The sequence below is a fragment of the Mucilaginibacter polytrichastri genome, from assembly GCF_001911425.1.
In the GTDB taxonomy this organism is placed as follows: Bacteria; Bacteroidota; Bacteroidia; order Sphingobacteriales; family Sphingobacteriaceae; genus Mucilaginibacter; species Mucilaginibacter polytrichastri.
In genome coordinates this window covers 419,105-476,775 of sequence record NZ_MPPL01000001.1, presented here as the reverse complement: position 1 = coordinate 476,775, position 57,671 = coordinate 419,105, and the positions used below count along the sequence as shown (strand labels likewise).

The window sequence follows — 57,671 nt, the reverse complement described above, 5'->3', positions numbered from 1 at the left end:
TGCGGCGAAACCTGGGAAATATCGGGCGTTAAAAGCGATGTTTCTGTGGTTGATGGCGGTGCGCTGGATGGCCAGTCGTTAGCCGATTTGTTAGAGCAGTACAAAGATGAGCTGGTGGGCAAAAAAGTGTATGATCACTTCGGTAATATTTTTCCTTTGTTGATTAAGTTTATCGATGCCAATGATGACCTGTCTATCCAGGTACACCCTAATGATGAACTGGCTAAGAAACGCCATAATTCATTTGGCAAAACAGAAATGTGGTATGTTATCGAGGCCGATCCAGGTTCGTCACTAATTACCGGTTTTAACCAGGAAGTTAACGAGCAGGTTTATTTGGAGAAATTTAATAGCGGCCACTTAATGGACATCCTGAACCGCGAGCAGGTTGAGGCGGGTGATGTATTCTTTTTACCGGCAGGCCGTGTGCATACCATTGGTAAGGGATTACTGATTGCCGAAATTCAGCAAACTTCTGATATAACCTATCGTATTTACGATTTCGACCGGGTTGATGATAAAGGCAACAAACGCGAATTGCATACCGAAGAAGCTCTGGCTGCCATTGATTATAAGTTTTATGATGAGTATAAAACTAAGTATCGCGCAGAAAAAAACCAGGACGTACATTTGGTAACCTGCCCATACTTTACCACCAACATACTTGATTTTACCGAAAACACCGCAAAAGATTACAGCAACCTGGATTCATTCGTGATCCATGTTTGTGTAGAGGGTGCGTACGAACTTCAATACGCAGACCAAAGCTACCATGTAAAAATGGGTGATTGCATTTTGCTGCCCAAAACCATTGACAAAGTTGAGTTGATTACTTCTACAGGGTTTAAAATTCTGGAAAGTTATATAGCGTAATCTTTTTTTCTCTTTTACACCATCCGTCATGCTGAACTTGTTTCAGCACCCCACAGGACAGATTTACACCTGCATATTTCGCTTAGCAAGTGGGATGCCGAAACAAGTTCGGCATGACGGATTTATATTTTTTTCTCTTTTACACCATACGTCATGCTGAACTTGTTTCAGCAACCCATAGGACAGATTTACACCTGAATAGTTCGCTTAGTAAGTGGGATGCCGAAACAAGTTCGGCATTACGGATTTATACTTCACTGGTACTTCCAGTTCCTGGATTTACCTTCAGCAAGCCACTCCACAGCAGTGTTCATACGCTTCTGCCGGGTGGCCTCTGTTTTGGTATCAACAAACCATTCGAGGTATTCCTTGCGTTTTGAGTAGCTAAAAGCCTCGAAATATTGCTTTTCATTTATATTCGTAGCCAGCAGATCTTCAAAATCATCCGGCACGGCCAGTTCTGCCTTGGTTGCTACTGCTGGTTTAAGCTTAACCGGCTTAATACCTTGTTTATTATTCTCAACCGTTAAAATTGGGACCTTAAATTACTAAAAACCTTATAAATGCAAAAGCCCGCTTACACGGGCTTTGCATTCTGCGATGATGTAGAAGAGGGCTCTTCTATGGGTTTTGATAAGGTTTAGGTGTATTAAACAAATATGATCGAATTGACGAAAAATGAATAAAATGCGCAATCCGTATTATCACTCAATAAATACCGTGAAAACACCCTTTGCAATTATCATTACAAGTTTCCCCTTAATTCCTGTTCGCGTTCTATAGCTTCAAATAATGCTTTAAAGTTGCCTGCACCAAATGAGCGTGCACCCTTACGCTGTATGATCTCAAAGAAAACCGTCGGTCTGTCTTCTACCGGTTTGGTAAAAATCTGCAGCAGGTATCCTTCATCGTCACGGTCAACCAATATACCCAGCTTTTTAAGCGGCTCAAGGTCTTCGTCAATATGGCCCACGCGATCTAAAAGATCATCATAGTAAGTATTGGGTACTGTTAAAAATTCTACCCCTCGGTTTTTCAATGCAGTTACCGTTTCAACAATATCATGCGTGGCCAGGGCCATGTGCTGTACGCCTTCACCTTCGTAAAACTCCAAATACTCTTCTATCTGCGATTTCCGTTTACCCTCGGCAGGTTCATTGATCGGAAATTTAACATAGCCGTTACCATTGCTCATTACCTTACTCATCAGGGCCGAATATTCGGTAGAGATCATTTTATCATCAAACGTAAGGATGTTACGGAAGCCCATAATATCTTCATAAAAGTTAACCCATTCGTTCATTTTATGCCAGCCCACGTTGCCCACGCAATGGTCTACATAAAGCAAGCCGGTAGGCTCGGGGTTATAGTCAGATTTCCATTCTTTATAACCTGGTAAAAATGCACCGTTGTAATTTTTACGTTCAATGAAAAGATGCACCGTTTCGCCATATAATACAATACCGCTGGTACGCACCTCGCCATGCTCATCGGTTAATGTTTGCGGCTGCTGATAGGCAACTGCGCCACGCTTGGTGGTTTGCTCAAAGGCATCGTAAGCATCATCAACCCAAAGGGCCAGCGCTTTTACACCGTCGCCGTGTTTTTTAACGTGCTCGGCAATGGGATGGTCTGAGTGCAGCGGCGTGGTAAGCACCAGCCTGATCTTGTCCTGCTTTAATACGTACGATACCCTGTCGCGCACACCCGTCTCCGGCCCTGCATACGCCAGGCTCTGAAACCCGAAGGCAGTTTTATAAAAGTGAGCCGCCTGCTTGGCATTGCCCACATAAAATTCGATGTAATCCGTACCGTTCAACGGCAGGAAATCTGCAGTTTTTGTTGTTTGTTCTATTGTTAATGTTTCCATATAGCCCCCTCTAAATCTCCCCCGACAGGGGAGACTTTTTTATTTTTATATTTTTGTTAATTCTTGCTTTTTAAGCCTTCCCCTTCAGGGGAGGGTTTGGGTGGGGCTTTTACTCCGCCCAACTCTTATAATAATTCGGGTCTTCGATTTTTATCGCATCTTCAGTCAGCATCAGCGGATGAAATGGATCTATCATTACCGCCAATTCTTCTGTACTTTCCTTCCCGATTGATTTCTCTACCGAACCCGGATGCGGGCCATGCGGGATACCGCCCGGATGCAGCGTAATTTGCCCTTTCACCATATTTTTACGGCTCATAAAATCACCGTCTACATAGTAAAGCAGTTCGTCGCTATCTACATTACTGTGGTTGTAAGGTGCGGGAATAGACTGCGGATGGTAATCGAACTTGCGCGGCACAAAAGAGCAGATCACAAAGTTATTGCCCTCGAAAGTCTGGTGCACCGGTGGCGGCTGGTGCAAGCGGCCGGTTATCGGCTCGAAATCGTGAATGGAAAATGCCCAGGGATAATGCAGGCCATCCCAGCCAATAAAATCAAAAGGATGGGTGCCGTAAACATACGGGTATATCAATCCTTGTTTTTTGATGAGTACTTTAAAATCGCCCCTTTCATCGTGCGTTTCCAGGTTTTGCGGGCGTTTAATGTCCCGCTCGCAATAAGGCGAATGCTCCATCAGCTGGCCAAAAGCATTGCGGTAACGTTTTGGCGTACGGATGGGGCTAAAGCTCTCTACAATAAACAGGCGGTTATCGGTATCGTTAAAATGCAGCTGGTAAATGGTTCCGCGAGGGATAACGAGGTAGTCGCCGTATTCGAATTTGATATTGCCGAAGCCGGTTTTCAATTCGCCTGAACCTTTGTGGATAAAGATTACTTCATCGGCCTGGCTGTTCTTATAAAAATAATCCGTCATGCTTTGGCGGGGTGCCGCCAGGGAAATATGCAGATCGCTGTTTACCAGCACCGGTTTACGGCTTTGCAGATAATCATCTTCGGGCCGGATGTTGAAGCCGATGAGGCTGGTATGTTTCAGGTGTTTTTCGCGGGCTATCTTTGGTTCTACACTGTAAGGCTCGCCCAGTTCTTTAACAATAGTTGGCGGATAACAGTGGTATACCAGCGAATACATGCTCGAAAAACCTTCGGTAGAAACCAGTTCTTCGGCATAAAGCGAACCATCCGGTTTACGGAAAATGGTATGACGCTTATGAGGGATTTCTCCCAGCGTATGGTAAAATGGCATAATAGTTACTAATTGGTTAGTAGTAAAACGTTACAGCAAGTAAATGGTTGTACCTGAGTATACTGCAGCCAATACCTCAATGAGGCTGGGCAAACAGACCGGTTAAAGAGTAACCGAGTATTGAGCGAACACTATTTTGGACAGCATAGCATAACGAAAAGCAACAACGATTTGCATCGAGAGAAGCCTTTGTACGCGGTATGTCTGTTTAAACAGGTTCATGGGTGTTTTTGGTGAAGCTAAGGTAGCTTATAAAAATTAATATGCAAGCATAATATTAACGAAGCAAAATTTGTTTTAGTTTTGGTTAACCACCATTATTATCAACCTTATGAAGTTAGTATCCTACAAAACCGAAGACCGGGAGCATCTGGGTATTTTTGTTAATGGCCACATTTACAACCTGCACTCGTGCGATAAGCTGATACCCGATAATATGAATGCCTTTTTACAAGAAGGCGACGAGCTAATGGAACATGCCCAGCGTGTACACCAGTCCATTAGCAACGGCAAATTAGATGCCCGCGAAGAATTGTTTTTCGAGCTGATGGCGCCAGTACCCCACCCTGCCTCATGCAGGGATGGATACGCCTTCAGGCAGCATGTAGAAACTGCCCGCCGCAATCGTAAAGTGCCCATGATACCAGAGTTTGACCAGTATCCTGTATTTTACTTTACCAACCACAATGCCATACAAGGCCCCGGTGAAATAGCCTGCATGCCCGACCATTTTGATAAGCTCGATTTTGAACTGGAAGTAGCCATTGTGATTAATAAAAAAGGCCGCAACATTAAAGCTGCTGAGGCCGACAGCTATATTGCCGGTTATATGATTATGAACGACATGAGCGCACGCACCCTGCAAATGGACGAAATGCTGCTTAACCTGGGCCCCGCTAAAGGAAAAGATTTCTCGACCGTAATTGGCCCCTGGCTGGTTACGGTCGATGAACTGGAACCTTACAAAGTTGCCGCCCAGCCCGGCCACACCGGCAATGCCTACAACCTGCAAATGAATTGCCGTGTTAATGGCAATCAAGTATCTGCCGGCAACTTTGCCGACATGAATTGGACCTTTGCCGAGATCATAGAACGCTGTTCTTACGGTTGCGATATCCTTCCCGGCGATGTGATAGGCTCGGGCACAGTAGGCACCGGCTGTTTCCTGGAACTAAACGGTACCGGCTTACTAAATGACCCCAACTACCCCGTGCAATGGTTACAATCCGGCGATTTGATTGAGATGGATGTTACAGGTTTGGGGATGCTGGGTAATGTGATTACGAAGGTGGATAGTGATTGGAGTATCCTGGGGAAGAAGAAGTAAGCGCGCTGACGTCATCCCGAACTTGTTTCGGGAACCCACTTGCTAAGCAAACTATGCAAGTTGCACACCTGTCCTGTGGGGTGCTGAAACAAGTTCAGCATGACGGGTTTATACTTTTACAGCTTATCTTGCTAAGCAAACTATGCAAGTTGCATACCCGTTCTGTGGGGTGCTGAAACAAGTTCAGCATGACGGGTTTATACTTTTACAGCTTATACTGCTACCGCCATTAACCCCTGCTAACTCTCCATTATATGCCCAAAACCTGCTTCAATTTCACATAACCAGATTTACTAACCGGAATTTTAGCGCCTGATTTGAGGATGGCAATGTGTGAATCCTTTTCGTAAGGATCTATACGGGTGATCTGATCTATGGCCACAATGTAGGAACGATGCACCCGAACAAACTGTCGAACATCGAGCACTTTCTCGAAGAAACTCATGGTTTTATTTTTAAGGAAAGAACCTTCGGCGGTGTGTACGCTAACGTAATCATCATCAGCTTCCAGATAAATCACATCGTGTACAGGGATGATTTTCACCTTGGTACCCGTCTTCACCACAATACGATCGTGTTGTATTGGCGACTGCGTAGCAACTTCCTCCAATAAATTCTCTGTCTGTTTTTGATACTGGACAACCGTACCGCTTTGTGCCAGGTATTTATCAACCGCCTTATGAAAACGTTCTTTACTGAAAGGTTTCAGCAGATAATCTATCGCATGGGCTTCAAAAGCCTTAATGGCAAATTCGTCAAAGGCGGTGGTAAAAATTACTGCGGGTGGCTGCTCTAATAATTCAAGCATCTCAAAACCATTGATCTTGGGCATCTGCACATCCAGAAATATCAGGTCGGGTTGCGATTGCATAATAGCTTTCATGCCTTCAAAGCCGTCGCCGCACTCCTGTATTACCTGTATCTGGTCTTTATAATCCTGCAAATATTCCAGAACCACCATACGCGCCAGTGGTTCGTCATCAATGATAAGTACTTGTTTCATTAGGGCTGAGGTATTTTTATTATGGTTGTAAAGATATTATCATTTACATAAGTTTCAACCAAGTCATTACGGGTATATATTAAATATAAGCGGCGCTGCATGCCACTTAAGCCAAAACCTGTACCCTGGCGCGGTTTAGCGGTTTGTGGATCGTACGGATTTTGTACGATGATCACCAGGTAACCTTCATCAACCTCTCCCCTTAAACTTACCACCACATCGCCGGTGGTATCATACAAGCCAAATTTAATGGCATTTTCTACCACAGGTTGCAAAAGTAATGGCGGCATTACTGCTGTGCGGCATTGTTCATCACAGCTAATTTCGGTTTGCAAGCGATGCCCGAAACGTACCTTTTCAATATCAAGATATAATTGCAGATGCGCCAGTTCTTCGTTTAGCGTAACCTGTTGTTGGTCATCTTTCTTTAAAGTCCCCCGCAAAAAGTCCGACAATTGGTGGATCATCTTCCGGGCCTCCTCTGGTTTAAAACCTATTAGCGCGTTAATAGAGTTTAAACTATTAAATAAAAAGTGGGGTTGTAATTGCTGGCGTAGGTTGTATAACTCGGCCTCTTTAGCCAGTTTTTCGGCTTCTGCTTTACGCTTCTCATTCTCCTTATTGTCCTGCTGGGCATACCACACCAGGCTGATCATGGCCATCCAGCCGATGGCCAAAAAGTTGGTAAAGTAGCGGATGATCAATGATTTTATTACGAATACAAAATATTCGCCGTCGCCAATAATTTGCGGCAATGCAAAGCGGGAAATAGCTAAACAAATGCCAGCCAGCAAAGCGCACCAGATCAGCAGGTTTAAGTAACTGCTTTTGGATGGTTGATAGAATCTTAGCGTATTATCAATTAGCCAGCAGGCACCTGCCAGGGCTACCGAGCTGATCACGCTATCTGTAAAGGCTACATACCAGGTAAAACCATAGCTGTGTATCAGATACACCTGCAATGCAGTCCAGATAACGCCGCAGGCCACAAAGCCCCAGCGAAGGTTTACAAAGGTTGATACAGGTGCACTCAAAACGGGTCAGTTTTTTTAATTGTTCAGTTCTATCAGGGCAGCTTTATGGTTTGCCCAGGCCATGTACAGGTCGGCATTATCTGCCTTGTGGATGTTGTAGTACAATTCGGCGCCATCGGTTAGTGCAGCAAGCTGTTTAACTTCGGCTACGTTTACAAACTGCCACTTTACAGTTTGCTTGGCATCATTTAAAAACCGGTTTTCATTATCCCGGCCAATCTTCGCTGCTTTTTCAAAAGCTTCGCACTTGCTTTCGGCACTAATCAGGCGCAGTTGCTCATCGAACTGCGCCTGGTGGTTACCTTCATTACTAATGATGCGGAAAATTACTTTTGCAACGTACCAGTTCATGAATGATTGTTTTAGTGTGATTGAGTGATTAGTAACTTTTTACTTCTACACCGGCAAATATCGATGTGCCTTTGAGTACCAATATCTTTTCTGTGCTTAGCGGTATAGCTCCGGGGCGGCGTTTATCATCAATACCGGCAAATACAGCGGCCAGGTCCGATGTTACCTGCCAGTGTGGTGGTACTATAATTTTAATGCCGCCAAACAGCTGGGTAATGTCTATATATACACGGCCGCTAATATCGGCCTGGGTAAAGTTGAGTTCTGTTCCGCCGAAGATGTTGACCACCTCGCCGCCTTTAAAATCTTTAGAAAGGATTGTTTTATGTACACTGCCAAAAACAGAGGTGGTATCAATATGGTCATCACCGGTTGCGTGATTTGATGTACCAAATACCTGCTCGGTTGCTATGGGGTTGCCCTGCTCGTCTACATTTACTTTAGCATCCCACTCTGGCGTTGCATAGGCATTAACATTGTTGTAAGTACCCCATTTGTGTCTGAAGCTCTTGTTGAACTTATCTTTACCCATAATTACCCAAAGGCCAAGAATGATTAAAATAACCGGCCAGATAAAATGTGACAGGTCGAAACCTGGGAAAATATCGTCGGCCAAAAACAGGGCGCCGATAACGATCATGATAATTGAACCCGTGTTTCTGAAATTATGCTTGGCACCACTGTAGATACCAACCACGATGAGGATAACAGGCCACCTGAATAACCACCATGGGGCAACTAAATAGTTTAACTGTTGAAACAGCAAGATGCCGCCAAAAATCAACAGTACAAGTCCGGCGATGGCCTTTCCTTTGCCGGGCTTTTGAGGATATATTGTGTCGTTGTTCATTGTTCTGAATTAAAATCTTATCCAAAACTATAATAACAATGCATATATGCCAATTAATAACTGGCTGTTAGTAATAAAAACTCGGTAAACAGGGTTGATGGCTCGGTGAAAGTTGTTGAGCGGTTATTTGCTATTGAGTTATTAGGTTAATGGATATTAGTTATAAGCAAAAAGAGTTATTAAGTGCTTGACCGCACCTAATAACTCAATAACGAATAACTTAATAACTCTCTTATAAAAACATCCCGCCCGATGCTTCAATACGCTGCGCGGTGATCCAGCGGGCATCGTCTGAACATAAGAAGGCCACTACGCCACCAATATCATCGGGCTGGCCAATACGGCCAAGCGCAGTTTGTGATGACAGAAATTCGATCACACCCGGGTGTTCCCTGGCTGCTGCTGTAAAATCTGTCTCTATAATGCCAGGGGCAATCAGGTTAACAGTTATGCCTCGCGAGCCTAACTCTTTAGCCAGGTATTTGGTTAATACCTCTATAGCACCTTTCATAGATGCATAAGCTGCATAGCCAGGGGTTGCAAAGCGGGTTAAACCTGTTGAAGTGTTAACAATACGGCCACCATCGGCAATTACCGTTAGTAAAGTTTGGGTTAAAAAGAAAACGCCTTTAAAGTGAATGTTAAACAAATTATCGAAATCTGCTTCGGTAGCTTGTGCAAATGGTGCGGCTGCATCTATACCGGCATTGTTTATCAAAAAGTTAAACTGGGTTACGCCCCATACTTTTTGCAGGGTTACTAACAATTCTGCCTTAAAAGCATCGAAGGTTTTAACATCGCCGGCATTGAGTTGCAGGGCGGCGGCTTTGCGGCCTAAGCCTTCAATTTCGGCCACTACCTTATCGGCTTCGTCTTTACGGCTGTTATAGGTAATAATTACGTCGTTGCCTTTTTTAGCCAGTGCAAGGGCTTCGTTTTTGCCTAGTCCGCGGCTGCTGCCGGTTACCAGTGCTATTTTGTTTGTTGCTTCCATAATGTCTTGATTGTTAAATGAACAATACAAATGTCCAAATAGTTACAAGTTATATTATGGTGACTGTTTCAGTTTAAATGGTGACTGTTTCAGTTTTTTGGTTCGATTGACGGTATTTGTTCGGTGTGATCCCCTCAAAGTGTTTGAAAAACTTGGTAAAGTTGGATGGATCATAAGTTAGCTTCCTGGCAATCTCGGCTATCGGCATATTGGTATTCACCAACTGATCGCGCACAATATCCAGGATACGGTGCTCGATGAAATAACAAGGCGCTTTTCCGGTAGTAAGCTTAATGGTATTACTTAAATGAGTAGGGTGAATATGCAGATGCTCTGCAAAGTCCCTGATCTCATACATATCAATAGCAGCACCGCTCAAAATATCATCGAGGTGCTTATCTATCGCCTTCAGGTAATCGGCAGTAATTTCGTGCTGGCGCGCGAAGATCTTTTTGGGAATTTTGGCTGCAAGGGTTTCCATATTACTAAATTACTTAATTGTTGATCGAGTTGACTATGTAAAAAAGTTTATATCTGTTATATTAGAATCATGAATTCCTCAACCACCTTATCGTACACAGAAAAAGAATATACAATTAAACCCGGATGGAAGATATTTGTTAAAGGCTTTGCTCTACTCATGTTTGCCGGGGCAGGTTATTGCCTGTATCTTTTAACGCAGAAAAATGAAAATCCTTACATATTACTTGCTGTTGCCATACCGGTAAGTGTTTTGGCTTACTGCGCCTGGCTTGATACCGACAAAAACAAAATTGTAATAACGAATGACAGCATTACCAGGCGAAGCTTTATTAAGCGGAAAGAATTAGCCATCAGACACATTAAAGGATATAATATAAATAAGGACAATATTTTTATCAAACCAATTTCTTCTGCCTACCCCCAAATATCCATCAGCGGAATAAGCTATTGGCAAAATTCGCAAGAAATACAACATTGGCTGCAAACCAACCTCATTGATCTCGATTCTGCTGCTTACGAAGAAGAACTACAAACAATATTAGAAGATAAAGGCCTTGGCATCACAACTGAAGACAGGCAACAAAAATTGGCATCTGCTAAAAAAATATGTACTTATTTTAACATAGCAGGCATTATTCTATTTTTTGTACTCCTTATGTTTCCGCGTCCTTACCAGTTAATGATATCAATTGCGTTGCTAATGCCCATGATTTGCATTATTGTTTTTTACGTAAATGCGGGTACAATAACTATGGTTGATGATAGTAAAAAGAATGCTTACCCAACCCTTTCAACAGCATTGTTTTTTTTGGTAGGAGCATTGTTACTTAGAATGATGATAGATTATGATTTGCTTGATTATACACAATGTATTACACCCGTTATCATTATTGCTTCATCATTAGCCTTTGTTTTTTTCCTGATTTATAAATTGAGAAAACCATATAAATTTAGTTATACCCTTGCTATAATTATTGCGATATACAGCTATGCCGGATTTGTTGCTGTAAACTGTGTGTTTGATAACGGCACTGCAAAAACATACCAGGCTACGGTTTTAAGCAAGCATATTTCGCACGGTAAAACAACAACCTATTATTTAGAAATTACTAAATGGGGATTAAGAAAAACTTCTGAAGATGAGAGCGTACCGAGTTCTATATACAACAATGTTAAATCCGGACAAAGTATAAATGTTTACGTTAAGCCAGGGAGATTGAACATCCCATGGTATTTTTTATCAAATAATTAATCACTTCACCAACCTCTTCCACATCCCATCCTCCGCATATTTTTTAATAACAGCATTACGATCAATCAATAATTTTTCGAGGTAAGCAGTCAGAATAAATTTATCCACAATAAACCCTAATACGCCAAAAGGTGATTGGAAACTAAATACATCCGTCATCATTGTACCGCCAACTTGAGACTGAAAAGTATGGGTATGAACGATATATTTAAACGGACCTTTCACCATTTCATCGGTAAAAGATTCATTAGATACCAGGCTGGTGATTTTGGAGGTCATCTTAAACCAAACACCAAAGTGCCGGGCGCGCCAGGTTACAAATTCGCCAAGTTTGATGAGGCCGGTGGTTGTGCCTGCTATAGCTTCTTCGTTGGTGTGAACTGTAGAAATTTTATGGAGATCGATGTTGAGTGAAAGATCAAAACAAACCTTTGGCGGTGCTGCAATAAAGGTTTGTAAGCTAATCTGGGGCATCGTTTTATAAAGGTATATCATTTCGAACGTATGTGAGAAATGACAAAATTTCTAAAGCCCTCCCCTAAGGGGAGAGTTGGGAGGGGTTAAACTGCCGGTTCCTGTTGGCTCAGGCAATGGAAACTACCCAATCCCCAGATAATATCTGTAGAATCGATGCCTACAACTTTACGGTCAGGGAAGCAATTTTGAATGATCTCTAATGCCAGGGCATCTTTATTGCAACGGTAAGTGGGTACTATTACGGCACTGTTGGCAATGTAGAAATTGGCATATGATGCCGGTAAACGCTGATCGTCGTAGATCACCGCATCGGGCATTGGTAGTTCAACTATATTCAGTGGGCGGCCATCAGGCAGGCGCATGGTTTTTAACGTCTCGAGGTTCTCCTGCAAAATGTGGTAATTCTCATCTTCGGGGTTATCTTCTACAACCGTAACTACGGTATCCTCGTTAATAAAGCGGGTAATATCATCAATGTGGCCGTCGGTATCGTCACCGATAATGCCATCGCCCAGCCAAAGTACCTGCTTAACGCCGTAATAGTTTTGCAGGTATGCTTCAATCTGTTCTTTGGTTAAATGCGGGTTACGGTTTTCATTCAACAAACAAGCAGTAGTAGTTAACACCGTACCTGCACCGTTAAAATCAACCGAGCCACCTTCCATCACAATACCTGGATGGTATACCGGTAAGCCAAACTGGTAAGCAATGCGGGTAGGGATCACATCATCCAGGTCAAAGGGCGGATATTTGCCACCCCAGGCGTTGTAGCCCCAGTCAACAATTACTTTCTCCTTAGTCTCGGCATTAATCAAAAACGCGGGACCGTGATCGCGGCACCAGGCATCATTGGTAGGAAATTCGTAGAACTCGATCTTACTCAAATCTGCGCCAACTAATTCTAACTGTTGTTTGGCAAAAGCCATCATCAGTTCGTCTTTTACGTTAATGCGTACCAGCTCGCCCTCAGCAACTACTTTGATAAATTCGCAGTATTTGCTGTAGATAAGCCCGATTTTACCCGGCCATGATTCTTCCTTGTGAGGCCAGCTTAGCCATGTAGCGGTATGCGGCGCCCATTCGGCAGGAAAAGTAAAACCGGCTTGGCCGGGCTTCAAGTCCGAAAGTCCGGAAGTCCGGAAGTCCGGAAGATTATCTTGTTGATCGTGATTCATTATTCTATAGTTCAACCGTCATTGCGAGGTACGAAGCAATCCCCGATCCACAGAGCAGCTCTGCATAGTTTGGGATTGCTTCGTTCCTCGCAATGACAATATTTATTTTGATTTGACTAACGGACTAACTTAGTCCCCGTCGATTAAACGTTTAGTTATTGGCTGATAAGAGTCAATTCTTCTGTCGCGTAAAAACGGCCAGTGCGTGCGGTAATGATCTGTTTTATTTAAATCCAGTTCAACAATCGTAACTTCTTCTGCACTGTGCGAAGCCTGGTACATTACTTTACCGAAAGGATTTGATACAAACGACCCGCCCCAGAATTCAACGCCGGCTTCTTCGCCCACCCGGTTTACGCTTACTACGTGTACGCCATTGGCTATTGAATGCGAACGCTGGATGGTTTGCCAGGCATTGTATTGCTCGGTGTTGGTATCGGCATCCTGTGTTGTAGCCCAGCCTATTGCGGTTGGGTAGAATAATATTTCGGCACCCATTAACGCCGTGATACGGGCTGCCTCAGGATACCATTGGTCCCAGCAGATTAGCACACCGATGGTGGCAAATTTGGTTTTGAAAACCTTATAACCCAGATCGCCCGGGGTGAAGTAGAATTTTTCGTAAAAGCCCGGATCATCTGGAATGTGCATCTTACGATACTTACCCAAATACTGCCCGTCGGCGTCTAAAATAGCAGTGGTATTGTGGTAAAGGCCCTGCGCGCGTTTCTCAAACAATGAGGCAATAATTACCACACCTAGCTCGGCAGCCAGCTTAGACAACTCATCTGTAGACGGGCCGGGGATGGTTTCGGCTAGCTTAAAGTTATCGTAATCTTCTACATCACAAAAATAAAGGGAGGTAAAAAGCTCCTGCAAACAAACGATCTGCGCACCCTTTTGGGCAGCCTCACGCACCTTCTCAATAGCCTTTTGCAAGTTTTGCTGCTTATCTGCAGTACAACTCATTTGCACAAGGCCAACATTTACTTTACTCATCTGCTTAAAATTTGCCGCAAAAATACGGATTAGTTGATTAAGTTGATTGGCTGAATAGTGAGTTGTTGTCGCCTATTTGTAAAGGTTTGGGGATAAGTAGATTTTGATTAGGTTGATCGCACTTAATGCAATCAACTGCTCTCAAATCAACCATTCACCCAAACAATTAACTTAATTTAACTTTTACCACATAATCAATTAATTAGCCAAAAAGCAAAAAATACTATCTTTGCGCCCAAATGAGTGAAACGGAAGATTTTGTTGCCCCTAAAACACCCAAAACTCCTAAACAGAAGTTATGGGATGCCGCTAAGCTAATCCTGAAAATAGTTGTTACCGGTGCTTTGCTCTGGTATGTTTTCAGTAAGGTTCCAATTTTGGAGGTAAAAGACAGGCTGGTACATGCCAATTATTGGTGGATGGCCGCAGCCCTGGTTACCTTTATGGTTTCTACTCTTGTTTCTTCATGGCGTTTGCTTAGCTTCATTAAATCAATCGGTTTAAAACTCGACTGGCGCTTTAACCTGCGTTTATACCTGCTAGGCATGTTCTATAATTTCCTGCTTCCGGGCGGTATTGGCGGCGATGGTTACAAAATATGGCTATTAAACAAACGCTACAAATTACCGGCTAAAAAAGTATTCTGGGCCTTATTATTCGACAGGTTGAGCGGCTTGTGGGCCATCGGCTTAATTGTGTGTGCCCTTATTATATTTATACCACAGATAGACCTTCACTTTGCTATCCCCGGCAGTATATTTATTGTGGGCAGCATCATTTACTATGGTGTTGTACACTTCTTTTTTAAAGATTATGGCCGCTATTTTTTCACGGCGCACATCAAGGCGGTAATGGTACAGTCTTTACAGGTATTAACTATTTTATTTGTGCTGCTTGGACAAGATTTTCACGGAAAATTTGCGCCTTACCTACTCTCATTCCTGATATCTGCCTTGGCAGCCGTTTTACCAACATTAGGTGGTGCCGGCGCCCGCGAAGCTATATTTACACGATTGGCCGGTGTATTTGATATGCAGGTTGGCTTAGCCGTATATTTAAGTATTTCGTTTTACCTTATCTCTTTGGTAGTAGCATTATTTGGTATTTACTATGTGCTTAGACCGAGCCGTTTGGAAGAAGGCTTGCCTCCTATGGATCACGAAAATGCTCCGGTAGAAGCAAGCGATCCGGCATAATACTCGATCAAACAGAGGACTTAAATATGTGTAGCTGCTTTTAATAGATCCGAAATCAAACATCCCAATTCCTAAATATTAATATCACTAATTGCATAATTTTGCGTTTAATTGTAAACCAATTATACGCAATGAGCGATTTTAATGATTTTGATAACCCGCAGGTGGCCAAACTGCCGCGGCATTTAAAGCAGTTTATTGTAGACCAGCATTATGACCATTACACCCCGGTAGACCATGCCGTGTGGCGTTATGTTATGCGCCAAAACTATGCCTACCTTAAGGATGTTGCTTACTACCCCTATATCCCCGGTTTGCAAAAAGCCGGGCTGACTATCGAAAAAATCCCCAACCTGCAGGAGATGAACAATGCCCTTGCACAAATTGGCTGGGGGGCTGTTACTGTTGATGGCTTTATCCCGCCTGCTGCTTTTATGGAGTACCAGGCTTACCGGGTGCTGGTTATTGCGGCCGACATTCGCCAGCTGAAACATATTGAATATACCCCCGCTCCGGATATCATCCACGAGTCGGCCGGCCACGCCCCTATTATTGCCGACAAAGATTACCACGAATACCTGAGCTACTTTGGTTCAATAGGCGCTAAAGCCATGTTTTCGGCACAGGATTTTGAGTTGTATGAGGCCATCCGCGCGCTATCTATCTTAAAAGAAATGCCGGATGCCGATACCGAAGAAATAGCCCAGGCCGAGGCACTAGTCACCTATCGCCAGGAAAACATCGGCGCGCCATCTGAGATGGCCTTACTGAGCCGCTTACACTGGTGGACGGTTGAATATGGCTTAATAGGTACGTTAGATAAGCCGAAAATTTATGGTGCCGGTTTACTTTCATCCATTGGCGAAAGTGCCAGTTGTATGCAAGCCCACATAGCCAAGCTGCCTTATACCATTGATGCCATTAATTACAGCTACGACATTACCCAAACGCAGCCACAGTTGTTTGTTACGCCAACCTTCCAAAATCTGATCAATGTGCTCGAAGAATTTGCCAATACCATGTCCTTCCGTCGTGGCGGCGTTTATGGTTTGCAAAAGGCTGTCGACAGTAAAAATACCTGTACGGCAGTTTACAGTTCGGGCTTACAGGTAAGCGGTACATTTACCGGTTTCGCGCAGCAAAATGGAGAGGCTATATTTATTAAAACTACCGGACCAAGCAGCTTATCGGTTGATAATAAGCAATTGAAAGGGCACCACAAAGATTACCATAAAGATGGTTTCAGCTCACCGGTAGGTAAGCTGAAAGGTACCGACAAATCTTTGGAGGATTTTAATCTTGAAGATTTAGACAAAGCCGGCATTGAGATCGGCGAAAATGCCAGCCTCACTTTCGAAAGCGGGATTACCGTACAAGGCAAAATTAAAGGCATGGTGATTAACAACCACAAAATCCAGATGATCTGTTTTACGAATTGCACAGTTAAAGATGCTGACGGTAACATCCTGTTCGACCCAAGCTGGGGAGTTTACGATATGGCAGTGGGCGAAAAGATTACTTCTGTTTTTTGCGGCGCTGCCGATAAGGAAGCTTTCGAAGAGATCGTATATAAATCTGGAACTAACACGGTGCATGCGCAATATGACAGCAACACACTCGAACTGCATAAGCTTTATCAACAGGTGAGAAATTACAGGCAGCATCATAACGACTATGCAGACCTGAACAAAATTTGGCAAGCACTAAGGGATGACCACCCTAACGACTGGCTTTGCGCATTAGAACTGTTAGAGATCATCGATCACGAAGAAATTGAACCGCAGCTTGCTCATGAAATCAGAATTGCATTAGAAACTAAAGCAGTTAACGATCCTGAATTAAAAAAACTGATTACCGACGGCCTGTATTTAATTAAACATCCGGTTGAGCAAAAACTGGTAGTGTAAAAATTTGTTTGTAAATTAGATTTATGGTAACGCTAAGAGTAACGGTTGAGGATGAGCAGGCAGAAGCACTAAAAAAGCTGCTTGGCGAAGTTACTTTTGTTAAAAGTATTGAAGAAGAACATTTAACAAATGACCTGATACAAGAACCAGAAGCCCCATACATGCGCATAAAAAGAATCCTTGATGCTGCAAAAGGTAAAAATCTTTTTAAAGACATAGAAGACCCCGCTGAATGGCAAAGACAGATAAGAAAGGAATGGGATCGTGATTTTTGATACCAATATTCTTATTTATCTTTCAAAATATATCATTAATCCTCAAGACATCATTACTACAAACTCTTCCATATCAATCGTTACTAAAATTGAAGCCTTAGGTTTTGGATTCAAAGACCCGGAAGAGCATAGCTTGTTATCTGCCATATGTAATGAATTAAAAATAATTTCACTTTCTGACCATATAGCAGAAGAAACTATCAGACTTCGAACAAAATATAAAATCAAACTACCTGATGCTATTATTTATGCTACGTCAGTAGTAGAGGGACTTCCCCTATTAACCAACAACATAGCTGACTTTAAACAACTTGATGGTAAAGTCAAACTGATCAATCCATTTTCTACATGAATATTATTATTACCGGCGCAAGCAGCGGCGTAGGCTTTGAGGCCGCACTCGAACTTATATTAAAAGACCATTACAAAATAATTGTACTGGCACGATCACAAAACAAATTGAGCCGCCTGCAGGAAATTGCCAACAGCCTTAACCCGGGCTGTACCATTTACCCGGTAGCCTTTGACCTGGTGCATGACGATTATAACGACCTGAAACAATTTATTAACGCCCGTTTTGATGGCCATATTGATATACTGATTAACAATGCCGGCATATTGGTTAATAAGCCATTTATGGAAACCGATGAGCTGGACTTTGTAGAAATGATGCAAACCAACTTTTTGGCTCATGTACGTATTACCCAGGCACTGTTACCAATGATGAGCGCAGGTTCGCACATCGTAAATATTGGCAGCATGGGTGGTGTGCAAGGCAGTGCAAAATTCAAAGGCCTGTCCGCCTACTCGGCCAGCAAGGCGGCATTACATAACTTTACCGAAACACTTGCCCAGGAACTTCAGGAACAAAAGATTAGCGTAAACTGCCTGGCACTAGGCTCGGCACAAACCGAGATGCTGGAGCAGGCCTTCCCCGGTTATGAATCGCCGGTTATGGCTTTCGAGATGGGTAAATACATTGCAGATTTCGCACTTACCGGCCATAAGTTTTTCAATGGTAAAATATTGCCGGTTGCGGTTACAACACCGTAGTAGGAAAGAGAGTCAAGAATCAAGATAGATCATCTAACTATATAAACGTAAACCACGTCATTCCAAGGTGCTGAGTGGGCTTAACTTGATTCCTGGCTCTCAATTCTTGCTTCTCTTATTTAATTATTCCTCAAAAAATTCCAGCGTTAAAGCCCATGATTCTTTAGAAGCTGCTTCGTTAAAGCTAGGGCGTTCATCGCAGTTAAAACCATGTTCTGCATCAGCGTAAACAACGTTTACAAACTGCTTGCCGGCATCAGTTACTGCTTGCGTAACCTTATCTATACTTTCTTTTGAGATGTGCTGATCCAGGCCACCCCAAAAAAACAAGTGTTTACCGTTTAGTTCGCCAGCCTTATCAACCAGGGCATCTGTACCACCACCATAGTAAGAAACTGCTGCCTTTAAAGGCACTGTAGCATTAGCCAGAAAAGAAACACGGCCGCCCAGGCAATAGCCAACACTATAAATGCGTGACTTATCAGCTTCCTGCGCATTCAGCCATTCATAAGCCGCTTTAATATCAGCCTGTGTGCTTTCTGTTGTAAGGGCAGCATAGTGTGGCATCGCGGCCGCAAAATTATCATAGCCAACTGTAAAGCCTACAGGTGCTGTACGGTGAAATAGCTCGGGCGCTATGGCAATGTAACCCTCGCTTGCAAAGCGATCTGTTACATTACGGATATGCCCGTTAACACCAAATGCCTCCTGGAAAACAATAATGGCAGGGGTATTTTCATTTACATTGGCCGGCAATGCGGTATAGGCACGCATAGTGGTGCCATCTGCAACTTGCAGCGTTACATAATTGTTATTCATAGGTATGTGGATAGATCTTTTTTAACTAAGATCGAGATTAAAACGCTTATACAGCTCTGTTAATTGTGGGTTCTTGGCTGCCATATGCTGAAATTTTTCAATATCGGTATAGGGTCGTCTCGCTGTGGTTATTTCTTCAATACGCGCTTTTACCTCAATACTAAAGTTTCTTAGTTCGGTGCGCAAAAAGTTCATCAGTTCAGGTTTTTCATCCCTGAAATCATTTTCCTGTGCTTTATTGCTTACTATAACCTCAAACTCATTAGGCCTAACCATAACCGGCGCTGTTGCACTAAAAATGGTAAACAGGCCCATCTTACTCTCATTTTTCAGCCTAACGGTATACTCACTCCATTTTTGCAAAAAAGCATCCGTGGTAAAAGGCTGCTGGTCTGTACCCTTAATATAAGGGTCATCTTCATCAACCATTTCGGCAGTGGCGGTACTAACAGCGTTTAATGAGGGTATCATTGACGACCGGGTTGGCATCACAATCTTCGGCTTCTCTGAAGGTGCAGTTGGCGTACTTGGAGCAACGGCAATATCCACCGTAATTTTAGGTATAGCCGTAACCGGCGGCGTAATTTGCGGCGATGCAGTAACAGGCTGCTGCTTAGGCGTTTCTGCCTGCGGCGATTGGTAGCCCGCCGGTGCTTCATTAACTACTGTAGCCGTTTTGGGGGCATCATAAGCCTGCGCCGGAGGCGTTATTGCTGTGGTATCAGGTTTTTTTTTTAGCTGGCTATCATTAGCCGGCGTATTTTGCAGTGGTGAGGCGGCCAAATTAAAGGCCGAAGTAAGATGGCACATTTTGAGCAGCGCCAGCTCCACTTGTAAACGTTGATTTTTACTGAGCCGGTAATTAATTTCGCACTGGTTGGCAATATTTAAGGCCGATAACAGGAATGAGCCTGTTGCCTGCTGCGATTGCTGCAAATAACGCTGACGAACACCATCACTAACCTCTAGCAGTTTTAGCGTGGCAGCGTCTTTACCTACCAGCAGGTTGCGGAAGTGATTGGATAAGCCATTGATAAAGTGACTGCCATCGAACCCTTTAGATAAGATTTCATCAAAGATCAATAGCGTCTTTGCCGTTTCCTCGTTCATCAGGCCATCTGTAAGGCTGAAATAGTAATCATAATCCAGGATGTTAAGGTTATCGATTACCGTTTTATAGGTTACGTTCCCCCCGGAGAAGCTCACAATCTGATCGAACATGGATAAGGCATCTCGCAAACCACCATCGGCCTTTTGGGCTATAATGTGCAGTCCGTCGTCCTCATAAGCAATGCTTTCTTTTTGGGCGATAGATGCCAGGTGAGCAGACATATCATCTACCCGGATGCGGTTAAAATCAAAGATCTGGCAACGCGATAAAATAGTGGGCAATATTTTGTGCTTCTCTGTAGTAGCCAGGATAAATATGGCGTAGTTAGGCGGTTCTTCCAATGTTTTCAGAAAGGCGTTAAAAGCCGCTTGAGACAGCATGTGCACCTCATCTATAATATACACTTTATAACGGCCTGCTTGCGGCGGTATGCGCACCTGGTCTATCAGGTTACGGATATCATCAACCGAGTTGTTTGAAGCCGCATCGAGCTCATGTACGTTAAAAGAATTTCCGTTTTGAAATGCACGGCACGAATCGCAGGTACCACATGCCTCGCCGTTTGGCTGCAGGTTGGTACAATTGATGGTTTTTGCCAATATACGCGCACATGTGGTTTTACCTACCCCACGTGGCCCGCAGAATAAAAATGCCTGCGCCAGCTGATTACTTTTGATCGCGTTTTTTAATGTATTAGTCACATGTTGCTGACCTACAACGGTTTCGAAAGTAGCCGGGCGGTATTTACGGGCCGAAACTATAAAATTATCCACTGCCACTAAGTTAGCAAGAAAAGCGGAAAGGGTAAAGAAGAAAAACGAAGTTTTGGAAGCTATTGTAATCGGGCGCTCCTATTATAATTGTCACAAAAGCCATTAAAGTTTATTAATTCAACAGCAGTTAATCCATCTTTCTTATTAAATTAGTAGAACGATTTAAGCCGTATGGATACCAGATTTATTTTACAAGGCAAAGTATTGTGGAGCTACGCAGATGAGTATGCCCAAATTAGCGAGGGGATAAAATTTACCGCAGCTATTGTATCGCTTGGCAACCCATTACATAACCATACGGGCTATATAGCACTTACAGAAAATCAAATAATTATAGAAGGGCAGGAAGGCGATCTCGACCTTACCATCCCCATTAATGCCATTAACGAAATATACCTGGGTTTTGATGATGTATTTACTCTTACTTCTTTAAAAAATTTCGGTGCATTTTGGCAGCCACTAAGGCTTGAATTTTATGCGGGCCATTTATTGCAGCGGGTTTATCTTATTATAGACCACAATGGCTTAATTGCCCATAACAAACGTTGGTACGAAGCACTCATCAACATTTTACAGGGCTAATTATCTCTTTCATACCATCCTGTACCAGCCATCAAATGCACAATAACAGGCAAGGCAGCATTTTATATTAATTCTCTAATAAAAAATACGTGTTAATTATTATTATTTAGCTGATATATCATATTACAAATACCATTATATTAATTTTTAGGCTTTTTATAACCAATATTCAATAATATTCATAAAAACTACAACAACTACTCACTAAATAAATAATAAAACCATATTTTACTTATATAATTTACTATTTTAGTAAAAATACAAGCAAAAATCTGCTTAGAATAATGAAATATCAGTTTTTAAAACTCTTTTTTATTTTTTCTATCATCTTCGCCACACAAATTAAGGGCGAGGATAGCAGTGTATGCAATTCATTATTTACTAAACAATCGCCTGGCACACAAATTAGTGTCACCAAAGGCAATCGTAGTCCCTACATCTATTTTTTAGGTTTAAATGGCACCTTACAAATTTACCGCGCACAATCGCAGCGCGGTGGTAGTTTTGTAAAATCGCTGCTGTTAAGCGCAGCCCGGTTCGATACCGGCTTTAAATCATTAACTGTAACTTTTTTGCGCACCGGCACCGAGCATTTGAGCTCCTGTAAGCTCATACTATTCCCCTTCCACGTTTTTTGGTAATACCCCCCTTTAGAAATATCTTTTTATTTTTTTTGAAGACACACATAGCCATCATTAATCCTAATGGGTTATATGGCATTGTGCGTGTTTAAATAACGGGCTTGCCCCTGCTTTAATCGTACAAGATATTTCTCTCTACTCAAAACCGCTATCTAACAATCACTTAAACCTCCCTTGCAGCCCATTTTACATGCGCCGTTGTGGGTTTACCATTTTAAAAACCAAATAATGAAAAAGATTTTACCTCTTATCATATTAGCACTCATTATAGTGCTTGCCCTTGTATTTCCATCTATTGAAACCGTTACCGTTGCCGACAGCAAAATAGATTCGGGCGATACCGCGTGGCTGCTTACTGCTACCGCATTGGTATTGCTAATGACACCCGGCCTGGCCTTTTTTTACGGCGGTATGGTAAGTAAAAAAAACGTGCTCTCTACCATGATGCAAAGCTTTGTATGTATGGGCGTAATTACTGTAATCTGGGTTATCTTCGGCTTTAGTTTAGCCTTTGGCGACTCGTTCCATGGCATTATTGGCAACCCTGCCACATTTTTTATGATGAAGGGCATGCTGGGTAACGCAACCTGGAAACTGGCGCCAACCATCCCGCTGGTACTGTTTGCTATGTTTCAGCTTAAATTTGCGGTAATTACCCCTGCGCTAATCACCGGCGCCTTTGCCGAGCGGATCCGTTTTACATCATACCTTATTTTCATTTGCCTGTTCATCGTTATTATTTATGCCCCGCTGGCACACTCGGCATGGCACCCGGACGGCCTAATGTTTAAAGCAGGTGTATTGGATTTTGCAGGTGGTACCGTAGTGCACATGTCGGCAGGTTGGGCTGCATTAGCTTCGGCTCTTTACCTTAAGCAACGTAACGATAAGGCGCATAGCCCGGCACGTATCAGCTATATCCTATTGGGTACAGGCTTGCTATGGTTTGGTTGGTTTGGCTTTAATGCGGGCTCTGCATTGGGCTCTGGTACTTTAGCGGCTACGGCATTGGCTACTACCACAACAGCATCGGCAGCGGCAGCAATGGCATGGATATTTTTCGAGATGATAAGAGGCCACAAGCCAACCGTAATGGGGGCTTGTATTGGTGCTGTAGTAGGTTTGGTGGCCATTACACCGGCAGCCGGCTTTGTTAGTATCCCGCACTCGCTGGTTATTGGCATTGTGGCATCAGTAGTAAGCAGCCTGGTAGTTTTATGGAGAAGCAAAACATCTATAGATGATACTTTAGATGTATTCCCTTGCCACGGTGTGGGCGGCATGGTGGGCATGCTGCTAACCGGGGTATTTGCACATCAAAATGTAAACAGCGGCAATACAACAGGCAATGGCTTGTTTTTTGGCGAAACCCATTTATTTTTTACACATACGGTAGCATTAGTGGCCGTATCGGCATTTGCCTTTTTTGGCTCGCTGCTGTTGCTTAAGGTAACCGATTTAATTAGCCCGTTGCGCGTGAGTGCAGAAGAAGAAATTGCCGGTCTGGATATTAGCCAGCACGGTGAAGAGCTTTAAACAGGAGTGTTTATTGAGTGTTTAATCAGTTGAGTTCGGAGGGTTCCGCGTAGTGAACGGAACCCTTCATTATATATTTCCTAAATCGTTCCCCAGGCAGTAATTACAATGCCCCTGCTACCGCCATGGTTGCGGTGCTCGCACAAGTAAATACCCTGCCAGGTACCCAAAGCCAGCCTGCCATTGCGGATAGGGATCATCACCGAACTGCCCAGCATAGCCGCTTTTAGGTGCGCGGGCATATCGTCCGAGCCTTCATCATCATGCAGGTAATCGGGGTCGTTTTCGGGCACAGCCTTATTAAAGTACATTTCAAAATCCTTACGCACAGTAGGGTCGGCATTTTCATTAATGGTAAGTGAGGCCGATGTATGCTGAATAAAAACCTGGCAAATGCCCATCTTAAATTCGCGTAGCTGCGGCAGCGCCTGCAGCACTTCATCGGTTATGATATGGAAACCTCTTGGCCTTGCGCGCAGGCGTATATCTTGCTGATACATGTTCATGGTACTAAATTAGTTATTGTGCAATTGTTAATGTAACACCCGCTTTTCTATTTTGATTATCTTGCAGTGAATTAAATCTGCCTTAAAATGTCAAACATCAACCTCATCATCGAAGAACGCCCGCGTAATATCGGCAACTTTATGGTAGGCAGACTGCTGCCTTTTCAAAGTAAAAGAATGGTAGGCCCTTTTATATTTATCGACCATATGGGCCCTGCGGCATTGAAAGCCGAAGAAAATTTAGACATAGCCCCCCATCCGCATATAGGCCTTTCTACCCTTACTTATTTGTTTGAAGGCAACATTATGCATAAGGACAGCCTGGGTACCGAAATGGAAATTAAACCAGGGCAAGTTAACTGGATGACCGCCGGCAAAGGCATTACCCACTCAGAACGCGCACCCGAATACCTACGTCATACCGAAAAAAACCTGCACGGTTTACAGATTTGGGTGGCGCTACCCAAAGAACTGGAGCAAATGGAACCCTCCTTTTTTCATGCCGATACAGAAGAACTGCCTGTTTGGGAACAGGATAGTGTTAGTTATAAACTGATTGCCGGATCATTTATGGGTAAACAATCGCCGGTGCCGGTATATAGTCCGCTGTATTTTCTGGAGTTAAAAAGCACCAGCCGCCAAACCGTAAAAATTGGCAAAAACCTGTATGGCGAAGCCGGGCTTTACATTCTGGAAGGCAGTATTGAAAACGAAGGCACCACCTTTGAACCCAAAGAATTGCTGGTTGCCAAAGACAGCCAGTTATGCGAATTCGTGATGAATGAAAATACAACCATTTACTTTTTTGGCGGGGATGCATTACCTGAACAGCGCTTTATTTACTGGAACTTTGTATCATCAGACCATGCCTTGATAGAACAGGCCAAAAAGGATTGGCAGGAGCAGAAGTTTCCGCAAGTACCCGGCGAGACAGAGTTTATCCCGCTACCGCCGGAGAATATCCATCTGAAGCCACAGTAATAAAAAAAGGATGAACCTGTTACCAGGCCCATCCCTAAAATCAATCACCTATCATTGATTGTTCTCACACGAATCAATATCTTAATTACCTGCCATTAATCGGCACACACAACTTACAACCGATAACAGACAACTGATGGCTATTTCCATCCGCCCCCCAGGGCACGGTAAAGATTAACTGTTGCTTGCAATTGCTGCAGTTTATCATTAACACCACTTAATTGTGCAGCTAACAAACTCTGCTCAGACGTTAACACGTCGGTATAGTTGGTTGCCGAACTGTAGCGTAATAACTCCTTAGTAAAATCAACCGATTTTTCTAACGCTGCCAATTGCATTTGCCTGGTTTGTTGTTTTGATACCGCGTTTTGGTAAGAGTATAAAGCGTTTGAAACTTCCTGCCCGGCAGTTAATATGGTTTGCTGGAACGTGTTGAAAGCCTCTAACTGCTGCGCCTGTGCAATACGGTAACGTGCTTTATTTTGCCCCTGGTTAAAGATAGGCTGGGTAAGGCCGCCAACAAGGTTGTAAAAGATCGAGTTATCAAACAAGTTCTTTAACTGCAATGATGAAAGGCCACCTTCTGCAGTAATGGTCAACTTTGGATAAAAGTACGAGTGTGCTACATTGGTATTCTCAAACGCCGAACGGAATGCAAACTCTGATGCCTGCACATCGGGGCGGTTACGCAGTAACTGTGTTGACAGCCCGTCTTTAATCTCAGTTACCGGTTGCTGCCCGGCCAGGCTGGTACGCTTAACAGCTCCCGGAGCGCGCGCCAGTAATATGCACAAGGCATTTTCTGTTTCGCGGATACTCTGTTTAATATCCGGTATAGTTACCTCGGCAGCATAACGGTTGGCCTCGCTTTGCACTACGGCAGCACCATTTACAACAGCGCCTTCTTTCAGCGCCTTCATGGTTTCTACGTCAGCGATCCGGTTTTTAACCGTTTGCTGGGTAATAACCAACTGCTGATCGTAAGCCAATAGTGTATAATAGTCATTAGCGATATCTGCTATTAACTGTGTTTGCACGGCACGTTTATTAGCATCGCTTTGTAAAAAGTTAGCTAAGGCCTGGCGTTTTAAACTGCTTAACTGCCCCCATACATTTAATTCCCAGCTTGCCGTAAATGAGGCCTGGTAGGTAGTGGTATTTAGGTTAATACCTATCCCGGCAGGGAAATTTAATGCCGCCTGAGACGATTTTGCTTTGGTAGCCTGCACTCCTCCATCCAATGTAGGGAAGAAAGCCAGTTTAGCCGACCGCAATGTAGCCTGTGATTCTGAGATCTTCAGGATAGCAGTACGCAGATCGAGGTTATTATTGATCCCCTCCTGTATCAGCCCTTGCAAAACAGTATCGGCAAACAGCTGCCTCCAAGGCAAATCTGCCATGGAAGTGGAATCTGTGCTGGTGCTGTCGCGGTACAGATTATTAGCTGTTACATCCGGTCGTTTGTATTTTTTTGATACGTTGCACGAGGCTACGATCATTCCCCCAAACAAGGTAAGGGCGAGGTACTTATAATATTTTGTTGTCATTTTATTAAATGCTTTTAATAATCAATCGATGCTTAAGCTTCGTCGTCGTCTTCCACATCTTCTACCACAGGTATAAACTTTGGCGTACCGCTAATGCGTTCCTGCAGGCTTTGGAAAATGATGAACAATACCGGGATTACAAATAGCCCGAACATGGTACCAATAAGCATACCACCCACAGCACCTGTACCAATAGAACGATTACCCAATGCACCGGCCCCACTGGCTATCATTAGTGGCACCAAACCTAATATAAAGGCAAATGATGTCATCAATATTGGCCTTAAACGTGCGGTAGCACCGTCAACAGCTGCCTCAACAATACTTAAGCCATGGCGGCGGCGGGTTACGGCATACTCCACAATAAGGATGGCGTTTTTCGCCAGCAAACCGATAAGCATAATCAGGGTGATCTGTAAATAAATGTTATTCTCTACTCCGAAGATCTTAGCGAAAATAAATGCTCCAGCCAAACCGATAGGTAAGGAAAGTAATACTGCAAAAGGCAGGATATAACTTTCGTACTGGGCACTTAGCAAGAAGTAAACGAAGATCAGACACAACATAAAAATATAGATGGTTTGGCTGCCGCCTGCTAACTCCTCGCGGGTTAAGCCAGAATATTCGTAGCTGTAACCGGCCGGTAAAGTTTGTGCAGCCACCTGCTCAATAGCCTTAATAGCATCGCCCGAACTGAAGCCCGGTTTCGGTGAGCCTTGTATAGCGATAGAGGTAAACAAGTTAAAGCGGTTAATAGCTTCCGGGCCGTATACTCTTCTCAGCGTCACATACTCAGATATCGGCGACATTACATTATTGCTATTACGCACATAGATCTTGTTCAAGCTCTCTGGCGTACCTCTGTATTGTGCATCGGCCTGTATCATTACGCGGTATTGTTTACCAAACTCGTTAAAGTTTGAGGCATATAAACCTCCATAATAACCCTGCAGCGTACCTAACACTGTACTTACAGCTATATTAGCTTGTTTACATTTAGCCACATTAACATCTACCATGTATTGCGGGAAATTAATGTTGAATGAGGTAGCCGCATACATAATTTCGGGGCGCTGATTCAGGGCACCAATAAACTTGTTGCTTACATCTGCAAATTTGCTGATATCGCCACCTGTTTTATCCTGCAGCTGAAACTCAAAACCGTTACTGTTACCAAAACCCTGTAAGGTTGGCGGAGCAAAGAACAGCACCTGTGCCGATTTGATACCCGAAGTCATGCCGAAAAGCTTACCTGTTAAACTGGTGAGGTCCTGCCCTTTCTCTTTACGTTTATCCCATGGTTTAAGCTTAATAACAATCATGGCGTACGAGCCACCCGCACCGGCAATAAAGTTTTGCCCGGTAATTTGCAAAGTCATTTCTACCTCGGGTAGTTTATGAATAATTGCATCAACCTCTTTAGCCACAACCGCACCACGCTCTAAAGAAGAACCAGCCGGCAAGCTGATGTTGGCAAATAACACACCCTGATCTTCATTTGGCACGAAACCAGTTGGCGTGGTTTTTAACAAGAACCAGAAGATAGCACCAAACACAACAATACCTAAAACAGCCAGCCATTTACGACCGATTAAAAAGTTTACCGAACGTTTGTATTTACCAGTAACAGACTCGAACGAGGTGTTAAAGGCATTGTAAAAACGTTGCAGATAAGTGGTTTTGTGATGCTGATCTTCATTATGCGGTTTCAATAACAAGGCACAAAGCGCAGGGCTAAGTGTTAATGCGTTTACTGCCGAAATGATGATAGCGATGGCCAGTGTTAAACCAAATTGCTTGTAAAACACACCTGCCGAACCCGAAATAAAGGATACCGGTACAAACACCGCCGCCATTACCAGGGTAATGGAGATGATGGCTCCGCTAATATCGTCCATAGCGCGGATTGTTGCCTTCCGAGCCGATTTATAGCCATGATCCAGCTTGGCGTGCACCGCCTCTACCACCACAATGGCATCATCTACCACAATACCTATCGCCAATACCATTGCAAACAGAGTAAGCAAGTTGATGGTAAAACCAAACAGGTTAAGGAAGAAGAATGTACCCACAATAGCCACCGGTACCGCAATAGCGGGAATCAGTGTAGACCTAAAATCTTGCAGGAAGATAAACACTACGATAAATACCAGTATAAACGCTTCGATCAGCGTATGGATCACCTTCTCTATCGAGGCATCTAAAAAGTCGTTGGCATTTAACAGCGACGAATAATGCACACCCGGAGGGAAGGTTTTTGAAGCAGCTTCAATGGTTGTTTCCAGCTGTTTAATCAACTCGTGCGCGTTTGAACCTGCAGTTTGGTTAATAGCCACACCAATAGAAGAATATCCGTTGGTTAAGGTGTTACCACTATAACTTAATGAACCAAGCTCAACCCTGGCAATATCTTTCAGCTTTAGTACCTGCCCGGTAGCGGTTGCTTTGATCACGATGTTCTCAAACTCGGCAGGTGTTTTTAAGCGGCCCTTATATTTAATAGTGTACTGGAAAGATTGATCGCTGTTTTCGCCAAACTTACCCGGCGCTGCCTCTACGTTTTGTTCGGCCAGTGCGGTATTTACATCATCCGGTATTAAACCATAAGTAGCCATCGCATCTGGTTTTAGCCAAATCCGCATCGAATAATCTTTAGACCCAAACACGCTGGCATCACCCACACCGCTAATCCGTTTAATTTGCGGCAACAGGTTAATGTTGGCATAGTTCTGCAAAAAGGTTTGGTCGAATGATTTGTTCTCGCTGTATAACGAGAAGATCATTACCATACTACTCTGGCGTTTTGCGGTGGTAACACCCGCTTTGGTAACCTCCGCAGGGAGCAAGCTGGTAGCTTTTGATACCCTGTTCTGCACGTTTACCGCAGCCAGATCGGGGTCTGTACCCAGTTTAAAATATACGGTAATGGTGGCAGTACCGTCATTACTGGCGGTAGAGGTCATGTAGGTCATGTTCTCCACACCGTTTATCTGCTCTTCCAGCGGCACAATAACGCTGTTCATTACCACATCGGCATTGGCACCCTGGTACGAGGTTGATACCTGTACGGTTGGCGGGGCAATTTCGGGGTACTGAGAGATAGGTAAGGCGGTTAACCCCAGGATACCTAATATAACAATGATGACCGATATAACGGTAGAGAGTACCGGCCGTTCTATAAATTTGCGTAACATAATAATTGTTTATGTTGAATATTTTGAAGACAGATGCCATGCAGCACCCATCGGTTAAGAAAGTCCCGGTTATTTGTTAATGTCCTGGTAAACCTTGCCGGCATCCATGGCTTCCGGTTTTATTTTAGCACTGTCTTTTAATGAGCTGGTGCCATCATAAACTATTTTATCGCCGTTTTTAAGTCCGCTGGTTACTACATAGAATTGCCCTGCGGTTAAATCCATAATCTCTATCTCTACACTTTTAACAATGTCATTGGCACCCAATACGTATACAAAGTGCTTGCCTTGTAATTCATAAGCCGACCGTTGCGGAATCAGGATACCATCTTTAACTTGCTGCGGGATACGCACATTGGCGCTGCTACCGCTGCGCAGTAAACCAACCGGATTAGGAAAAGTAGCACGGAAACTTGCCGAACCGGTTTCGGTATCAATTAAACCTGCAATGGTTTCTACACGGCCTTTTTCGGGATACGTGGTGCCGTCGCTCAATATCAATATTACAGGCGGTGTGTTGGCCAGTTTTTGATTCAGCGTACTTCCTTTTACAGTGCGCGAAAACTCAAGCAATTGCTTTTCATTAAGCGAAAAGTAAGCATATACTTTGCCAATGTTTGATACCGTGGTAAGCGGCTGTGTATTGGTGCTGCTTACCAAACTACCTATTTTAAAAGGGATAGTACCCACAACACCGTTAACCGGGCTGGTAATAGCCGTATAGCCTAAATTAACTTTAGCAGTGTTTAAAGTAGCCCTTGCCTGGGCCAGTGCCGCCTTGCGTGATGCCAGCGTATACTCTGCCGACTCTAGTTCGTAATGGCTGATGATATCTTTTTCTACCAGGGGCTTGGCTTTGTTAACAGCCAGTTGCGCTACGCTAACATCTGCTTCGGCACTGCTGATGGCAGCAGCAGAATTATTTACATCTTGTTGGTATTGCGGCGCGCTAAGGCGAAACAATAGCTGGCCTTTTTTTACCACCGAACCTTCATCTATGTAGATCTTATCTACAAAGCCATCTACTTTAGGGCGGATCTCTATATTTTGTTCACCCTGCAACGTGGCAGGATAATCGTTATTTAAGGTAGCCGATTGAGGGCTAACCGTAAATACCTGGTAGCTTGCCGGTGGTTGCGCAGCACCAGGCCCGGCACCTGCACCAGGTTGGCTATTGCCGCCGCATGACGACAAAACGAGTATGGCCATGCCTGCTATGGCACTTGGGAAGATCGCTTTCTTCATTTTTGTTAATTGGAAGTTCATATGTATAATTGCGTGTGTGGATGTGATGATTTTAATTTTAGTTGGCTATTTCTTCAATTTCAGCATATATTTTTTAAATGAATAATACATCTATTATCGTTTTCTTACGCTCGTTAAGTAACTTATCATATTGCAGATCATTTAATTCAAATACCCACTTAAAAAGCGGGCGGGTAAGTAAGGGATAGGCCATTAACGAAAATAGGTTCATCATAAAATTTACCGGCTTCATTTTTTTAACTGTGCCTTTATCTATTTCAACCTGTATCTCTTTTAAAAACTCGGCCAGTACGGGCGACCGCTCTTTGTGAGGCGTATTAAAGCCATGCGTATTAATTTCGCTGATCATAAAAGTTTCGCGATAGGGGTATTGAACCAGCTCGGCGTAAAACAATTCGATAAATTGTTCTATCTTTTTTCTGAAAGGGAGCGTTGATAACATCACTTCATCCATACGCCGGCCCATATCACTCATCCCTTCTTCAAAAACCTGTTTAAAGAGTACGTCTTTAGAACGGAAATAATAGTTAACCAGCGTGCGGGTTACACCTGCCGCATCGGCAATATCCTGCGTGGTAGCACTCATTTTACCTTCGGCAAAAAATATGCGTTTTGCAGTATCTTTTATTAATTGTTCGGCTCCTGTATCTCTTACGGCCATTAGTTTTTAACACTTTAGTTTGACACTTTCGTCAGACAAAAGAACGGGTTTATTTAATATTAACTGTCAACTAATTCTCATCTTTAGATACTTAGCTCTAATAATCGACGTAAAGGGTCTTTTTGTCGACGAACAGGATGATGCCAATCTGTAATTCTGCCCCACTTAGGCATGGTGAAGAAGCCGCTGCGCGACAATTAATACGCGCATAACCAAATCCATTAACCCAATAAAACGCACTGGTAGCTTTCTCTTCCCTGTAATATTTATGATGACAATAGCTTAACGGATGATACAATTACAACTTTAATTGCTCGTATCCGTTATCGGTTTCTTCCTTTTGTTCAACCAGCTCTATTTTAACTTCATTATCTATAAATAGCCTGTTATTTTTACCTAGCGCTGTGGCAACACCGCCTAATGCAATGCCGGCAACAGCAAGCATCATATAGGAGATTAAGCCGCAGAGACGGATTAACTTCTTAAAATTTTTCATAATATTAATTTTTTGAAATGACATAATGATGCGATGCATTACTATGCAGCAACAAGATCATTTTAACTAAATGGGATGGGGATTATCGCGTTAGCGACAATATAGAAGAGAGTATCCTAAACAGAATGGCAGGCTCATCGCCATTGGTTTGAGGCAGCGTTTTAGACTGATAGAACAAAACAGATTTCAGGGCATTTGCACAAGATTTACTACAGCTTATTTGTAAGTTACATTGCTGGCTGTGCAAATCACTTAAATCAACATCAAACAATAATAAAAACACATCAGATGCCTGCTTAACTTCCGCATGAGAAGAAGCACGCTTATAACTAATGCTTTTTTTAATTGCTTTTGGTTTATTTAACGATAAGGTAGTTTGCTGAACAGACAGCCTGGTACCGGCATGAACGGCTAAGCCGGAAATATTCACCAACGTAAGCATCAAAATAACTATATACAGCCATTTTATATGTGCTTTTGGAATGTAATATTTACTAACCTTACTCATTTAGGGAATAAAAGTACATTTTTTTCAAAAGAAACCCAAACAAAACTCATTGAAAACAAATAAGTTAATAATATTAGTGCTAAAAAAGAAAGCTTCCAGCGTTTAACCGAAAGCTTTTTATGTTACAGATAAATACTATTTAAAATATTTTCCCGTTTTTGATTGTAAGTAAGCACTCTTGCTTACCTATTGTGATAAGGTTTAGGTTGAAAGTCCCCCAGCAGCGAGTGCGAGGGGGCTTTCTTTTTTTAATGAAATCTAATCCGGATTAAGTTAGTCTAATTCACCCTAAGATTATCATAACTAATAATCTGTAAGCGATTCTTGAGCAAGCCCCCTCAAACCCAACACTACCAAATTAACATATCCATAAAAAGATGACAATACTTGGAAACAGGTAATTTGACTCTAAAAAATACCTTATATTGCTACTATTAGTTAAAATATAAGAATGCCTATACCTTCTATAGATAAATACTCGCCAATAATACAAGCCCGAATAAAATCTATCCATGAAATATCTCCATACCTGCCGGGCGTTGTTGTGATACATGATATTGATTTCAATGTAGTATATCTATCGCCCAAAGGGCTGAAAGCAATTGGCACCACGCTGGAAGCCTTGCAAGAGCTCGGTAATAAATATATCGACATTTATTACCCGCCAGAAGATATTGCAGAATACCTGCCGAGGCTAAAGGAATTATTGGAACGTAACGACCCCGAAGAAACTTTCTCCTATTTTCAACAGGTAAGGTATGTAGAAGAAGGCGGCAACTGGGTTTGGAATATGGTTGATTTCAGGATCTTTGCCTGGGATGAGGCAGGCAAGCCCCTGCTGTCTATTGTTATAGGCACCCGTATTGACCAGGTACCGGATCTCATCATCCAGGCGGAGAAGATAAGGCAGGATAATAATTTCATCAGAGAAAAATATCAACTATTCAGCAAGCTGGGCAAAAGAGAAAAGGAAGTACTTAAGCATGTAGCCGTTGGGTTTAATACCAGCGAAATAGCCGGTTTAATGCACATCTCTTACACCACAGCAGAAACCCATCGCCGCAACATCCGTAAAAAGCTAAGCGTGGATACTAATATGGAATTAAACCAGTATGCCCGCGCTTTTGGCCTGATATAAAACGTAAAAGCCCCCAAGTATGAACCGGGAGGCTTTTGCTATATATTGAGGGAGCTGAATTATTTAGCTAATGCTTTTTTAATTTCTGCACCGGCTTGTAACATGGCAGCTTGCGAACCCGGTACTTTAGCTAATGGGTTAAGCAAGCCCCAGTCGTGTATCATACCATTGTAACGCACAGCAGTTACTTTAACACCGGCCTGGTCTAGTTTGCGGGCATAAGCTTCGCCTTCGTCACGCAACACATCGTTTTCGGCTGTTTCAACTACTGCTGCGGGCAAGCCTTTTAATTGTTCGAGCGTAGCCTGCAGTGGTGATGCATAGATCTCTTTACGAGCATTCAGATCGGTCGTATAATTATCCCAGAACCATACCATCATGTTTTTAGTCAGGAAACGGCCTGTAGCAAACTGGTTGTAAGAAACTGTTTCGAAGCTGGCATCAGTAACCGGCCATAAAAGTACCTGGAGTTTAATTTCGGGGCCTTTTTTGTATTTAGCCATTAAAGCAACCACGGCAGCCATGTTACCGCCAACACTATTACCGGCTACGGCCAGGCGTTTCCCGTCAACACCTATCTGGTTACCATTTGCAGCTACCCATTTAGTAGCGGCATAAGCCTGGTTAATAGCTACCGGATAATGTGCCTCAGGCGATGGTGTATAGTTAACAAATACGGCAGCAGCGCCAGATTCGATTACCATATCGTGCACCATACGTTCGTGGGTGTTAAAATCGCCCAGTACCCAGCCACCACCGTGGAAGTACATAAACACAGGTAAAACTCCTTTAGCATTAGCCGGTTTAACAATATTAATCACTACTGTTTGGCCATCTTGTGTAATTGTTTTTTCGGTAACTGTAATATCCGAGTAATTAAACTTAACCGAGTTTTGCGCACCTGTTAAAACAGCACGTGCATCTTTTGGCGATAGTTGCTCAATTGGTTTACCCGTGCCCGAGTTAAGTACATTTAAAAATGCTTTTACGTTGCTTTCTATATGCGGGTCGGTAGCCGGGTCTGCAACCTGTGCATTTGCTGCGCCGCCTAATGTTAAGGCTAATAATGCTGCGGATACGCTTTTTAGAATAATCTGAGTTTTCATTTTGTGTACGTGTTGAATGTTTATCTTTTATTGAACACCACAAAATTACGCCGTAATACAAGGCCACTCAAGGCACGGTTGTAGACACCTATAGGACATTTTTCCCTTTTTTAGAAAAGAGGCAAGAAACAAGAGCCTGGAGACAAGAAATTGCTTCGGGATAACGCGTTTTCCTTATCTTGATTCCTGATTTTCGATTCCTGATTCTCTTTGATATTGCATCCTAAAACTCTGCGGGGAGTTATCGGCCTGGTTGGTAAACAGCCGCACGAAGTAAGATGGATCATCATAACCCAGCTTGTAGCCAATTTCTTTTACGCTTAAAGAAGTATGCACCAGCAGCCTTTTGGCTTCGAGGATAATCCGGTTTTTAATAATATCATTAGGGGTTGTATCGCTGTAGCGGGTAATGCGTTTGTTTAAAGCTTTGGGTGTAATGTGCAGCAGATCGGCATATGCTGCAACAGTATGATGTTTGCTGTAGTGCAACGCTACCAGTTGGCTAAACGTGCGCGAAAATTCAACCTCCTGCCGGGCTTCATCGGTGGTAACCCGGTGATCCTTTTTCCAGATGCGGGTTGATTTAATGATGATCCTCTTCAACAGAATACGCAGCATCTCTTCCATGCTACTTTCCTCTTCCTGCCATTCGGTTTTGATCTCTTTAAAGATACTTTCCATTTCGGCAGATGTTTTTTCATCCATCAATATCACCGGGATATCATACACATTATTAAATAAGATCCCATCGCAAGCCACTTCTGCATCGTGCAGGGCAACACAATAAAAATCGCGGTTATAATAAAGTATAGTACCGGTACTAGTCTCATCAAACTGGTAATACTGCCCGCCGTTGATAAAGAACAAGGCATCTTGTAGCAGCTGGTATTCTTTAAAATCAATAACAGCCTTTACCCCGGCCTTTACAAAAGCAATTTTAACAAAGCCGCTAAAGTCGGGCTGCGAAAACAGGTTGCCTATGGTGGGACTAAAATCGGCGTACCCGAATTTTTTAAAAGCAAACTGTTTAAAATGGCCCATAGCTTATGTATATGCCGCGAAAATACTAATTTGCATTATTAGAATATGAAATACACCAAAGTAACCAGGGCGTTTCGGGAACTCACTGTTTTTGAATTATATGCTATACTCAGGCTCAGAAGCGAAGTATTTGTGGTAGAACAGAACTGCGTTTTCCTTGAACCGGACAACAAGGATCAAAAATGCCACCATATAATGCTTTACCTGGGTGATGAACTGGTAGCCTACTCGAGGCTGGTGCCTGCAGGGGTTTCTTATGCTGAAGTTTCAATTGGCCGTATTATCACCGCTGCATCTGTAAGGGGTACGGGTGCAGGTAAAATACTGGTGCAGGCTTCTATCGATGAATGCAAACAAATATTCGGCCAGCAGCCCATCCGCATCGGCGCGCAGGCTTACGCCATTAAGTTTTATGAGTTATTAGGTTTTAAAGTTGATGGCGAACATTACGACGAAGACGGCATAGACCATGTGGAAATGATCCGCAATTAAATCTATTCAAGAGTAAGCCGAACTATCTATTCCTCATCGGGGGTGCGGCCGCCTGAGCGCAAAAACAGGGAGGGATTCTTAAAGTACAACTTAGCATACCCAACCCCTCCATGCCACTACATAACCCACTTCACCCCTCCCCAAGGAGGGATGAAGCCATTATTATATCGACGAATTATTTTACCGGGTCCATGCCGCCCCTGCGGATGGCTTTAACCGGGATAGGCCATTTAACTCCTTCGGTTTTAACGGTTGATGTTTTGGCCGGATCTTCGCTGGCCATGTAGGCCATTATTGCAGCTAACATAGCATTGTTTCGCAGGTCATCAAAGATCACCTTATCATAGGTATCGCGGTTGGTATGCCAGGTATATGAACCGTACGACCAGTTCAAAGAACTCAAAGAAAAGCCCGGCGCACCAACAGCCACAAACGAAGCAAAATCAGATCCGCCACCGCCCGGCGTACCCGGGAAGTTAGTTTTGATGCGGTTTTTTAAAGTATCCGGTGCTGCGGCAAGCCACCTGCTCAGATAGTCTTTAGATTCGGCAAAACCCTGGCCCGATAGGTTAACTACGCGCCCGGTACCATTATCCTGATTAAACAAGGCTTGCAAGTTCTTCACAATTTCGGGGTGATCTTCTACAAAAGCGCGCGAGCCATTCAGTCCTTCTTCTTCACTACCCCAATGACCTACCAGGATGGTACGCTTTGGGTGAGGATAGAATTTTTTGATCAGTCGAACAGCCTCCATCATAGTTAAGGTGCCGGTACCATTATCGGTTGCCCCGGTGCCGCCATCCCACGAATCGAAGTGGGCAGAGAGCATCACGTACTCATCCGGTTTTTCAGATCCCTTGATTTCTGCAATGGTATTAAAGGTTGGTACCACACCCAATTCTTTCGATTCTGTATGGATGCTTAGCTTAGGGATAGTGCCGCCCTCGGTCAACCGGTAAAGCAAGGTATAATCTTCCAGTGCAATATCAACCGTAGGTACCGTTTTGGTATATGCGCTAAATATCTTATCCACCCCAAACCCTGCCGACCAGGTATTGGTTAAGATACCTGCTGCACCTGCATTCTCTAGTGCCACAGGTAATGTTTTAGCAGTATAACCAGTTTTAGTAATGCGTTTTTTCCAGGCATCCGTCATGGCAGTACGCTCGGCTTTCATTTTGTCGAAAGATTCTTTGGTGGCAAATTCCTGCCAGTTATAATCGGGCCTGCCAGTTGGCTGATTCATAGATACCATTACAAACTTGCCCTTTACGCTGGGCATCCACGCGGCATAAGCGGCAGAGTCGGCCAGATCTGGCAATATAATTACCTCGGCAGTCACTGTTTTTTTACCCATGCCCGGGCTCCAGGCCAGCTGTGTACCTTCCATCGATTTTACACGCGGGTAAACCATATCAATGTGCGATATACCCCGCTCCCATCCGCGCCATTCGCCCCATTTTTCGTTACGGGCATCAATATCCCAGCTTTTGTATTTGGCTACGGCCCATTCATTGGCCTGTTTCATTTGCGGGGTACCCACCAATCGCGGGCCGATACCGTCAAACAATTCGTGCGCCAGTTTCTCGAGTTGCGAGTTATCGGTTTCTTCTTTTACAATGGCATCAATAATAGCTTTATTGGGCGTTTGCGCAAAAGAGATACTGCTGCAAAGTACCAGGCCTAAAACAGCCGGCATTACTTTTCGCCAGTTATTAAGGTGCAAATGGTGATGAGGAATTTTCATGAACCTAATTTATAAAAACAGACCGGTAAGTAGCGTCCGTCATATAATAGTTACAGGCATCAACCAATATCACGAAAGCCTTCAGCATTAATCTGAAAGCTAGTAAATGTATTAGCCTTATCCGGTATTAATCTTTAATTGCGCTTTTCACTCCTTCGCTAGTCATGATAACCCGTTTTATCGTACCGTCTTTATTGTAATATAGGTAATCTATACATACCGAACGGTGATAGCTCCCGGCATCCGGCTCTAAAGCGCCGTTGTGGTAAATAAAATACGATTTACCCTTAAAATCAATAATGGCCTGGTGGTTGGTATTGGAGTTTCCGGCTATTTCGTTAATGATGCCTTTATATATCCAGGGCCCCTTAATGCTGCGGCTCATGGCATACGAGATCTTCTCCGGAAACCCGGAAGCATACGATAAATAATACCAGCCATTCCGCTTGTGGATCCACGGTGCTTCGGTATAATCAGGGAGCTTAATGGTTTGGATAGGGCCGTCAAGTTCGGTCATATTGGCTTTTAGCCTGGCATAATAGCAGGTGCCGTTACCCCAAAACAAGTAGGCCTGCCCGTCATCATCTATCATCACCGTTGGGTCTATATCATCCCAACTGTGGGTAATGGCTTTGGTCATATCGTTGGTAACCAAGGCACTTCCGCGGGCATCTTTAAAGGGGCCGGTAGGGCTATCAGACACCGCCACACCAATAGCCTTACCGGAGATGGTGCCATGCTCTACAGCTACATACCAGTAAAATTTACCATTGCGCTCAATTACCTGCGATGCCCAGGCATCGGCTTTGGCCCATTTAAAATCGGCAACCTTTAATGGCACGGCATGCTCGGTCCAGTTCACCATGTCCGATGAGGAGAAGCATTGCCAGTCGTGCATCACATAATCGCTTTTTTTGGCAGGCGCTTCATCGTGCCCGGTATACAGGTACACTTTACCCTTATAAACCATAGCCGCAGGGTCTGCAGTAAATTGATGTTTAAACAGCGGATTACCTGTAGTATGAATCACAGTATCGGCACCGGCTGCATAGCTTTCAGAAACCAGCAACAAAGCCAAACAGGTAAATATTAATCCTTTCAATCTCATTTACTATCTGCCTTAAGAGTATTCAGCCTAATTTAATTTAACCCGGATCACACTAAAAGAATAGGGTTTCAGGTTCAGCTTAATGGTATTATTTGCTGTCGCTATGCTTTGCTTTTTGGGGCTTACGGTATCACCTGTAAGCGAGTTTATCGCATCCAGGTTATCACTTTGCAAAGTGGTAACTGTACCGGCAGGCTTTAACCCTTTTGTGCCTTTAACCACAAAGCTGGCCTGGTGTGCAGTTTTAGCGGTGTTTATAAATTTGATTACCAGTTCATGCGTCCTGCCATCGAGCACAGCAGATGCAAATGCTCCATCCTGACCGGTAACGGTTTCATTATTCAGGGTGATAGGCACCACATCGGTTCCCTTATTAACGGAGTATTGCTGCTGTACATAATAATTAGGTGTGCCGTACGATCGCAGGTTATCAAACCAGATCAGATCGGGTGTCCATTGCCAGCCTTCCACGTGCGCAAACAGCGGGGCGTACGAGGCCATGTTCACCACATCGGCATTACGCTCGAGGCCCGTCATAAATGCGGCTTCAGACATGGCACATTGCCAGTTGTTCTTATTATCGGGGCTGCCGCCGTTTACGCTTTGCGCAGCGTATTCGCCTGCAAATATTTTAGGGCCTTTGCGGTCATAATTATCGTAACGTTTTACGTTATCTAAGAACCATTTAGGTGCACGGTAATAGTGCTCGTCCAATATATCGGCATGAAAGCCACGCAGTGTAGCATTCAGGAAATCAAACTTAGAACCATCCGGATCGGGGCCAACGCTCGACACCAGTTTCATGTAAGGGTATTTACTTTTAATGGCTTTCTCAAACACCTTCCAGCGTTCAATATACTGCTCGCCCCATTGCTCGTTACCAACGCCCATCAGCTTTAAGTTAAAAGGTTTTGGGTGGCCCAAGTCGGCACGCAACTTACCCCATTTGGTATCGGTTGAACCATTGGCAAATTCGATCAGATCGAGCGCATCCTGCAGGTATGGGTCTAACTGATCCATCGGTACCAGCTGGCCGGTATTAAACTGGCAGGCCATACCGCAATTTAAAATAGGTAAAGGATCGGCACCAATATCCTCGGCAGTCATAAAATACTCCATAAAACCAAGGCCAAAGGTTTGATAATAATCGGTAGTTAAACGGTGCTTAAACTCGGTGTTCCACCTGTTAATGATGTTCTCGCGCTTGTCTATATCACCTATCGATTTCTTCCACTGATAACGGTTAGTGAGGTCGCGCCCCTCCACAATACAACCACCGGGGAAACGCAGAAAGCCGGGTTTCAGATCATATAGTTTCTGTACAAGATCGGCACGTAAACCACCCGGCCGGTTTCGCCAGGTATGCTCCGGAAACAGCGAGATCATATCCAGATCAATCGATCCGGTATGCTTGCCCCACACATTCAGGCTTGCCTTTTCCACGGTTGCAGTCGCTTTAAACTTTACGTTATATCTTTTCCAATTAGTATCATCGGGGTTTAGCTCCGCATGGCCGATTACGGTTCCTTTCGTATCAACCAACTCTACCAGCAGCTTTACCTTACTACTTGCATGCTGACGCGCCAGTACCGAGAAGCTATAGTTTTCGCCCTGCTTAATCCCCATACCACGGAAACCTTCGTTGGTTAAACCGTAAGTACCTTCGGTTACATCAAGGGTGATAAAGTGTGGATTCTCGGGGCGTTCTGTAGTGCGGTCAATTACCTTAACAGTGCCTTTACCAACATTTTGCTGATGCACAGTCCAGCCCATCAAATTATCGCCAAACTCAAACGAACGGTTTTTAACCAGCTCGGCATACACGCCACCATCGGCGGCCATGTTAATATCTTCAAAAAATATGCCGTACATGGTAGGCTGTACATGCGCTTTGATACTATCGGCCTTAATAACATATACCTTGGTTTTGGCCTGCTTTACCTGCCCAAAAGCTGTTGTACTACCTGCTAAAGCCAGAAGCAGTAATAACCTGTTATTCATCTTCATGCTGTAGTTTGCACGCTTAGTTTAAAGTAAGCACCACTACAGATGCTGTAGGCATGCTGATATTAATCACCTCTCCTTTTACAGATGCGCCTTTAAACACTTCCGGTTTTACTTTTTCGGGCTGCGCGAAAGAGTTATAATCGCCCACTTTGGCCGATGCCAGTACACGGCCGGTTACGCCTTTAAATTTCTCGCCACTAAGGTTAAGAGCCAGTTTTTGTACATGATTAGGGTCGATATTAACCAGACTAATATGGATCACCCCATTTTTATCCCTCGATGCCGAAGCCGATATGGCCGGTAATTTACCCGTGCCGAAAGTATAGTCATCGCTTTTAATAGTTAATGGCAGCAGGGTGGCATCCTGATGTACGTTGTACATTTCCATTACGTGGTAAGTAGGCGTTAATATCATTTTGTCCTTATCTGTAAGTATAACAGATTGCAGCACATTGATACATTGCGCCAGGTTAGCCATACGTACCCTATCTGCGTGGTTGTTAAATATATTGAGTGTTGCGCCTGCTATCATGGCATCGCGCATACTGTTTTGCTGAAACAAAAAGCCTGGGTTGGTATTCGGTTCTACATCGTACCATCCACCCCACTCGTCAACAACGAGGGCTATCTTTTTATTCGGATCATACTTATCCATTATTTTAGAGTGGTTGATGATCAGCGAATCCATAAACAAAGCGCTTTTCATCGTCCTGAAATATTGCTCTTCGCTGAAACCCGTGGCCGGGCCTTTTTTATCCCATTCTACAAATGAGTAGCTGTGCAGTGCAATACCTTCTATCAAACCTTTAGGGATGCCCTTCATCAGGGTTTCTGTCCAGTGATAATCGGCTACGTTAGCACCCGAGGCCACCCGGAAAATATTTCCGTTGCCCATAAAGGTGGAGTATTTTCTAAATTCGTTTACATAGTATTCGGGTGTCATATTACCGCCACAGCCCCAGGCTTCGTTGCCTACGCCCCAAAACTTTACATTCCAGGGTTTTTCACGGCCATTGGCACGGCGCAAGTCCGACATCGGGTTTTTATTATCAGATGTGGTATACTGTACCCAATCTGCCAGTTCCTGTACCGAGCCACTGCCTACGTTACCGGCCATATAAGGGTCGGCACCCAGTAGTTCGCACATGTTTAAAAAATCATGCGTGCCAAAGCTGTTATCTTCTATGGCATTTCCCCACCATTTATTAACAATTGCCGGCCTTTTATCTTTAGGGCCAATGCCGTCTTTCCAGTGGTAAGTATCAGCAAAGCAACCGCCCGGCCATCTAAGCGAAGGGATCTTCATTTTCTTCAGCGCGGCAATCACATCATTTCTTACCCCATTGGTATTCGGGATCTTAGAGGTATCGCCCACATAAAAGCCACCGTAAATACCACGGCCCAAATGCTCGGCAAAGTGGCTATAAATGTATTTGTTAATCACCGGATCTGCTGGGTTATTGCCAGCCGCAACTGTGATGGTAGTTTGCGCTTGCGAAACTGAGGCCAGCCCGCAGCATAGCACCAAGGAAAGGGAAAGTAATTTTGCTTTCATGTTAATGTGTAACCGGTTTTGTAAAAACCGGCGCTTAAAAGCGCCGGTTAGTTAATCAACTAAATATAACTCAACTAATTTGTAACCCGGCAACGCTCTCACCCATTGCCGCAATATTAGGTTCAGTTCGTACTATTGTTTGGGTGTTTTTAATTGCCACTCTTGTTTACCTGATAAGACTTTTTTATTTGGCCGAAAATTTATAGATGGTTGTGGTTTTATAAATTTGCCCGGGCTTTAATAAGGTACTGGCAAACGATGGCTGGTTTGGAGCATCGGGGAAATGCTGTGTTTCTAAACACAATGCCGACCGGTAGCCATAAGCAGCCCCATGCTTACCGTCGTGCTTGTCACCGGTTAAAAAGTTACCGCTATAAAATTGCAGGCCTGGTTCATCTGTATAAACATCCATAACAATACCTGTTACCGGGCTCTTTACGGTTGCTACAGCAGCGGTAAGGCTCGGTTTGTTCAATACAAAGTTGTGGTCATAGCCCTTGCCATTCTTTAACTGATCATCAGTTTGGCCAATATCTGTACCGATGGTTTTAAAAGCCGTAAAATCAAACGGGGTACCTTTAACTGGTTGCAATTTACCGGTTGGGATCAGTGTATTATCAACCGGGGTAAACCGGTCTGCATTAATTTGCAGTTGGTTATCCGTAATGGTTTTACTGCCTGCACCATTTAAATTAAAATAAGCGTGATTGGTTAAATTTAAAACAGTTGGCTTGTCTGTTGTGGCCTCGTAAGTTATTTTAAGTGCATTATCATCAGTTAAGATATAGTGAACCTTAACCGACAGGTTACCGGGATAACCGCCCTCGCCGTCTTTAGATACATAGGTCAATTCCAGTTCATTTGTACTAAGCTGTTTGGCATCAAACACCTGCGCATAAAAACCTTTAAAACCACCATGCAGGGTATTTACACCATCGTTAATATCCAGCTGGTATGCTTTACCATCAATACTAAACTTCCCTTTGGCTATGCGGTTACCGTAACGGCCTATAATAGCACCAAAATAAGGTTCCCGAGGCTTTTGATAGCTTTTAAGGCTATCATAGCCTAATATTACATCGGTAAGTTTCCCTTTATTATCGGGCACTAGCAAGCTCACCAGCCTGCCGCCATAGTTAGTAATGGCCGCAGTTACATTGTTCTTGTTTTTAAGCACAAACAAGCCTACCTGTTTACCGGCAATGGTTGCTTTAAAAGCAGCAGAGTCTGGCACCGTGGCTACAGTGCTCAAGCTATCCGTAGCTATGGTGGCCTTCTTATCAGCAGATTGCGAACACGAGTAGTTAAATATAAGTGCCCAGGCAGTTATATAAAAGTGATTTTTGGTCAGTCTCATCATCCTTAAAATCGTGTACAGGCAACTAGGCCTATACCTGTAAATGCTTTGGTTGGTTAGATTTATTTTTGGTTTAATTGCCACTATAAGCGTGGTAATTAAAAACTAAGGTATAATACTTTTTTTATAAACGTGAAATAAACACTTAAAAAAAATCACTTTTTAAAGTGTTTAGGATACACTAACAATAGCTACAAATATGGCTTGGAAGCGCATTATTAACAATATTTTAATCTTATTTTTATTTTAATAATTTTGCCTACCTTACCACTTCGCAATCAGATTTGCTACGCTTAAAACCAAACATGATCAAATATTCCAAACAAACAAGACTATTATTAGCTGTAGATTGTATCATATTTGGGTTCGACGGAGACACATTAAAAATCTTATTAATTAAAAGAGGCTTCCAGCCGGAGAAAGACAAGTGGAGCTTAATGGGCGGTTTTGTGCAACCTGCCGAGAGCCTGGACCAGGCTTCGAACCGTATTTTAAAGCAGCTTACCGGGCTCGAGGGTGTATACCTGGAACAACTGCACACCTTTGGAAACCCTTTAAGAGATCCAATAGAACGCACAATATCAGTCACTTACTTTGCACTAATCGATATTAACAAATATGAGCAGCAGCTTAGCAGCGATTACCATCCCGAATGGTTCCCCCTAAAGCGCGTGCCTAAACTCATCTTCGATCAGCAGGATATGGTTGAGCTGGCAAAAAAGCGGATCAGGTATAAAGCAGCCCTCCACCCTATCCTGTTCGAGTTGCTGCCGGCCAAATTTACCTTACCACAGTTACAAAGCCTTTATGAGAGCGTTTACAACACCACTATCGATAAAAGGAACTTTCGCCAGCGGGTTTTAGCCACCGGTTTACTGATTAAGCTGGACGATAAAGACAAGTCTGCCTCGAAACGGGGGGCCTATTACTACCAGCTGAACATGCAGCACTACTACGCTAATTTTCAGGCTTTTCTGAATTTTATTCCTAACCCGGGCAATCTATTATAAAAGCATTTTACGGCGTTTTTGAGACTGAGGATTAAGGTTTTTCTTAAATAAATTTTTATTTCTCAATAAATAAGTGTTATTTCAACACGTATTATAAACCAATATGAGTATTAACCAATTTGTGATTGGGGTCGACTATGGGTCAGACTCTGTTCGCTCCGTGATTATTGACGCCTTAAATGGCCGGGAGCTTGCTTCATCTGTATATTATTATGCCCGTTGGCAAAAGGGTTTATTCTGTAAACCTGCACTCAACCAGTTTCGCCAGCATCCGCTCGATTATATTGAGGGGCTGGAGATCACCATTAAAGATTGTATTAAACAAGCAGGCGGCGATGACATTGCACGCAACATTAAAGGTATTTCTGTTGATACCACCGGTTCATCTCCTGTAGCTGTTGACAGCACCGGCCAGCCCCTGGCTTTACTGCCGGAGTTTGAGAATAACCCGAACGCCATGTTCATTTTATGGAAAGACCATACTTCGGTAAAAGAAGCAGCCGAGATCAATGAGCATGCTACCAGGTTTGATATCAATTACCTGAAATATGTAGGCGGTATCTACTCGTCCGAATGGTTTTGGGCCAAGCTGCTGCACATATTAAGGGCAGATGAGCAGGTTAGAAATGCAGCCCACTCCTGGGTAGAGCATTGCGACTGGATACCGTTCCTGCTAACCGGCGGCACCGATGCCAGAGATATTAAGCGCAGCCGTTGCGCAGCCGGCCATAAAGCCCTTTGGGCCGAAGAATTTGACGGCTTACCGCCCGACGATTTCTTCTCCTCACTCGACCCGCTTTTAAAAGGGTTTACCGAGAAATTATTTAAAGACACTTACACTGCTGATGTAGCTGCGGGTACTATCAGCGCGGCATGGGCACAGCGTTTAGGCTTGCCCGAAGATGTAAAAATTGGCGTAGGCGCATTCGATGCCCATATGGGTGCCGTTGGCGGCCAAATTGAACCCTACCACCTGAGTAAGGTAATGGGTACCTCCACCTGCGATATTTTGGTTGCCCCAACTACCGACATTCAAGGCAAACTGGTTAAGGGTATCTGCGGGCAGGTTAACGGATCTGTTATACCCGGCATGGTTGGGCTGGAAGCAGGGCAATCGGCCTTTGGCGATACCTATGCCTGGTTTAAAAACATCATATCATGGCCGTTAAACAACCTGCTGGACAGCTCGAAAGTAATTAATACCGAAATAGCCGAAGCATTGAAGGCCGAACTGAGCGCACAGATCATCCCCGAGCTAAGCCGCCAAGCTGCCCTGCTGCCTTTGGATGATGTGAACGAACTGGCCATCGACTGGTTTAACGGACGCCGTACGCCTGACGCTAACCAGTTATTAAAAGGTGCCATCACCGGTTTAAGTTTAGGTTCGGATGCGCCGAGGGTTTTCCGTGCATTGGTAGAGGCCACTTGTTTTGGAGCCAAAAGCATTGTAGACCGCTTTATACAAGAAGGCATTCCGGTTAAGGGGATCATCGGTATTGGTGGTGTGGCAAAAAAATCACCATTTGTGATGCAAACCATGGCCGATGTTTTGGGCATGCCTATCCGCATCCATGAGTTTGAGCATACCTGTGCTTTAGGTGCAGCCATGTTTGCGGCAGTTGTTGCCGGTATATACCCAACGGTTGAGGATGCCATGACAGCCATGGGCCGGGGCTTTGATGTCTCGTACGAGCCGAATGAGGCCAACCAAAAACTATACGCCAAACGCTACGAGCAGTACCAGGGCCTGGGCGATTTTATTGCCTTGCAGATTGCGCAAACTAAAGATGCTCCGGCTGATAACACAAAAATATTATCATGAGCAAGTATCATCACATTAAACAGATAGCCTACGAGGCCAACATGCAGCTGCCTAAATTAGGCCTGGTGCTGTTTACTTTTGGGAATGTAAGCACCGCCGACCGTGAGCTTGGCGTATTTGCTATTAAACCAAGCGGCGTACCCTATAAAGACCTCACCCCCGAAAAAATGGTGATCGTTAATTTTGATGGTGAGGTTATTGAAGGAACCTTAAGGCCATCGTCAGATACCCTAACCCATGCTGTTTTATACAAGCATTGGGAAGCCATCAATGGCATTGTGCATACACACTCTACCTACGCTACGGCCTGGGCGCAATCACAACGTGATATCCCTATTTTTGGCACCACGCATGCAGATCACCTGACTACCGATGTACCTTGCGCGCCGCCTATGAGCGATGAGCTGATCGAGGGAAATTACGAATATCAGACCGGTTTCCAGATCCTCAATCACTTTCAAGAAAACGGCCTCGATTATAAAGAGGTAGAAATGATACTGGTAGGCAGCCACGCCCCCTTTACCTGGGGTAAAACAGCAGACAAGGCCGTTTATAACAGTGCTGTGCTCGAAGCAGTAGCCCAAATGGCCTACCTCACCGAGCAGATTAACCCCAGCGCCCCGCGCTTAAAAGATGCCCTGGTTAACAAACATTACCAGCGCAAACACGGGCCCGATTCTTATTACGGACAATAAACGCGAATATGAATAAACCTATTAAAACCATTTGTTTCTTTATCCTGGCATTAATCCTTTCGCTGGGTATTACCCATGCCCAGCAGGTTGCCCCAACCCCGCCCATGGGCTGGAACAGTTATAACTGCTATGGCTCGGCCGTGCATGAGGACGAGGTGAAAACTAACGCCCGTTACCTGGCCAAATACCTGAAACCCTATGGCTGGCAATATGTGGTAGTCGATTTTTTATGGTCGTATGATAACCCGCCGGGAAGCCACATCGGCAACCCGTTCCAAAAAAATCTGCAGGACGGCTCTTTTGTGCCCTGGCTCACCATGGATAAATGGGGACGGTTACTGCCCCAGCCTACCAAATTCCCATCTGCCTTTGGCGGCAAAGGCTTTAAACCGCTGGGCGATTATGTACACAGTCTGGGGTTGAAGTTTGGTATCCATGTAATGAGGGGTATTCCACGGCAGGCAGTTTGGGCTAAGTCACCGGTGCTGGGTGCCAAAGGCATAACGGCAGATATGATTGCCGATACCACCTCTAAATGCGACTGGATGAACCATATGTACGGGCTGGATATGAGCAAGCCCGGCGCACAGGAATACCTGAACTCCATCCTCGATCTGTATGCCTCATGGGGTGTCGATTTTATCAAGGTAGATGATCTTTCGCGCCCTTACCATACCGCAGAAATTGAAGGCTATCACAAAGCCATTGTACATACCAAAAGGCCAATTGTACTGAGTACATCGCCAGGCGAAACCCCGGTTAAGGAAGCTGAACATATAACCAAAAATGCCAATATGTGGCGCATGGCCGATGATTTTTGGGATAGCTGGAAAGAGCTTTTAAATATGTTTAACTATGCCCGCAACTGGCAGGGCATTGGCGGCCCCGGCCACTGGCCCGATTGCGATATGCTGCAAATTGGTAAGCTCTCTAAACGCGGCCCGGTTGGCCCCGAGCGTTACAGTAAATTCACCGACGACGAGCTGTACACCCACATGACCTTCTGGTGCATTTACCGTTCGCCATTAATGATGGGCGGCAATATGCCTGAGAACAGGCCGCTTGATCTGAAACTGCTGAATAACCCCGAAGTACTGGCCGTAAACCAGAAAGGCCAGAACCCTAAAGAACTTTGCCACAATAATGATAGCATGGTTTGGTACTCCAAAATACCGGGTTCTAAGGATATTTACGCCGCGGTATTCAATCTGAAAAATGATAATTGCGAAGTATCACTCGATTTACCGGCATTAGGTTTTAAGGGCAAAGTACTGGTGCGCGACCTTTGGAAAAAGCAGAACATCGGGAGCTATCAAACACAATATCAACAGAAAATTAATAAACATGGTGCAGCGCTGCTGAGGCTAACGCCCATTAATCAATAAAATTTAAATACGAATAAGCATGATCGACTTAAAAACATTTGAAGTATGGTTTATTACCGGTAGCCAGCATTTATATGGCGAAGAAACCTTAAAGCTGGTAGCAGAACATGCCCAACACATAGCAAACGGTTTAAACAATGAAGCAAAAATACCGGTAACCGTAGTTTATAAACCGGTTGTTAAAACCCCGGAAGAAATATATGCAACCCTGCTGGAAGCCAACACAGCCGAAAGCTGTATCGGGATCATCACCTGGATGCACACCTTTTCGCCTGCCAAAATGTGGATCCGCGGGTTAAGCATTTTGCAGAAACCAATGCTGCACCTGCATACCCAGTATAACCGCGATATCCCATGGAGTTCTATCGACATGGATTTTATGAACCTGAACCAGAGCGCACACGGCGACCGCGAGTTTGGCTTTATGGTATCGCGCCTGCGTAAAAATCGCAAAGTGGTGGTTGGCCATTGGCAAGACCCCGAAGTGGTTGCCCAGGTAGAAACCTGGAGCCGCGCCGCCGCAGGCTGGCACGACTGGCAAGGTGCAAGGTTTGCCCGTTTTGGCGATAACATGCGCTACGTTGCCGTTACCGACGGCGACAAGGTTGAAGCTGAGTTGAAGTTTGGCTACGCTGTAAACACTTATGGCATTGGCGATTTGGTTAAAATCATCAGCGAAGTAAGCGAGGCTGAGATTGATGCCCTGCTTACCGAATATGAAAATACTTATACTATGGATGCCGCGCTTAAAAAAGGTGGCGACAAACATTCGTCAGTATATGAGGCTGCTAAAATTGAACTGGGCCTGCGCAAGTTTTTGGTAGACGGCAACTTTAAAGGGTTCACCGATACGTTTGAAGACCTGCACGGCATGATCCAGCTGCCGGGTATTGCTGCACAACGCCTGATGGCCGACGGCTATGGCTTTGCCGGTGAGGGCGACTGGAAGACAGCTGCTTTAGTACGCGCCTGCAAAGTAATGGGGGCCGGGCTAAAAGGCGGTAATGCCTTTATGGAAGATTATACCTACCACTTCGACCCTAATAATTCGCTGGTACTGGGCTCGCATATGCTGGAGGTTGATGCCTCTTTAATTAACGGCAAAGCAAGTCTGGAGGTACATCCTTTAGGTATTGGCGGCAAGGCAGACCCTGCCCGTTTGGTATTTAACGTGGCCGGCGGCGAAGCACTCAATGCATCTATCGTGGATATGGGTAACCGTTTCCGTTTAATTGTAAACGAAGTGCTGGCTGTTGAACCCATTGAAGACTTACCAAACCTGCCGGTAGCGCGGGTGTTATGGAAACCTTACCCGGATATGAAAACCGGCTGTGCAGCCTGGATCTATGCCGGTGGCGCACACCATACTGCCTATAGCCAAAACCTGACTGCCGAGCACCTGCAAGATTTTGCCGACATAGCCGGACTGGAGTTTATCCGCATTGGCAAAGATACCCGCCTGGATCAGCTGCGTAACGAGCTGCGCTGGAACGAGGTAGCTTACAAATAAATTTTCTTAACAATATTTAAAATAAGCGCATGAGCAACAAAGCCCTCCGGTTAACTCCGAAGGGCTTTGTTGTTAATAAAGAAATGTAAATTATCGAACTCTTATATTGGTCTATTTATTTTCCGGCTGCCCAAAAAATAGCGTTAGTTAATAGTGTTTTATAATTTTTGTTGTTAAACAATATCGGCGAGTGGCCCATAAAAATATAAATGTTACGGGCTTTGTATTTAGGGTTGGTCCAAACTACGGGATGGTCGCCCATTTTAATGGCAGAGCTGGGTGTGTAAGTAGCCTCATCTACCGAGGCCAGTACATGCACATTAAGCCTCGGGCTCTTATCATACGTGTACCACTCCTCTTGCTGCACCATAAAGGCGGGTGCAACACCATTCATTACGGGGTGCTTTTTATCTTCAATATTTACTGTGGCTTCGGCAAAAGTGGCAATGTAGTTTTTAAACCTGATGCCGCCCATAAACTCATGAAACCATTGCCACATGGGGTATCCGTCAAACTCGCCCAATAACGTGGCATGGTGCAGGCCTATCCAGCCGCCTTTACCTTTGGTAATATATTTCTCGAATGCGGCAGCGGCTTTCTCTTTCCAGGCATAAGGTGCATAATCAAGCTGAATAAACACCTGATAGTTAGCCAGAAATGCATCATCAATTTTATCTGTACTCTGGATGTAATCTATTGCGAAGTTATTGGTTGCAGCCAGCGAATCTAACCAGATGCGGGCCGCTTTTGAATATGCTACATGATGTCCGCCGTTTTCATAAAGCGCTATCACCCTAAACCGGGGAGTTTTGGTTTGCGCCCATCCGGTGTAACTAATAAACAAGCATAGCAAAAATAAAACGATCTTCTTCATAACTATATAGAACTGAGCTGACAATACACAGCCGTTAAATTTTCAATCTTAAACGTTTCTTTTCCATTAAGCCTACCAGCCAGATTAGTATAAAAGCTACCGCGAACGAGCGCAATAAGCCACCAAGCCCATTCATCAGCAGGTATGGAAACTTAATATGCAGCAGTTCCATCAAAAACACCTGGAAGTAAGGCATCAGGTAGCAGGTGAGTGTACTGGTACCCGCCGGGCGAATAGCCTTCAGGAAATCCTTTTTGCCGCCAATATCTACAATGTAAATAAACAACTGAAACATCAATATGGTAATGCCAGAGCAAATAAACACCCAGGCCGGGGTCGATCTTATTTTGGAAACCCCATCGGCATAAGGCCTTATTAATAAACCTGCTACAATGAGCAAGATGCCGGCACCAATAAAAAACAGGGGAATCAGTTTAGTTTTCCCACGCTCTGCCCATTCGGCATACCACCTCGAAATTACAATGCCGCCCATAGTTAAGGTTACCGATGAGGCATCACCTATTACCCACAGTTTTTCGGTTATTAAACCTGTGTGCGCTGCAATATTTATGGCCGCAAACACTACTAATGCACCAACAAGTACGCTTAACCTACCTTTGGCTGCAAAGTAAATACAGGCGCATACCAGGTACGACCAGCCAATAATACCCAGTATCCCCCACCAGGAAGTGTGCATCCCGATAGAACGGCCTTCTTCGTCGGTTCCCTTATAAATCACTGCCATACCAATCAGCAGGGCAAACCCTACACCAATCAGGGTATATTTCCGGGCTTTCGCCATCGTGTCCGGGTAATCCAGCCAGATGAGGAAGAAAGCTGCCGTAACTATTAACACCCACATAGCGCGGGGTATTAAAGCGTTGGTTAGGCTATAGGTTTCGATATTTACGTGGTAAAAACCCATAATTAACAGCGCGGCACTGCGCGTTAAAATATAGATGAGGATGTTTAATGACGAGTCCCCTTTTTTAATCCTGTTGTTAATAGCAAAGGGCAGCGACAAGCCAAGTATAAAAAGGAAAGCCGGAAAAATGGTATCAGCAAAACCCATCCCATCTGCATTACCGGCTGCATGATCTATCCATTCGGGGATGTGTTTTACCCCACTGGCATCATTCACAAAAATCATCAGGAACATGGTTAATGCCCGCAGCACATCAATGGATAAAAGTCGCTTAGGTAGTTTTTGCATAAATAATTGGCCGCCTGCATATAGCCAGGTGCAAGCTAGTCTTTCTTACGGTCTTTGTTGAAGCCTATTTTAACCTTCCCGGTTCCGTCGTCTTTAGCGGCTAAGTGTAATACAATACCTTTATATCTTTTCTTTTTCAGCTCCTCTTTATCGGTAATGGTGGTATCATTCTTAGGGTTTCTCAGTGGGATATCCAGGGCAATATCCGTCCCCCTGTTTATGCCATAAACACCGGCAACATCCGCATTTATCACACTCGATGTAATTTGCATCGGCTTAATGGTTACCATATCGCCTTTAATGTCAAAATTCGCATCCAGGTTTGGGATCTCAATATTATTAAGGTTACGGAAGGGAAACGCAATTTTACCCGCCGTTTTCAATGGGTTAAAGTTAACCAGTGCACCATTTTTTAAGTTGAGGACAACCATGCCATTCAATGATTTTGACAGAATACCCCCGTGCCCGTTAAATGTACCCGCCAGTTGAGCTTTGGCCGATAAAAGACCTTTTAAATTTTGGTAAGTTGGTGCGGTTAAACCAAAGTTATCAAACGCGTAAAAAAAATCGTGAATGCTAACATGGTTAATAACTGTGCTTACATCAAATCGGTTGGAGGTATAATCCTGCACAATGCGCCCACGTATAGCCAATGTACCACCGGCCGTTTTAAGGCCGATATCTTTGATCTCTATCCCATCTTCAGACAGTAGGAGGTTAGCTTTGGCATTAGTTGCCAAAAACTTATTGTAAAAAACATTAGCAACCTGCATGTGCAAATCAACATGCGATTTGTTGATGACGTTGGTTATTTTATCAACCAGGTTGCCATTATTACTGTTTGACGACCCTTTAACAGGTGTGGTTTTGCGCCTGTTTAAAAATCCTAAAAATTCGCCCAAATGAATCTGCGGACTATTGATCTCCCAGTTTACCAGTATTTTCTCTGGCTCATTGTAGTAAAGGTTCATGAGGTTATTAGCCCTGCCACTCATAGTTACAACGCTTTTACCACTCTGAATACGGATATTATCCATTATTAAAGTTCCCTGTACAAAGTGCAGCGACACAGATGTGTTTTTTATATTCAGGTTTTTGGGTAAGTAGGTTACCCCTGCATTTTTCACAATAACATCACCAGCAATAAATGGCTTGTTTAAGCGCAGGTCTATAATATCGGCCTTAAAACGCATGTTCATACTGCCGGTACCGGCATCGAAACGAGCTACTTTGGCAAACATATAGTTAAGGTTAGTAAGCGGAAAACTCGACTTGAAAGCCCCTACAGCAATAGGTTTTACCAGGTTAATAATATTTAGCGTATCAAACACAAAAGGCAGGTGGCTATAACTGCCGGTAAACTTAACCAAATTGATGATCGAGTTTTCGTCGCCCAGTTCTTTCCCCTTAATATAGTTATTGGTAAAAACGCCGTTAAAGTTACAGTTGTTAATTACAGCGCCAGGGATGGTGAGCGTATTGTTTTTAACCGTCGCGGTAATGTACAGCAATGGGTCTCCGCCGCCAAAGTTGCCTTCTATTTTAGCTGTAATATCAATAGGCTTATCGAGGTTAAACTTATAAAGTGTTTTGGTAATATTGGCTGATACCAATGATGATGCACTGCGCCAAAGTATTTGATTGGCTGTTAAATGAAATGCAAAATTCATTGAATTATTGGCAGGCGTAAACAGGGCACTCAAAGTAAACGGATCGCCGCCGATACCAAGATTACCGGATTTTACACTAATTTTTTTACTGGTTTCATTGTAACCGGCTACCAGATCGCCCTCCACCAATTTATCTTTAATAAAACTGCCGTGCTCTAATTTAAACGCAAGGCTCCGGGCCATTACTTTCATGTGCACTTTGGCATTCCAGCCCGAATCCGGGAAATTCATCCCTCCTCTTAATTCGTTTACATCAAATTTAAACAGCTTTTTAGCATGCTCATTATTGATGGTTAGTTTAACATTTTTAAGGTTAAAGTGGCCTAATTCTGCCGAGGTGCTGCTTTTATCTTTTGGATCTTTAGGCTTATTATCTTTGCTTTTTTTGAAAACCGAGGTATTGCTATAACCTGATGTATCGGTATACAGATCGATAGCGGCATCATTAATATCGATATGGTTAATGCTGATGGTACCCCGTAAAAGGGCCGCCGTATTTACAGAAACATCAAAATCTTTCGCATCCAATAAGGTGTGATGGTGCTGCGTCCATTTTCTGTCGCGGATAAGCACATTTTTAAGCGTTAATGAAACGCCGGGGAAGCTCCTGAAAAACGACGGGCTAAGGTCGCCTATGGCTAATGAACCATCCAGGTTTTTATTAAGTTCGGTATTGATAAGGGCTACCACCCTGGCTTTATGGGTATTAATATAAAGTGTTACCCCCACTAAAAGGATAATGATCAGAACAATTAGCCCAGCCAATATTCTGAGTACCCACTTTAACCAACTTGCCATAATAAATTTTTCAGGTGTTTTAATATTATACAATATACAATCTAATTAACAAATGTGTTTGTATACCAAATTATTACGCCTTATAGCATGTAGTTGTACCATATTGAGACAGGTTTTATAAGCGAAATGTAAAACCATTAACAGGCATCGCTTATTAACATTAACTGCCTATTATTTGCCTAACTTGGCACACAAAAACAACATCCCAATACTAATGAACCCCATTAAACCCGCAAAAACACAACCATATCTTTGTGCCTTTAAAGCCGCGTTGATATTAACGGCAATTGTATTTTTAAATGATAACATTTATGCACAAAAAACAGCTCAACCGCTCGCTGCTGTAGGTACATCGGCAATAATAGGGTCTGTTGACCATATTGAAATTGCTACAACGGTGCAAAGCCCATCTAACCAGCCAACCCCCTTACAAATTGTATGTATTTTTGAATATACAGAGGGCGATATCACTAGTGCGCAGGCATTACCCGCTGCGGCTAACGGTTTGCTGCATGTTGACCAAGCCTTTAACGGACTGATAACGGATTTGCGGAAAAGCGGAAAGTTTGCAGGCCACGCCCTGGAAACTCTATTAATCATCCCACCAAAGGGCACTATCCCTGCCGAAAAGCTGTTATTGATAGGTTTGGGTAACCGCAACAATTTTAACCCCGAACTGATGACCAATATTGGCCGCATTGGTATGCGTGAGGCCCTGCGCCTGGGTGTAAGCAGCTACTCGCATGCCAGCGACCTGAAAGACGGCGGCATTGATTCGCCAACTGGCCTGGTAGCCACTAATGTAATAAAGGGAGCCATCGAAGCGTATGAAACAGAGCAATATCTGCAAGGTAAAGGGCTAACTACATTAAAACCCATAACCAAAATAACACTGCTTACCGGCCAGCCATTTTTTACACCTACTGGCGATGCTGTAAAATTGTTTGTGCAATCATATCCTGCTGCCAATTAATTTCATCCATAAATATTTCTTTTTGGTGAAAGCATTTTTTATTTTTAAGTAATGAAAAACCTGCACAAATTACTAATACTGCTTAGTGTATGCTGCTTTATACACTTGGCAGATGCCCAAAATACCACCCCAACCAACGACCTTATAAAACAGGGTGTAGCCTTACATAACGAAGGCAAATATGCCGAGGCTATTGATAAATTTAATGAAGCTTTAAAAGCTGACCCCGAAAACGGGTATGCCAATTATGAAGTTGCGTTTTCGCTCTATGCCTCAAAAAAACCTAATGATGCCATACCACATTTAGAAAAAGCAACTAAATCAACCAATGCCGAATTAAGCGTGGCCGCTTATGCTTTACTGGCGAGCATTTATGACGAAAGTAACCAGGCTAAAAAAGCGATAGAAACCTATAACCTGGCCTTAAAGATAAATCCTAACTATCCGCAAATCTATTATAATTTAGGGATAGCCTACTTCAGAAACCAGCAGTATGCCGAGGCCGAAAGCAGTGCTATAGAGGCTATTAAACACAACCCTAAAAGCGCCAGCAACCAACGCCTTTACGCATTGGTTACCCTACATCAAAACAAAAGGGCCAATGCCTTACTTGCCCTTTGCAGTTTTATATTACTAGAACCCACAGGCCAGCGCGCTGCCGAAGCCTATGCCAATATTGGCCACATTATGCAAGGCGGTACATTTAAAGACAATAACGGCAATACAACAATTGCCGTATCGCTTAACGACCAGAAAGAAATGGGTGCGCTTAATTTGGGGATCTCCCTGGTTGTGCAGGCGGGCCAGGCAAAAAACCTTACCGGTTTAAACCTGCTGGAGTACGAGTTGAAAAGCATATTTGAATTAGCAGGCCAGCTGGCCGAAAAGAAAACCGATAAAACATTCTTCGATAAGTTTTATGCCGACTATTTCTACAAGCTATCACAAACCAGTTATATGCCGGCGCTTACCCATACTGTAGCCTTAACAGATACCAAGGCCGATAATGCCAAATGGGCTAAAGAAAATACGGCCCAAATAAGCGGCCTTGCCCAATGGCTACAAAGCACGGAGAGGAACTTTTAAGCAGCCATGACCCGCAGCTAAGGTCGCTTACATATATAGACAATAAATTATAAAAGCCAATGCGATTATGCTACAGT

At 43.8% G+C, this 57,671-nt stretch carries 52 protein-coding genes (1 of these 52 cut by a window edge); 21 read left to right on the top strand and 31 right to left on the bottom strand.

The features are described 5' to 3' along the window. Positions 1 to 873: the 3' portion of a type I phosphomannose isomerase catalytic subunit gene (locus RG47T_RS02135; RefSeq protein WP_074487788.1), read on the top strand. The gene continues 108 nt to the left of window position 1, outside the view; 873 of the gene's 981 nt are visible here — the last part of the coding sequence; its start codon lies beyond the left edge, outside the window; it ends in the stop codon at positions 871 to 873. 254 nt (positions 874 to 1,127) lie between these two features. On the opposite strand, the gene RG47T_RS02130 is transcribed toward RG47T_RS02135, so the two are convergent. From RG47T_RS02130 to RG47T_RS02120, 3 genes are all read right to left on the bottom strand, one after another. Further along, the gene (locus RG47T_RS02130; RefSeq protein ID WP_074487785.1) at positions 1,128 to 1,325 is read right to left on the bottom strand and encodes a YdeI/OmpD-associated family protein; all 198 of its coding nucleotides are present in this window, start codon (positions 1,323 to 1,325) and stop codon (positions 1,128 to 1,130) included. Between the two features lie 293 nt (positions 1,326 to 1,618). Beyond that, entirely contained in the window at positions 1,619 to 2,743 is a 1,125-nt protein-coding gene (gene hppD / locus RG47T_RS02125; RefSeq protein ID WP_074487783.1) for a 4-hydroxyphenylpyruvate dioxygenase, read from the bottom strand. A gap of 109 nt (positions 2,744 to 2,852) precedes the next feature. After that, positions 2,853 to 4,010: a homogentisate 1,2-dioxygenase gene (locus RG47T_RS02120; protein ID WP_074487781.1), complete on the bottom strand. Its 1,158-nt coding sequence runs from the start codon at positions 4,008 to 4,010 to the stop codon at positions 2,853 to 2,855. Positions 4,011 to 4,341: 331 nt separating this feature from the next. Between RG47T_RS02120 and RG47T_RS02115 the strand changes: the two genes are divergently transcribed. Next, on the top strand, positions 4,342 to 5,337 hold the full coding sequence (locus RG47T_RS02115) for a fumarylacetoacetate hydrolase family protein (RefSeq protein WP_074487779.1): 996 nt from the start codon (positions 4,342 to 4,344) through the stop codon (positions 5,335 to 5,337). Positions 5,338 to 5,587: 250 nt separating this feature from the next. Here RG47T_RS02115 and RG47T_RS02110 read toward each other — a convergent pair whose 3' ends face one another. From RG47T_RS02110 to RG47T_RS02085, 6 genes are all read right to left on the bottom strand, one after another. Further along, positions 5,588 to 6,340: a LytR/AlgR family response regulator transcription factor gene (locus tag RG47T_RS02110; protein WP_074487777.1), complete on the bottom strand. Its 753-nt coding sequence runs from the start codon at positions 6,338 to 6,340 to the stop codon at positions 5,588 to 5,590. Continuing rightward, positions 6,340 to 7,374, bottom strand: a complete 1,035-nt coding sequence (locus RG47T_RS02105; protein ID WP_074487775.1) for a sensor histidine kinase — start codon at positions 7,372 to 7,374, stop codon at positions 6,340 to 6,342. The genes RG47T_RS02110 and RG47T_RS02105 overlap by 1 nt, the downstream gene beginning before the upstream one ends. 15 nt (positions 7,375 to 7,389) lie before the next feature. Then, positions 7,390 to 7,725: a DUF4288 domain-containing protein gene (locus RG47T_RS02100; RefSeq protein WP_074487773.1), complete on the bottom strand. Its 336-nt coding sequence runs from the start codon at positions 7,723 to 7,725 to the stop codon at positions 7,390 to 7,392. Between the two features lie 28 nt (positions 7,726 to 7,753). Further along, entirely contained in the window at positions 7,754 to 8,575 is an 822-nt protein-coding gene (locus RG47T_RS02095) for a LiaF transmembrane domain-containing protein (protein ID WP_074487771.1), read from the bottom strand. 232 nt (positions 8,576 to 8,807) lie between these two features. Continuing rightward, on the bottom strand, positions 8,808 to 9,569 hold the full coding sequence (locus RG47T_RS02090; protein ID WP_074487770.1) for an SDR family NAD(P)-dependent oxidoreductase: 762 nt from the start codon (positions 9,567 to 9,569) through the stop codon (positions 8,808 to 8,810). Between the two features lie 73 nt (positions 9,570 to 9,642). Continuing rightward, positions 9,643 to 10,050 carry a helix-turn-helix domain-containing protein gene (locus RG47T_RS02085; RefSeq protein WP_074487768.1) on the bottom strand — a complete coding sequence of 136 codons (408 nt, stop codon included), beginning with the start codon at positions 10,048 to 10,050 and terminating at the stop codon, positions 9,643 to 9,645. A 69-nt stretch (positions 10,051 to 10,119) separates the two neighbouring features. Here RG47T_RS02085 and RG47T_RS02080 point away from each other — a divergent pair, with 69 nt between their 5' ends. Next, the gene (locus RG47T_RS02080) at positions 10,120 to 11,304 is read left to right on the top strand and encodes a hypothetical protein (protein WP_074487766.1); all 1,185 of its coding nucleotides are present in this window, start codon (positions 10,120 to 10,122) and stop codon (positions 11,302 to 11,304) included. Here the strand turns inward: RG47T_RS02080 and RG47T_RS02075 are convergent, their stop codons facing one another. The 3 genes from RG47T_RS02075 to RG47T_RS02065 all read right to left on the bottom strand — a co-directional run bounded on the left by RG47T_RS02075 (position 11,305) and on the right by RG47T_RS02065 (position 13,955). Continuing rightward, a complete protein-coding gene (locus tag RG47T_RS02075) occupies positions 11,305 to 11,778 on the bottom strand; it encodes an SRPBCC family protein (protein WP_074493041.1) in 474 nt (157 codons plus the stop codon). It lies immediately after the preceding gene. Positions 11,779 to 11,864: 86 nt separating this feature from the next. Further along, positions 11,865 to 12,956 carry an agmatine deiminase family protein gene (locus RG47T_RS02070; RefSeq protein ID WP_083627267.1) on the bottom strand — a complete coding sequence of 364 codons (1,092 nt, stop codon included), beginning with the start codon at positions 12,954 to 12,956 and terminating at the stop codon, positions 11,865 to 11,867. Between the two features lie 129 nt (positions 12,957 to 13,085). After that, the gene (locus RG47T_RS02065) at positions 13,086 to 13,955 is read right to left on the bottom strand and encodes a carbon-nitrogen hydrolase (protein ID WP_074487764.1); all 870 of its coding nucleotides are present in this window, start codon (positions 13,953 to 13,955) and stop codon (positions 13,086 to 13,088) included. Positions 13,956 to 14,194: 239 nt separating this feature from the next. Here RG47T_RS02065 and RG47T_RS02060 point away from each other — a divergent pair, with 239 nt between their 5' ends. From RG47T_RS02060 to RG47T_RS02040, 5 genes are all read left to right on the top strand, one after another. Further along, the gene (locus RG47T_RS02060; protein ID WP_074487762.1) at positions 14,195 to 15,151 is read left to right on the top strand and encodes a lysylphosphatidylglycerol synthase transmembrane domain-containing protein; all 957 of its coding nucleotides are present in this window, start codon (positions 14,195 to 14,197) and stop codon (positions 15,149 to 15,151) included. Positions 15,152 to 15,282: 131 nt separating this feature from the next. Beyond that, entirely contained in the window at positions 15,283 to 17,058 is a 1,776-nt protein-coding gene (locus RG47T_RS02055) for an aromatic amino acid hydroxylase (protein WP_074487760.1), read from the top strand. A gap of 23 nt (positions 17,059 to 17,081) precedes the next feature. After that, on the top strand, positions 17,082 to 17,333 hold the full coding sequence (locus tag RG47T_RS02050) for a hypothetical protein (protein ID WP_074487759.1): 252 nt from the start codon (positions 17,082 to 17,084) through the stop codon (positions 17,331 to 17,333). Then, positions 17,323 to 17,685: a type II toxin-antitoxin system VapC family toxin gene (locus tag RG47T_RS02045; protein WP_216350992.1), complete on the top strand. Its 363-nt coding sequence runs from the start codon at positions 17,323 to 17,325 to the stop codon at positions 17,683 to 17,685. The genes RG47T_RS02050 and RG47T_RS02045 overlap by 11 nt, the downstream gene beginning before the upstream one ends. After that, the gene (locus RG47T_RS02040) at positions 17,682 to 18,386 is read left to right on the top strand and encodes an SDR family NAD(P)-dependent oxidoreductase (protein WP_074487757.1); all 705 of its coding nucleotides are present in this window, start codon (positions 17,682 to 17,684) and stop codon (positions 18,384 to 18,386) included. The genes RG47T_RS02045 and RG47T_RS02040 overlap by 4 nt, the downstream gene beginning before the upstream one ends. A gap of 123 nt (positions 18,387 to 18,509) precedes the next feature. Here RG47T_RS02040 and RG47T_RS02035 read toward each other — a convergent pair whose 3' ends face one another. After that, complete coding sequence (locus RG47T_RS02035) at positions 18,510 to 19,205, bottom strand: dienelactone hydrolase family protein (protein WP_074487755.1); 696 nt, start codon at positions 19,203 to 19,205, stop codon at positions 18,510 to 18,512. Positions 19,206 to 19,226: 21 nt separating this feature from the next. Further along, the gene (locus RG47T_RS02030) at positions 19,227 to 21,089 is read right to left on the bottom strand and encodes a DNA polymerase III subunit gamma/tau (RefSeq protein WP_074493035.1); all 1,863 of its coding nucleotides are present in this window, start codon (positions 21,087 to 21,089) and stop codon (positions 19,227 to 19,229) included. A gap of 171 nt (positions 21,090 to 21,260) precedes the next feature. Between RG47T_RS02030 and RG47T_RS02025 the strand changes: the two genes are divergently transcribed. From RG47T_RS02025 to RG47T_RS02015, 3 genes are all read left to right on the top strand, one after another. Next, positions 21,261 to 21,671, top strand: coding sequence for a hypothetical protein (locus RG47T_RS02025; RefSeq protein WP_074487754.1), 411 nt, complete (start codon positions 21,261 to 21,263; stop codon positions 21,669 to 21,671). Positions 21,672 to 21,955: 284 nt separating this feature from the next. Further along, positions 21,956 to 22,312: a hypothetical protein gene (locus RG47T_RS02020; protein WP_074487753.1), complete on the top strand. Its 357-nt coding sequence runs from the start codon at positions 21,956 to 21,958 to the stop codon at positions 22,310 to 22,312. 228 nt (positions 22,313 to 22,540) lie between these two features. Further along, complete coding sequence (locus RG47T_RS02015; protein WP_074487751.1) at positions 22,541 to 23,848, top strand: ammonium transporter; 1,308 nt, start codon at positions 22,541 to 22,543, stop codon at positions 23,846 to 23,848. An 80-nt stretch (positions 23,849 to 23,928) separates the two neighbouring features. Here the strand turns inward: RG47T_RS02015 and RG47T_RS02010 are convergent, their stop codons facing one another. Further along, positions 23,929 to 24,354, bottom strand: coding sequence for a secondary thiamine-phosphate synthase enzyme YjbQ (locus tag RG47T_RS02010; protein ID WP_074487750.1), 426 nt, complete (start codon positions 24,352 to 24,354; stop codon positions 23,929 to 23,931). 87 nt (positions 24,355 to 24,441) lie between these two features. On the opposite strand from RG47T_RS02010, the gene RG47T_RS02005 reads away from it, so the two are divergent. Continuing rightward, a complete protein-coding gene (locus tag RG47T_RS02005; protein WP_074487749.1) occupies positions 24,442 to 25,335 on the top strand; it encodes a pirin family protein in 894 nt (297 codons plus the stop codon). A 140-nt stretch (positions 25,336 to 25,475) separates the two neighbouring features. On the opposite strand, the gene RG47T_RS02000 is transcribed toward RG47T_RS02005, so the two are convergent. The 6 genes from RG47T_RS02000 to RG47T_RS01975 form a co-directional block, all read right to left on the bottom strand. After that, entirely contained in the window at positions 25,476 to 26,882 is a 1,407-nt protein-coding gene (locus tag RG47T_RS02000) for an efflux transporter outer membrane subunit (protein WP_074487747.1), read from the bottom strand. A 32-nt stretch (positions 26,883 to 26,914) separates the two neighbouring features. After that, a complete protein-coding gene (locus tag RG47T_RS01995; protein ID WP_074487746.1) occupies positions 26,915 to 30,076 on the bottom strand; it encodes an efflux RND transporter permease subunit in 3,162 nt (1,053 codons plus the stop codon). A gap of 69 nt (positions 30,077 to 30,145) precedes the next feature. Beyond that, the gene (locus tag RG47T_RS01990) at positions 30,146 to 31,321 is read right to left on the bottom strand and encodes an efflux RND transporter periplasmic adaptor subunit (protein ID WP_074487745.1); all 1,176 of its coding nucleotides are present in this window, start codon (positions 31,319 to 31,321) and stop codon (positions 30,146 to 30,148) included. A gap of 94 nt (positions 31,322 to 31,415) precedes the next feature. After that, on the bottom strand, positions 31,416 to 32,003 hold the full coding sequence (locus tag RG47T_RS01985; protein WP_074487743.1) for a TetR/AcrR family transcriptional regulator: 588 nt from the start codon (positions 32,001 to 32,003) through the stop codon (positions 31,416 to 31,418). A gap of 298 nt (positions 32,004 to 32,301) precedes the next feature. Next, positions 32,302 to 32,499, bottom strand: a complete 198-nt coding sequence (locus tag RG47T_RS01980) for a hypothetical protein (RefSeq protein WP_139235625.1) — start codon at positions 32,497 to 32,499, stop codon at positions 32,302 to 32,304. A gap of 82 nt (positions 32,500 to 32,581) precedes the next feature. Beyond that, entirely contained in the window at positions 32,582 to 33,007 is a 426-nt protein-coding gene (locus RG47T_RS01975) for a hypothetical protein (RefSeq protein WP_074487739.1), read from the bottom strand. 451 nt (positions 33,008 to 33,458) lie between these two features. Between RG47T_RS01975 and RG47T_RS01970 the strand changes: the two genes are divergently transcribed. After that, positions 33,459 to 34,145, top strand: a complete 687-nt coding sequence (locus tag RG47T_RS01970) for a LuxR C-terminal-related transcriptional regulator (protein WP_074487737.1) — start codon at positions 33,459 to 33,461, stop codon at positions 34,143 to 34,145. Positions 34,146 to 34,204: 59 nt separating this feature from the next. Here the strand turns inward: RG47T_RS01970 and RG47T_RS01965 are convergent, their stop codons facing one another. Together RG47T_RS01965 and RG47T_RS01960 are read right to left on the bottom strand one after the other, a co-directional pair. Further along, entirely contained in the window at positions 34,205 to 35,251 is a 1,047-nt protein-coding gene (locus RG47T_RS01965) for an alpha/beta hydrolase (RefSeq protein WP_074487735.1), read from the bottom strand. Between the two features lie 174 nt (positions 35,252 to 35,425). After that, positions 35,426 to 36,292: a helix-turn-helix domain-containing protein gene (locus RG47T_RS01960; protein ID WP_074487733.1), complete on the bottom strand. Its 867-nt coding sequence runs from the start codon at positions 36,290 to 36,292 to the stop codon at positions 35,426 to 35,428. 45 nt (positions 36,293 to 36,337) lie between these two features. On the opposite strand from RG47T_RS01960, the gene RG47T_RS01955 reads away from it, so the two are divergent. After that, positions 36,338 to 36,784, top strand: a complete 447-nt coding sequence (locus RG47T_RS01955) for a GNAT family N-acetyltransferase (RefSeq protein ID WP_074487732.1) — start codon at positions 36,338 to 36,340, stop codon at positions 36,782 to 36,784. Positions 36,785 to 36,959: 175 nt separating this feature from the next. On the opposite strand, the gene RG47T_RS01950 is transcribed toward RG47T_RS01955, so the two are convergent. The 5 genes from RG47T_RS01950 to RG47T_RS01930 form a co-directional block, all read right to left on the bottom strand. Further along, entirely contained in the window at positions 36,960 to 38,531 is a 1,572-nt protein-coding gene (locus RG47T_RS01950) for a M20/M25/M40 family metallo-hydrolase (RefSeq protein WP_245770777.1), read from the bottom strand. A gap of 127 nt (positions 38,532 to 38,658) precedes the next feature. Continuing rightward, entirely contained in the window at positions 38,659 to 39,639 is a 981-nt protein-coding gene (locus RG47T_RS01945) for a glycoside hydrolase family 43 protein (RefSeq protein ID WP_074487727.1), read from the bottom strand. Positions 39,640 to 39,666: 27 nt separating this feature from the next. After that, entirely contained in the window at positions 39,667 to 41,640 is a 1,974-nt protein-coding gene (locus RG47T_RS01940) for an alpha-L-arabinofuranosidase family protein (RefSeq protein WP_216350990.1), read from the bottom strand. Positions 41,641 to 41,662: 22 nt separating this feature from the next. After that, positions 41,663 to 43,201, bottom strand: a complete 1,539-nt coding sequence (locus RG47T_RS01935; RefSeq protein WP_074487724.1) for an alpha-N-arabinofuranosidase — start codon at positions 43,199 to 43,201, stop codon at positions 41,663 to 41,665. Between the two features lie 184 nt (positions 43,202 to 43,385). Further along, positions 43,386 to 44,561 carry an aldose epimerase family protein gene (locus RG47T_RS01930; RefSeq protein WP_317041619.1) on the bottom strand — a complete coding sequence of 392 codons (1,176 nt, stop codon included), beginning with the start codon at positions 44,559 to 44,561 and terminating at the stop codon, positions 43,386 to 43,388. Between the two features lie 302 nt (positions 44,562 to 44,863). Between RG47T_RS01930 and RG47T_RS01925 the strand changes: the two genes are divergently transcribed. From RG47T_RS01925 to araA, 5 genes are all read left to right on the top strand, one after another. Next, on the top strand, positions 44,864 to 45,568 hold the full coding sequence (locus tag RG47T_RS01925; protein WP_074487720.1) for an NUDIX hydrolase: 705 nt from the start codon (positions 44,864 to 44,866) through the stop codon (positions 45,566 to 45,568). A 103-nt stretch (positions 45,569 to 45,671) separates the two neighbouring features. After that, positions 45,672 to 47,390: a ribulokinase gene (locus RG47T_RS01920; RefSeq protein WP_074487718.1), complete on the top strand. Its 1,719-nt coding sequence runs from the start codon at positions 45,672 to 45,674 to the stop codon at positions 47,388 to 47,390. After that, complete coding sequence (locus tag RG47T_RS01915; protein WP_074487716.1) at positions 47,387 to 48,085, top strand: L-ribulose-5-phosphate 4-epimerase; 699 nt, start codon at positions 47,387 to 47,389, stop codon at positions 48,083 to 48,085. Before RG47T_RS01920 ends, RG47T_RS01915 begins: the two co-directional genes overlap by 4 nt. An 8-nt stretch (positions 48,086 to 48,093) precedes the next feature. Beyond that, positions 48,094 to 49,470 carry a glycoside hydrolase family 27 protein gene (locus RG47T_RS01910; RefSeq protein ID WP_083627263.1) on the top strand — a complete coding sequence of 459 codons (1,377 nt, stop codon included), beginning with the start codon at positions 48,094 to 48,096 and terminating at the stop codon, positions 49,468 to 49,470. 19 nt (positions 49,471 to 49,489) lie between these two features. Further along, on the top strand, positions 49,490 to 50,980 hold the full coding sequence (gene araA / locus RG47T_RS01905) for an L-arabinose isomerase (RefSeq protein ID WP_074487714.1): 1,491 nt from the start codon (positions 49,490 to 49,492) through the stop codon (positions 50,978 to 50,980). A 115-nt stretch (positions 50,981 to 51,095) separates the two neighbouring features. Here the strand turns inward: araA and RG47T_RS01900 are convergent, their stop codons facing one another. From RG47T_RS01900 to RG47T_RS01890, 3 genes are read right to left on the bottom strand one after another with little or no spacing between them, the layout of a single operon-like run. Then, entirely contained in the window at positions 51,096 to 51,854 is a 759-nt protein-coding gene (locus RG47T_RS01900; RefSeq protein WP_074487713.1) for a ThuA domain-containing protein, read from the bottom strand. 34 nt (positions 51,855 to 51,888) lie between these two features. Next, positions 51,889 to 53,067 (bottom strand): DUF5009 domain-containing protein, encoded by a 1,179-nt coding sequence (locus RG47T_RS01895; RefSeq protein WP_074487711.1) that lies wholly within the window; start codon positions 53,065 to 53,067, stop codon positions 51,889 to 51,891. 35 nt (positions 53,068 to 53,102) lie between these two features. After that, a complete protein-coding gene (locus RG47T_RS01890) occupies positions 53,103 to 55,535 on the bottom strand; it encodes an AsmA family protein (RefSeq protein WP_074493031.1) in 2,433 nt (810 codons plus the stop codon). A 214-nt stretch (positions 55,536 to 55,749) separates the two neighbouring features. Between RG47T_RS01890 and RG47T_RS01885 the strand changes: the two genes are divergently transcribed. Continuing rightward, positions 55,750 to 56,508 carry a M17 family peptidase N-terminal domain-containing protein gene (locus RG47T_RS01885; RefSeq protein ID WP_074487710.1) on the top strand — a complete coding sequence of 253 codons (759 nt, stop codon included), beginning with the start codon at positions 55,750 to 55,752 and terminating at the stop codon, positions 56,506 to 56,508. 51 nt (positions 56,509 to 56,559) lie between these two features. Next, positions 56,560 to 57,594 (top strand): tetratricopeptide repeat protein, encoded by a 1,035-nt coding sequence (locus RG47T_RS01880; RefSeq protein ID WP_074487709.1) that lies wholly within the window; start codon positions 56,560 to 56,562, stop codon positions 57,592 to 57,594. Positions 57,595 to 57,671: the final 77 nt, after the last annotated feature.

Excerpts from the sequence above, each read along its gene's own strand:
- RG47T_RS01915 (WP_074487716.1), top strand. The coding sequence starts at position 47,387 with ATGAGCAAGTATCATCACATTAAACAGATAGCCTACGAGGCCAACATG.
- RG47T_RS01885 (WP_074487710.1), top strand. The coding sequence starts at position 55,750 with ATGAACCCCATTAAACCCGCAAAAACACAACCATATCTTTGTGCCTTT.
- RG47T_RS01940 (WP_216350990.1), bottom strand. The coding sequence starts at position 41,640 with ATGAATAACAGGTTATTACTGCTTCTGGCTTTAGCAGGTAGTACAACA.
- RG47T_RS02000 (WP_074487747.1), bottom strand. The coding sequence starts at position 26,882 with ATGACAACAAAATATTATAAGTACCTCGCCCTTACCTTGTTTGGGGGA.
- RG47T_RS01955 (WP_074487732.1), top strand. The coding sequence starts at position 36,338 with ATGAAATACACCAAAGTAACCAGGGCGTTTCGGGAACTCACTGTTTTT.
- RG47T_RS01930 (WP_317041619.1), bottom strand. The coding sequence starts at position 44,561 with ATGATGAGACTGACCAAAAATCACTTTTATATAACTGCCTGGGCACTT.
- RG47T_RS02075 (WP_074493041.1), bottom strand. The coding sequence starts at position 11,778 with ATGCCCCAGATTAGCTTACAAACCTTTATTGCAGCACCGCCAAAGGTT.
- RG47T_RS01945 (WP_074487727.1), bottom strand. The coding sequence starts at position 39,639 with ATGAGATTGAAAGGATTAATATTTACCTGTTTGGCTTTGTTGCTGGTT.
- RG47T_RS02110 (WP_074487777.1), bottom strand. The coding sequence starts at position 6,340 with ATGAAACAAGTACTTATCATTGATGACGAACCACTGGCGCGTATGGTG.
- RG47T_RS02040 (WP_074487757.1), top strand. The coding sequence starts at position 17,682 with ATGAATATTATTATTACCGGCGCAAGCAGCGGCGTAGGCTTTGAGGCC.
- RG47T_RS02095 (WP_074487771.1), bottom strand. The coding sequence starts at position 8,575 with ATGAACAACGACACAATATATCCTCAAAAGCCCGGCAAAGGAAAGGCC.
- RG47T_RS01935 (WP_074487724.1), bottom strand. The coding sequence starts at position 43,201 with ATGAAAGCAAAATTACTTTCCCTTTCCTTGGTGCTATGCTGCGGGCTG.
- RG47T_RS02010 (WP_074487750.1), bottom strand. The coding sequence starts at position 24,354 with ATGAACATGTATCAGCAAGATATACGCCTGCGCGCAAGGCCAAGAGGT.
- RG47T_RS02065 (WP_074487764.1), bottom strand. The coding sequence starts at position 13,955 with ATGAGTAAAGTAAATGTTGGCCTTGTGCAAATGAGTTGTACTGCAGAT.
- RG47T_RS01995 (WP_074487746.1), bottom strand. The coding sequence starts at position 30,076 with ATGTTACGCAAATTTATAGAACGGCCGGTACTCTCTACCGTTATATCG.
- RG47T_RS01990 (WP_074487745.1), bottom strand. The coding sequence starts at position 31,321 with ATGAAGAAAGCGATCTTCCCAAGTGCCATAGCAGGCATGGCCATACTC.
- RG47T_RS01890 (WP_074493031.1), bottom strand. The coding sequence starts at position 55,535 with ATGGCAAGTTGGTTAAAGTGGGTACTCAGAATATTGGCTGGGCTAATT.
- RG47T_RS01895 (WP_074487711.1), bottom strand. The coding sequence starts at position 53,067 with ATGCAAAAACTACCTAAGCGACTTTTATCCATTGATGTGCTGCGGGCA.
- RG47T_RS02020 (WP_074487753.1), top strand. The coding sequence starts at position 21,956 with ATGAAATATCAGTTTTTAAAACTCTTTTTTATTTTTTCTATCATCTTC.
- RG47T_RS02050 (WP_074487759.1), top strand. The coding sequence starts at position 17,082 with ATGGTAACGCTAAGAGTAACGGTTGAGGATGAGCAGGCAGAAGCACTA.
- RG47T_RS02005 (WP_074487749.1), top strand. The coding sequence starts at position 24,442 with ATGTCAAACATCAACCTCATCATCGAAGAACGCCCGCGTAATATCGGC.
- RG47T_RS02080 (WP_074487766.1), top strand. The coding sequence starts at position 10,120 with ATGAATTCCTCAACCACCTTATCGTACACAGAAAAAGAATATACAATT.
- RG47T_RS02115 (WP_074487779.1), top strand. The coding sequence starts at position 4,342 with ATGAAGTTAGTATCCTACAAAACCGAAGACCGGGAGCATCTGGGTATT.
- RG47T_RS01910 (WP_083627263.1), top strand. The coding sequence starts at position 48,094 with ATGAATAAACCTATTAAAACCATTTGTTTCTTTATCCTGGCATTAATC.
- RG47T_RS01880 (WP_074487709.1), top strand. The coding sequence starts at position 56,560 with ATGAAAAACCTGCACAAATTACTAATACTGCTTAGTGTATGCTGCTTT.
- hppD (WP_074487783.1), bottom strand. The coding sequence starts at position 2,743 with ATGGAAACATTAACAATAGAACAAACAACAAAAACTGCAGATTTCCTG.
- RG47T_RS02015 (WP_074487751.1), top strand. The coding sequence starts at position 22,541 with ATGAAAAAGATTTTACCTCTTATCATATTAGCACTCATTATAGTGCTT.
- RG47T_RS02055 (WP_074487760.1), top strand. The coding sequence starts at position 15,283 with ATGAGCGATTTTAATGATTTTGATAACCCGCAGGTGGCCAAACTGCCG.
- araA (WP_074487714.1), top strand. The coding sequence starts at position 49,490 with ATGATCGACTTAAAAACATTTGAAGTATGGTTTATTACCGGTAGCCAG.
- RG47T_RS02070 (WP_083627267.1), bottom strand. The coding sequence starts at position 12,956 with ATGAATCACGATCAACAAGATAATCTTCCGGACTTCCGGACTTCCGGA.
- RG47T_RS01900 (WP_074487713.1), bottom strand. The coding sequence starts at position 51,854 with ATGAAGAAGATCGTTTTATTTTTGCTATGCTTGTTTATTAGTTACACC.
- RG47T_RS01980 (WP_139235625.1), bottom strand. The coding sequence starts at position 32,499 with ATGAAAAATTTTAAGAAGTTAATCCGTCTCTGCGGCTTAATCTCCTAT.
- RG47T_RS01965 (WP_074487735.1), bottom strand. The coding sequence starts at position 35,251 with ATGAAAACTCAGATTATTCTAAAAAGCGTATCCGCAGCATTATTAGCC.
- RG47T_RS02120 (WP_074487781.1), bottom strand. The coding sequence starts at position 4,010 with ATGCCATTTTACCATACGCTGGGAGAAATCCCTCATAAGCGTCATACC.
- RG47T_RS01920 (WP_074487718.1), top strand. The coding sequence starts at position 45,672 with ATGAGTATTAACCAATTTGTGATTGGGGTCGACTATGGGTCAGACTCT.
- RG47T_RS02085 (WP_074487768.1), bottom strand. The coding sequence starts at position 10,050 with ATGGAAACCCTTGCAGCCAAAATTCCCAAAAAGATCTTCGCGCGCCAG.
- RG47T_RS02025 (WP_074487754.1), top strand. The coding sequence starts at position 21,261 with ATGGATACCAGATTTATTTTACAAGGCAAAGTATTGTGGAGCTACGCA.
- RG47T_RS01925 (WP_074487720.1), top strand. The coding sequence starts at position 44,864 with ATGATCAAATATTCCAAACAAACAAGACTATTATTAGCTGTAGATTGT.
- RG47T_RS01985 (WP_074487743.1), bottom strand. The coding sequence starts at position 32,003 with ATGGCCGTAAGAGATACAGGAGCCGAACAATTAATAAAAGATACTGCA.
- RG47T_RS02035 (WP_074487755.1), bottom strand. The coding sequence starts at position 19,205 with ATGAATAACAATTATGTAACGCTGCAAGTTGCAGATGGCACCACTATG.
- RG47T_RS01950 (WP_245770777.1), bottom strand. The coding sequence starts at position 38,531 with ATGAAAATTCCTCATCACCATTTGCACCTTAATAACTGGCGAAAAGTA.
- RG47T_RS02100 (WP_074487773.1), bottom strand. The coding sequence starts at position 7,725 with ATGAACTGGTACGTTGCAAAAGTAATTTTCCGCATCATTAGTAATGAA.
- RG47T_RS01975 (WP_074487739.1), bottom strand. The coding sequence starts at position 33,007 with ATGAGTAAGGTTAGTAAATATTACATTCCAAAAGCACATATAAAATGG.
- RG47T_RS02090 (WP_074487770.1), bottom strand. The coding sequence starts at position 9,569 with ATGGAAGCAACAAACAAAATAGCACTGGTAACCGGCAGCAGCCGCGGA.
- RG47T_RS01960 (WP_074487733.1), bottom strand. The coding sequence starts at position 36,292 with ATGGGCCATTTTAAACAGTTTGCTTTTAAAAAATTCGGGTACGCCGAT.
- RG47T_RS01970 (WP_074487737.1), top strand. The coding sequence starts at position 33,459 with ATGCCTATACCTTCTATAGATAAATACTCGCCAATAATACAAGCCCGA.
- RG47T_RS02060 (WP_074487762.1), top strand. The coding sequence starts at position 14,195 with ATGAGTGAAACGGAAGATTTTGTTGCCCCTAAAACACCCAAAACTCCT.